36 protein-coding genes are annotated in these 44,013 nt (G+C 26.7%); 5 read left to right on the top strand and 31 right to left on the bottom strand.

Annotated elements, in window-relative coordinates:
* Positions 1 to 44: 44 nt before the first annotated feature.
* The 15 genes from tuf to T364_RS0106565 form a co-directional block, all read right to left on the bottom strand.
* Positions 45 to 1,229 carry an elongation factor Tu gene (tuf, locus tag T364_RS0106630; RefSeq protein ID WP_027127718.1) on the bottom strand — a complete coding sequence of 395 codons (1,185 nt, stop codon included), beginning with the start codon at positions 1,227 to 1,229 and terminating at the stop codon, positions 45 to 47.
* A gap of 98 nt (positions 1,230 to 1,327) precedes the next feature.
* Positions 1,328 to 3,403 (bottom strand): elongation factor G, encoded by a 2,076-nt coding sequence (gene fusA / locus T364_RS0106625; protein ID WP_027128882.1) that lies wholly within the window; start codon positions 3,401 to 3,403, stop codon positions 1,328 to 1,330.
* A gap of 42 nt (positions 3,404 to 3,445) precedes the next feature.
* Positions 3,446 to 3,916, bottom strand: a complete 471-nt coding sequence (gene rpsG, locus T364_RS0106620; RefSeq protein ID WP_027128881.1) for a 30S ribosomal protein S7 — start codon at positions 3,914 to 3,916, stop codon at positions 3,446 to 3,448.
* A 26-nt stretch (positions 3,917 to 3,942) separates the two neighbouring features.
* A complete protein-coding gene (gene rpsL / locus T364_RS0106615; RefSeq protein WP_027128880.1) occupies positions 3,943 to 4,311 on the bottom strand; it encodes a 30S ribosomal protein S12 in 369 nt (122 codons plus the stop codon).
* Positions 4,312 to 4,441: 130 nt separating this feature from the next.
* A complete protein-coding gene (locus T364_RS0106610; RefSeq protein ID WP_027128879.1) occupies positions 4,442 to 6,355 on the bottom strand; it encodes an ABC-F family ATP-binding cassette domain-containing protein in 1,914 nt (637 codons plus the stop codon).
* A 194-nt stretch (positions 6,356 to 6,549) separates the two neighbouring features.
* Positions 6,550 to 6,963, bottom strand: a complete 414-nt coding sequence (locus T364_RS10645; RefSeq protein WP_051532679.1) for a type II toxin-antitoxin system PemK/MazF family toxin — start codon at positions 6,961 to 6,963, stop codon at positions 6,550 to 6,552.
* Between the two features lie 17 nt (positions 6,964 to 6,980).
* Complete coding sequence (locus T364_RS11350) at positions 6,981 to 7,103, bottom strand: hypothetical protein (protein WP_281172943.1); 123 nt, start codon at positions 7,101 to 7,103, stop codon at positions 6,981 to 6,983.
* Between the two features lie 156 nt (positions 7,104 to 7,259).
* A complete protein-coding gene (gene gluD, locus T364_RS0106600) occupies positions 7,260 to 8,516 on the bottom strand; it encodes an NAD-specific glutamate dehydrogenase (protein ID WP_027128878.1) in 1,257 nt (418 codons plus the stop codon).
* Between the two features lie 79 nt (positions 8,517 to 8,595).
* On the bottom strand, positions 8,596 to 9,594 hold the full coding sequence (locus T364_RS0106595) for a 2-hydroxyacid dehydrogenase (protein WP_027128877.1): 999 nt from the start codon (positions 9,592 to 9,594) through the stop codon (positions 8,596 to 8,598).
* A gap of 658 nt (positions 9,595 to 10,252) precedes the next feature.
* Positions 10,253 to 11,173, bottom strand: a complete 921-nt coding sequence (locus T364_RS0106590; RefSeq protein WP_027128876.1) for a hypothetical protein — start codon at positions 11,171 to 11,173, stop codon at positions 10,253 to 10,255.
* A 208-nt stretch (positions 11,174 to 11,381) separates the two neighbouring features.
* Positions 11,382 to 12,338, bottom strand: coding sequence for a DNA polymerase III delta subunit-related protein (locus tag T364_RS0106585; protein ID WP_027128875.1), 957 nt, complete (start codon positions 12,336 to 12,338; stop codon positions 11,382 to 11,384).
* Positions 12,339 to 12,347: 9 nt separating this feature from the next.
* Entirely contained in the window at positions 12,348 to 12,719 is a 372-nt protein-coding gene (locus tag T364_RS0106580) for a ribonuclease III domain-containing protein (RefSeq protein WP_027128874.1), read from the bottom strand.
* Positions 12,707 to 14,131 carry a cysteine--tRNA ligase gene (gene cysS, locus T364_RS0106575; RefSeq protein ID WP_027128873.1) on the bottom strand — a complete coding sequence of 475 codons (1,425 nt, stop codon included), beginning with the start codon at positions 14,129 to 14,131 and terminating at the stop codon, positions 12,707 to 12,709. The genes T364_RS0106580 and cysS overlap by 13 nt, the downstream gene beginning before the upstream one ends.
* A gap of 13 nt (positions 14,132 to 14,144) precedes the next feature.
* Positions 14,145 to 14,840: a 2-C-methyl-D-erythritol 4-phosphate cytidylyltransferase gene (ispD, locus tag T364_RS0106570; protein WP_027128872.1), complete on the bottom strand. Its 696-nt coding sequence runs from the start codon at positions 14,838 to 14,840 to the stop codon at positions 14,145 to 14,147.
* The gene (locus T364_RS0106565) at positions 14,816 to 17,155 is read right to left on the bottom strand and encodes an endonuclease MutS2 (protein ID WP_027128871.1); all 2,340 of its coding nucleotides are present in this window, start codon (positions 17,153 to 17,155) and stop codon (positions 14,816 to 14,818) included. The genes ispD and T364_RS0106565 overlap by 25 nt, the downstream gene beginning before the upstream one ends.
* A 178-nt stretch (positions 17,156 to 17,333) precedes the next feature.
* Here T364_RS0106565 and rpmB point away from each other — a divergent pair, with 178 nt between their 5' ends.
* Both rpmB and catA read left to right on the top strand, forming a co-directional pair.
* On the top strand, positions 17,334 to 17,591 hold the full coding sequence (rpmB, locus tag T364_RS0106560; RefSeq protein WP_027128870.1) for a 50S ribosomal protein L28: 258 nt from the start codon (positions 17,334 to 17,336) through the stop codon (positions 17,589 to 17,591).
* 81 nt (positions 17,592 to 17,672) lie between these two features.
* Positions 17,673 to 18,317 carry a type A chloramphenicol O-acetyltransferase gene (catA, locus tag T364_RS0106555; RefSeq protein WP_027128869.1) on the top strand — a complete coding sequence of 215 codons (645 nt, stop codon included), beginning with the start codon at positions 17,673 to 17,675 and terminating at the stop codon, positions 18,315 to 18,317.
* Positions 18,318 to 18,382: 65 nt separating this feature from the next.
* Here catA and T364_RS10640 read toward each other — a convergent pair whose 3' ends face one another.
* From T364_RS10640 to T364_RS0106540, 3 genes are read right to left on the bottom strand one after another with little or no spacing between them, the layout of a single operon-like run.
* Positions 18,383 to 21,460, bottom strand: a complete 3,078-nt coding sequence (locus tag T364_RS10640) for an efflux RND transporter permease subunit (protein WP_051532677.1) — start codon at positions 21,458 to 21,460, stop codon at positions 18,383 to 18,385.
* The gene (locus T364_RS0106545) at positions 21,457 to 22,518 is read right to left on the bottom strand and encodes an efflux RND transporter periplasmic adaptor subunit (protein WP_027128868.1); all 1,062 of its coding nucleotides are present in this window, start codon (positions 22,516 to 22,518) and stop codon (positions 21,457 to 21,459) included. The genes T364_RS10640 and T364_RS0106545 overlap by 4 nt, the downstream gene beginning before the upstream one ends.
* A 14-nt stretch (positions 22,519 to 22,532) precedes the next feature.
* Positions 22,533 to 23,777 carry a TolC family protein gene (locus T364_RS0106540; protein WP_027128867.1) on the bottom strand — a complete coding sequence of 415 codons (1,245 nt, stop codon included), beginning with the start codon at positions 23,775 to 23,777 and terminating at the stop codon, positions 22,533 to 22,535.
* 287 nt (positions 23,778 to 24,064) lie between these two features.
* Between T364_RS0106540 and T364_RS0106535 the strand changes: the two genes are divergently transcribed.
* Positions 24,065 to 24,307 carry a TIGR03905 family TSCPD domain-containing protein gene (locus tag T364_RS0106535; protein ID WP_027128866.1) on the top strand — a complete coding sequence of 81 codons (243 nt, stop codon included), beginning with the start codon at positions 24,065 to 24,067 and terminating at the stop codon, positions 24,305 to 24,307.
* 52 nt (positions 24,308 to 24,359) lie between these two features.
* On the opposite strand, the gene T364_RS10635 is transcribed toward T364_RS0106535, so the two are convergent.
* The 5 genes from T364_RS10635 to T364_RS10970 form a co-directional block, all read right to left on the bottom strand.
* Positions 24,360 to 25,601, bottom strand: a complete 1,242-nt coding sequence (locus tag T364_RS10635) for a dicarboxylate/amino acid:cation symporter (RefSeq protein ID WP_035945493.1) — start codon at positions 25,599 to 25,601, stop codon at positions 24,360 to 24,362.
* Between the two features lie 213 nt (positions 25,602 to 25,814).
* Positions 25,815 to 26,162, bottom strand: coding sequence for a bactofilin family protein (locus T364_RS0106525; RefSeq protein ID WP_027128865.1), 348 nt, complete (start codon positions 26,160 to 26,162; stop codon positions 25,815 to 25,817).
* A gap of 16 nt (positions 26,163 to 26,178) precedes the next feature.
* Positions 26,179 to 27,957 carry a sigma-54 interaction domain-containing protein gene (locus tag T364_RS0106520; RefSeq protein ID WP_027128864.1) on the bottom strand — a complete coding sequence of 593 codons (1,779 nt, stop codon included), beginning with the start codon at positions 27,955 to 27,957 and terminating at the stop codon, positions 26,179 to 26,181.
* A gap of 7 nt (positions 27,958 to 27,964) precedes the next feature.
* Complete coding sequence (gene rpoN / locus T364_RS0106515; protein WP_027128863.1) at positions 27,965 to 29,197, bottom strand: RNA polymerase factor sigma-54; 1,233 nt, start codon at positions 29,195 to 29,197, stop codon at positions 27,965 to 27,967.
* Positions 29,198 to 29,216: 19 nt separating this feature from the next.
* Complete coding sequence (locus T364_RS10970) at positions 29,217 to 30,467, bottom strand: LysM peptidoglycan-binding domain-containing protein (RefSeq protein WP_027128862.1); 1,251 nt, start codon at positions 30,465 to 30,467, stop codon at positions 29,217 to 29,219.
* Positions 30,468 to 30,580: 113 nt separating this feature from the next.
* Between T364_RS10970 and T364_RS0106505 the strand changes: the two genes are divergently transcribed.
* On the top strand, positions 30,581 to 32,920 hold the full coding sequence (locus tag T364_RS0106505) for a patatin-like phospholipase family protein (RefSeq protein ID WP_035945491.1): 2,340 nt from the start codon (positions 30,581 to 30,583) through the stop codon (positions 32,918 to 32,920).
* A 69-nt stretch (positions 32,921 to 32,989) separates the two neighbouring features.
* On the opposite strand, the gene T364_RS0106500 is transcribed toward T364_RS0106505, so the two are convergent.
* The 8 genes from T364_RS0106500 to T364_RS0106465 form a co-directional block, all read right to left on the bottom strand.
* The gene (locus tag T364_RS0106500) at positions 32,990 to 34,123 is read right to left on the bottom strand and encodes an ROK family protein (protein ID WP_027128860.1); all 1,134 of its coding nucleotides are present in this window, start codon (positions 34,121 to 34,123) and stop codon (positions 32,990 to 32,992) included.
* Between the two features lie 108 nt (positions 34,124 to 34,231).
* A complete protein-coding gene (locus tag T364_RS0106495) occupies positions 34,232 to 34,942 on the bottom strand; it encodes a sulfite exporter TauE/SafE family protein (protein WP_027128859.1) in 711 nt (236 codons plus the stop codon).
* Positions 34,943 to 35,014: 72 nt separating this feature from the next.
* Positions 35,015 to 37,003, bottom strand: a complete 1,989-nt coding sequence (locus T364_RS0106490) for an alpha-glucosidase (RefSeq protein ID WP_027128858.1) — start codon at positions 37,001 to 37,003, stop codon at positions 35,015 to 35,017.
* Positions 37,004 to 37,028: 25 nt separating this feature from the next.
* Positions 37,029 to 38,774, bottom strand: a complete 1,746-nt coding sequence (locus T364_RS10625) for a solute:sodium symporter family transporter (RefSeq protein ID WP_035945488.1) — start codon at positions 38,772 to 38,774, stop codon at positions 37,029 to 37,031.
* 34 nt (positions 38,775 to 38,808) lie between these two features.
* The gene (locus T364_RS0106480; protein ID WP_027128857.1) at positions 38,809 to 39,477 is read right to left on the bottom strand and encodes a DUF4867 family protein; all 669 of its coding nucleotides are present in this window, start codon (positions 39,475 to 39,477) and stop codon (positions 38,809 to 38,811) included.
* A gap of 29 nt (positions 39,478 to 39,506) precedes the next feature.
* Positions 39,507 to 40,847 (bottom strand): fucose isomerase, encoded by a 1,341-nt coding sequence (locus tag T364_RS0106475; RefSeq protein WP_027128856.1) that lies wholly within the window; start codon positions 40,845 to 40,847, stop codon positions 39,507 to 39,509.
* Positions 40,848 to 40,861: 14 nt separating this feature from the next.
* Positions 40,862 to 41,719, bottom strand: coding sequence for an NAD(P)-dependent oxidoreductase (locus T364_RS0106470; protein WP_027128855.1), 858 nt, complete (start codon positions 41,717 to 41,719; stop codon positions 40,862 to 40,864).
* A gap of 41 nt (positions 41,720 to 41,760) precedes the next feature.
* Positions 41,761 to 42,438, bottom strand: coding sequence for a transaldolase family protein (locus tag T364_RS0106465; RefSeq protein ID WP_027128854.1), 678 nt, complete (start codon positions 42,436 to 42,438; stop codon positions 41,761 to 41,763).
* A gap of 1,137 nt (positions 42,439 to 43,575) precedes the next feature.
* Between T364_RS0106465 and T364_RS11375 the strand changes: the two genes are divergently transcribed.
* Positions 43,576 to 43,737: a transposase gene (locus tag T364_RS11375; protein WP_147386032.1), complete on the top strand. Its 162-nt coding sequence runs from the start codon at positions 43,576 to 43,578 to the stop codon at positions 43,735 to 43,737.
* The last annotated feature ends 276 nt before the right edge of the window (positions 43,738 to 44,013 follow it).

Raw genomic sequence — 44,013 nt, 5'->3', positions numbered from 1 at the left:
ACTAAATTTCTTTAGTCCTTTTTTATCTCTAATAATTTTTATTATTATTTGATGATTTCTGAAACAACTCCTGATGCTACTGTTCTTCCACCTTCTCTGATTGCGAATCTTAATCCTGGTTCCATTGCGATTGGGTGAATTAAGTTTACTGTTACTGTGATGTTGTCTCCTGGCATTACCATTTCTACTCCTTCTGGTAAGTTTACTGCTCCTGTTATATCTGTTGTTCTGAAGTAGAATTGTGGTCTATATCCTGTAAAGAATGGAGTATGTCTTCCTCCTTCTTCTTTTGTTAATACGTAGATTTCTCCTTTAAATTCTGTATGTGGAGTTATTGTTCCTGGTTTTGCTAATACTTGTCCTCTTTCTACTTCTTCTTTCTTAGTTCCTCTTAATAATGCTCCAATGTTATCTCCTGCTTCTCCTTGATCAAGAAGTTTTCTGAACATTTCTACTCCAGTTACTGTTGTTTTTGCTGTTGGTTTGATTCCGATTATTTCTACTTCTTCTCCAACTTTAATGATTCCTCTTTCTACTCTTCCTGTTACAACAGTTCCTCTTCCTGTTATTGTGAATACGTCTTCGATTGGCATTAAGAATGGTTTGTCTATTGTTCTTTCTGGCGCTGGAATGTAGCTATCTACTGCATCCATTAATGCCATTATTTGATCTACCCATTTTTGTTCTCCGTTTAATGCTCCTAATGATGATCCAACTATTACTGGTACTTCATCTCCTGGGAATCCATATTCAGTTAATAATTCTCTTACTTCCATTTCTACTAATTCTAATAATTCTTCGTCATCAACCATATCTGCTTTATTTAAGTATACTACGATGTATGGTACTCCAACTTGTCTTGATAATAGTATGTGTTCTCTTGTTTGAGGCATTGGTCCATCAGCTGCTGATACAACTAGGATTGCTCCGTCCATTTGAGCTGCTCCTGTAATCATGTTTTTTACATAGTCAGCATGTCCTGGACAGTCAACGTGTGCATAGTGTCTTTTTTCTGTTGTATACTCTATGTGAGCTGTATTGATAGTTATTCCTCTTTCTCTTTCTTCTGGAGCAACGTCGATTTTATCAAAGTCTACTCTTTCAGCTAGTCCTCTGTCTGATAATACTTTTGATATTGCTGCTGTTGTTGTTGTTTTTCCATGGTCAACGTGTCCTATTGTACCAATGTTTACATGGGGTTTGCTTCTGTCAAATTTTTCTTTTGCCATTTTTTCCTCCTAAGATTATTTACATTTTTTGTTTTTTATTTATTTTAGTTTCAACTCTAAGGGATTTTATCCCTTAGAGCTAAATAAAGCTTAGATTATTATCTTCCTCTTGCTGCTTTAATTTCATCTTGAATATTTCTAGGAACTTGTACATAGCTTTCAAATTCCATTGAGTAGTTTGCTCTTCCTTGAGATTTAGATCTTAAGTCAGTTGCATATCCAAACATTTCTGATAAAGGTACTTTAGCATCAATGATTTTAGCACCATTTCTGTCTGTCATACCTCCAACCATTCCTCTTCTAGAGTTGATATCTCCGATGATATCTCCCATATATTCTTCTGGAGTAGTTACTTCTACTTTGAACATAGGTTCTAGAATAACTGGTTTACATTTTTCAGCACCTTGTTTCATTGCCATTGAACCAGCAATTTTGAATGCCATTTCTGATGAGTCAACTTCATGGAATGATCCATCATAAAGAGTTACTTTAACTCCAACTAAAGGATATCCAGCTACAACTCCATTTTCAAGAGCTTCTCTACATCCTTTTTCTACAGCAGGAATATACTCTCTAGGAATAGCTCCTCCTGTAATTTCGTTAACAAATTCGAAATCTTTTCCTTCTAAAGGTTCGATTCTTAATTTAACGTGTCCGTATTGTCCTTTACCTCCAGATTGTTTAGCATATTTAACTTCTTGCTCAGTTCCAGAAGTAATAGTTTCTCTATAAGCAACTTGTGGTTTACCAACAGTTGATTCTACTTTAAATTCTCTTCTCATTCTGTCAACAATGATATCAAGGTGTAATTCTCCCATTCCTGATATAATTGTTTGTCCAGTTTCTTCATCAGTTTTAACTTTGAATGTAGGGTCTTCTTCAGCTAGTTTTGCTAAAGCAATTCCCATTTTTTCTTGGTCTGCTTTTGTTTTTGGTTCAACAGCTACTGATATAACTGGTTCAGGGAATTCCATTTTTTCAAGAATTATTGGATTTGTTTCTGAACATAAAGTATCTCCTGTTGTTGTATCTTTTAATCCAACAACTGCTGCGATATCTCCACAGTAAACAACATCAATTTCTTCTCTTTTATTAGCATGCATTTGAAGTAATCTTCCCATTCTTTCTTTCTTACCTTTTGTTGAGTTAAGAACATAAGAACCTTTTTCAACTATTCCAGTATATACTCTAAAGAATGTTAATCTTCCTACAAATGGGTCAGTCATAACTTTGAATGCTAAAGCTGCAAATGGAGCCTCATCTGATATAGGTAATTCTATTGCATTTTCTTCATTTTTATATTCATGTCCTTTAATAACTCCTTTTTGAGTTGGAGCTGGCATGTATAATGTAACTGCATCTAGTAAAGGTTGGATTCCTTTATTTTTAAATGCTGTTCCACATAATACAGGAATTATCATGTTTCCAATTGTTCCTGCTCTTAATGCAGATTTTATTTCTTCATTAGAAACTTCTTCTCCACCAAGATATTTTTCCATTAATTCGTCATCACATTCAACGATAGATTCAATCATAGCTTCTCTCATTTCTTCTGCTTTATCAGCATATTCAGCTCTGATTTCTCTTTCTTCTATATTTTTACCTTTATCGTCCATATAAACGATTTCTTTCATTTCGATAAGGTCTATAATTCCTTCAAAAGCATCTTCTGCTCCAATAGGTAATTGAATAGGTACAGGATTAGCTCCTAATTTTTCTCTAATATCGTTTACGCACATTTCGAAGTTAGCTCCGATTCTGTCCATTTTATTAAAGAAAGCCATTCTTGGTACTTGATATTTATCTGCTTGTCTCCATACAGTTTCAGATTGAGGTTGAACTCCATCAACTGCAGAGAATACAGCAACAGCACCATCTAGAACTCTTAAAGATCTTTCAACTTCAACAGTAAAGTCCACGTGTCCTGGTGTGTCTATTATATTTATTCTATGATTTTTCCAGAAACATGTTGTAGCAGCTGAAGTAATTGTGATACCTCTTTCTTGCTCTTGCTCCATCCAGTCCATTGTAGCAGCTCCATCATGAACTTCTCCAAGGTTGTGGTTAACTCCTGTATAGAAAAGAATTCTTTCAGTTGTTGTAGTTTTACCAGCGTCAATGTGAGCCATGATACCAATGTTTCTAGTCATTTCTAATGAAACTTGTCTAGCCATCTAGTTTATTCCTCCTAAATTAAATTACGCTAAAATACAAAATTAATATTTATAGTGTGCAAATGCTCTGTTAGCTTCTGCCATTCTATAAGTATCTTCTTTTTTCTTAATAGTTGCACCTTCGTTATTTGCTGCTGCAATTAATTCAGCTGCTAATTTTTCTATCATTCCATATTCTTTTCTATCTCTAGTATATGTTTTTAGCCATCTTAATGCTAAAGTTTGTTGTCTTTCTAATCTAACTTCTGTTGGAACTTGGTAAGTAGCTCCTCCAATTCTTCTAGATCTTACTTCGATTTGAGGTTTTATATTTTCCATAGCTTGTTTGAAAACATCATACCCCTCTTTACCAGTTTTTTCTTTTATTAAGTCCATAGCTGAATAGAATATAGATTCTGCTAAAGATTTTTTACCATCTACCATTAATGCATTTATTGTTTTAGTAACTACCTTATCATTATATCTTGAATCAGGTAATACATCTCTTTTAACTGCTGCTCTTCTTCTTGACATTTAAACTGTGTCACCTCCTTAAATTATTACGCTTTTTTCATACCATATTTAGATCTTGATTGTTTTCTGTTGTTAACACCAGCTGTATCTAGTGCTCCTCTAATTATTTTGTATCTAACCCCTGGTAAGTCTTTTGTTCTTCCTCCTCTTATAAGAGCGATTGAGTGTTCTTGTAAGTTGTGTCCTTCTCCTGGGATGTAGCAAGTAACTTCAAGTCCGTTTGTTAATTTTACTCTGGCAACCTTTCTTAAAGCTGAGTTAGGTTTTTTAGGTGTAGTTGTATAAACTCTTACACATACTCCTCTTCTTTGTGGGTTTCCTTGTAATGCTGGAGATTTACTAGTTTCTTCTAATGTTTGTCTCCCTTTTTTAACTAATTGATTTAGAGTAGGCATTTTACCCTCCTTCCGATTTAAATTTTTTATATTTTTAATTTTTATTATATAACTTAAATATTATAACCTTTTTTTGAGAAAAAGTCAATTTAATTATATAGCCATAGTATTGTATCACATTTTTTAAAAATTACAAAGCTTTTTTTAAATTTTTTAGTTCTTTTTCTATCTCTTCCCATTTTTCCATTTCAGAAAGTATTTCTAAGTCTATATTTTCTAATTTTTCTTGTATTTCCAATAATTCTTCTAAAACATTTTTCTTTCCAGCTATTTCATATTCTTTTTCTAAATTTGATTTTTTTTCTTCTAATTTTTCAATATTTTTTTCTGTTTCTACATATTTTCTTTCTAGTGATGATATTCTATTTTTTATCTTTTTTTGTTCTTCATAATTATTTACTACATTTTCATTAGACTTCTCTACAAGCTTTTTAGATTTTTTAGCACAATATTCTGAATAATTACCATTGAATTTTTCAGCACCATTTTCTGTTATCTCATAAATAGTATTTACTATTCCTTCTAAGAAATATCTGTCATGTGATACAATTAATATTGTTCCTTGATAATCTTCTAAAGCTTCTTCTAAAACTTCTCTTGAATATATATCTAAATGGTTTGTAGGTTCATCAAGTACTAAAAAGTTAGCTTTTTTAAGAATAAGTTTCATCAAAGTTACTCTTGCTTTTTCTCCCCCACTAAGAGAACCTATTATTTTAAAAACATCTTCCTCTGGAAATAAAAATCCTCCAGCCAATCTTCTTACATCCTCTTCACTCATTGGATAATTAAACATAAACTCATTTAAAATACTCACTTTTTCATCTAATCCTTGATGATTTTGGTCATAGTAACCTATTGTAACCTTATCTCCTATTGTTATTTTTCCACTATCAGCCTTTTCCATACCATTTATAATTTTTAAAAGAGTAGATTTTCCTACCCCATTTTTTCCAATAAGACCAACTCTTTCTCCTCTAAATATTTCCAAATTTAAATTTTGAAATATTTTTTTCCCATCATAAGATTTAGATAATTTTTCTATTTTTAAAACTCTGTCAACACTTGGTCTTTCTATATCAAATTTTAATTTCATCTTTCTAACATTAACAACAGGATTTTCCATTTTTTCCATTCTATTTAAAAAACTTTCTCTTCCACAAGCTTGTTTAGATTTGATTCCTGCTTTATATCTTCTAATATATTCTTCCATTTGTTTAATTTTTTCTTGTTCTTTTTCAAAAGCTTTAATAGCTCCTGAAAGATAAATTTCTTTTTGAATAGTATATTCTGTAAAGTTTCCTTTATAAGTTTTTAGAGTATGTCCTTCTATTTCAAAAATTCTTCCAACAACATTATCTAAAAAATATCTATCATGTGATACAACCATTACAGCTTTATTATAATCTTTTAAGAATTTTTCTAACCATTCAATAGCTAATAAATCAAGATGATTTGTAGGCTCATCTAATATTAAAAGTTCTGGTTCTTCTAAAAGAATTTTTCCAAGAGCTGTTCTTGATTTTTGTCCTCCAGACAAATCTCCTATTCTTTGTTGCCATAAATCTTCTGATATACTTAATCCATTTAAAACTTGTTTTACTTTATATTCTATAGCATAACCTTCTTCTTGTTCATAACGAGTAGTTACTACTGCTAGTTCTTCCATTATACTATCAAAGTTTTCAGGTTCTATATTTATTCTTAAACTAAGTTCTTGAATTTTTTTATGGTCTTCCATTACTTTTCCAAATACCAACATCAATTCATCAAAAATTGTATTATTTGGATTAAGATTTATATTTTGTGAAAGATAACCTATTTTAAGATTTCCTTTTTTACTGATTATTCCCCTTTGATTTGTAGTTGGGTCAACATCATTTTCCTCTTCTTCTAATAACATTTTTATAAGAGTTGTTTTTCCAGCTCCATTTATTCCAATAACGCCTATTTTATCTTTTTCATCAATAGAAAAAGTTATATTTTTAAAAAGAGTTTCTCCTGAAAAACCTTTATATAAATTTTCAACATGTAATAATGCCATTTTTCTCTCCTAGAAAATTAAATTTTATCATTCAGAGTTATTATATCATAAATTATACTTTTTTTGTAAATTTTACAATAAAAAGGGAGAGCAACTTACTCTCCCTTTACCGCTATGGGTTTCTAATCTTTCATCTTGTCGCTAAGGACCTTTATGTATAATAATTATACAATATTTTTTTATTTTTTTCAATATTATTTTTTTAACAAATCAATAACATTATCTATTTGAGTCAATTGTATTCCATTTAGCTTAGGATAACATTTTTTTCCATTACTTTCTATTGGTCTTTTTAATCTAGCTCTACTTATTGATCTTATTTGATTGACCAAAGCATAACTATTTTTTGGTTTCCCTGGCATTTTATTTATAATTCCTAAGTTTATTACTAAAGGTGAATTTTGATTATGTGAACTATTCTGAGAGGTTAAAGGAACTACTATAGCCATCTTTCCCTCTAACTTTAAAACTACACAATAATGATTGTATCTATATTCTGCACCTACTCCATAACCAAAATCAACAAAAAATACTTCTCCTCTTTTAGCTATTTCTCTTTCCAAATCTCTTATTTTACTACAACCATTTTTCAAAAGTTCTTCATTCATTTTTTCTCTATTTTTTATTATTTTGTAATTAATATCACATAAATCAAATAACCATTTTTTAATCTTAATACTTCTTCTCTTGAAATTATTTTCTTTATTTTTAAAATTATTCTTTTTAATTTTCTTGCAAATTTTTTCATAACTATTTTTCCTTATACTATAAATATTATTAGTATTTTATTATAACATAAGTTATACTTTTTTGTAAATTTTACAATAAAAAGCAAGACGAAAAAAGAGTTGGAACAAAGTTCCAACTCTTAAATTTTTATATAACTTTGATGTTACACTAAGGATTAGTACCATCCTCTTAATTTCATTGCTGCAGCAACTTTTTTAACTGAGTGCATGTAAGCAGCTTCTCTCATTGTAACATTGTATTCTTCTTTGATTTTCCATAAAGCTTCGAAAGCGTCAACCATAGCGATATCTTCTTTCTCTTCAACTTCTTTTTCTCCCCAGTAGTATCCATATAGGTTTTGTACCCATTCGAAGTAAGAAACTGTAACTCCACCAGCGTTAGTTAAGATGTCTGGAGTAACAACTATTCCTTTTCTATTTAATACTTCGTCTCCAGCTGGAGTTATTGGTCCGTTTGCTGCTTCACAAACTAATTTAGCTTTAATTAATTCAGCTTGATGAGCGTCAATAGCTTTTTCTAGAGCTGCTGGAACTACAACGTCAACATCTGCTCCCCAGAACTCATCTACAGATATTTCTTTAGCAAATCCAACTAAATTTCCATTTTTAGCTTTGTAATCCCACATAGCTTGGAAATCTAATCCGTTTTCATCATAGATAGCATATGCTCCTTTTTCTTTACACCATTCGCACATAGCTACAACTTTTCCACCTAATTTTTCAATGTTTTTAACAGTGAAAGCTCCAACGTTTCCAAATCCTTGAACAGCTATTTTAGCAGATTTCATATCGATTCCTAATTTTTTAGCAGCTTCTCTAACTGTAACAGCAACTCCATATCCTGTTGCTTCGTTTCTTCCTTTAGAACCACCAAAATCTAATGGTTTTCCTGTTAAAGTTCCTATAGCTGAATGTCCAACTAATTTGTTGTATTCGTCAACCATCCATGCCATAATTTGTCCGTTAGTATTTACGTCTGGAGCAGGAACGTCAACTTTTTCTCCTATTAATTTATATATTCCGTCAATATATCCTCTTGATAATCTTTCTAATTCTCCTTGAGATAATTCAGAAGGGTCAACAATGATTCCTCCTTTACCTCCTCCATAAGGGATTCCAGTTACTGAACATTTGAAAGTCATCCAAATAGATAAAGCTTTAACTTCTTCTAAAGATACGTTTTGGTGGAATCTGATTCCTCCTTTTGTAGGTCCAACAGCGTCGTTATGTTGTGATCTGAATCCTTTGAATATTCTGATAGATCCATCATCCATTTTTACAGGAATATTAACTTCTAATACTCTTTGTGGTTCTTTTAATAACTCGTAAACATTTGGTTCCATTCCTAATTTGTCACAAGCATTTTTAACTTGAGCTTGGGCCATTTCAAAAACGTTTAATTCTTTTTCCATCTTTCTTTACCTCCGTGATTTAATTGAAAAGTATAAAACTTTAATCAAAACTTTTTTTATTTAAACTTATATTAAAAAACTATTTTATTTTATTTTTACAATCTCCAGTTTCTTCAAACTCTAATAAGTTTTGGAAACTTGTTTCTATCATGTTAGTTACAGCTTCATCTGTATAAGAACCCATATGAGGAGAAACTAATACTCTTGGATACATATTTACTAATTTATTTACCATAGGGTCAGCTAAATCTCCACCTTTGAAATCTTTAAAGAATACTGTAGATTCATTTTCTAAAACATCTATTCCTAATCCAGCTAAATGTCCACTTTCTAGAGCTTCTACTAAAGCAGGAACATCTTGAAGTTCTCCTCTTGCTGCGTTAATTAATATAGCTCCTTCTTTCATTTTAGCTAAAAATTCTTTTGTAACAACTTTTCCATTTTCTGGAATGTATGGACAGTGAAGACATACTATATCACTTTTAGCTAATAATTCATCAAGTTCAACTTGAGTAACTATATGCTCTACACCTGTTTTTGGGAATAAGTCTTGACCTAAAACAGTTGCTCCTAATCCTTTAAATAAAGTAGCTGTAGTCATTCCTATTCTTCCTAATCCTACAACTCCAACTGTACAGTTTCTAACTTCTTTTGAGAACATCTCAGCATCAACTGTAAAATCTTTTTTTACTCCTGTTTTATGAGTTGTATAAGCCATATGTCTTAATAACATCATAGCTTGAGTTAAAGCAAGTTCTGATATAGCATTTGGAGAATAGAATGGAACGAATGCCATTTTAAATCCTAATTCTTTTGCATAAGGAACATCAATATGGTTAGTTCCTACAGTTCTAGTTAAAACATATTTAACTCCATATTCTTTGTATAAATCTAGATTTTCTTTATTGGCGAAACAGTTAGCTCTAAGAATTACACAATCAAAACCTTTAGCAAGTTCTGCTGTTTCTTTAGTATTTAAAAAACTTCCAGTACAAGTAACATCAAGATTGTATTTCTCAGCTAATTTTTCGAAAAATGGTTTTTCTACATCTCTAACACCATAACAAAGTACTTTCATTTAAATTCCTCCTAGATTATATTTTCAAAATAAATCATAATAAAAAAACATATAAATTTTTTATATTTATGTTACTTTATTAAAATTTATGTTTCAATTACCAATGCTTATATCTGAATTATACATCTTTTTTCAAAGAAAAGCAAATTTTTTTTTCTAAGGTCATATAGTACCTTTTTTCTAAATAAGAACATTTTTTTCTAAATAAAATTTTATTTTTGTAAAAAAAATAAATAATTTACAAAAAATATGATTATTATTTATAAAATAAATATTTTATTATTTTTTTATTATAAACTTCTATTTATTTAAAAAAATTATAATTAAAATTATTTTTAAAAGTTAGTTTTATTATTTTAAATTTTTTATTGAATTGAATTTTATAAATAGTTTTTATAATTTAGATAAAATTTTGGAAGAAATTATTATTTATGATTTATATATTATTATTTATATTAAGTTCTTTATATTATTTATTATTATAAATTTTTTAAGGAACTAGACTCTAATTTAAAAAAATTAATTCCAAAATTTTTTAAAAATTTATTTCAAAATCTTTTTTGTTTCTTAATAATAAAATTTTATTTAAAATTTTTACAATAAAAAAGGGAGAGATTACTCTCTCCCTAATTATTAATTTTTTAGACTAATTCTATAATTAGAATTTGTATGTCCATCCTAAATAGAATTCTCCATAGTAGTCATCAGCTACAGCTGCTCTTTCATGTTCATCATATTTATTAAATTCATATTGATAGTATCCATCAATTGTTAAGTTTTCAGTAACATCATAAGCTGCATTTAATATAGCTATATGTCTATTATTTTCTACTCCATCTTTATCATTTTTATATTTTACATCTTGAGCAAATTGATATCTATATTCTGCTCCTACTCTGAAGTTATCAGTAGAGAATAATTGTCCTCTTAATCTAACTTGATGAGCCCAATCACTTTCTACACCATCTTCATTTGCATCTCCTGTCCATTCATATCCTTCAACATAGTAAGCTAAAGTAACTGGTCCATAAGTTAATGCTACTGGCTCTCCTTCTACATAGAAGTAATCTTGTCCACTTTCTCCTACTGGTCCATCATTTACAAATGTATAAGCTGGTGTTAACCATCCTGATAACATTCCATAGTTATAAGATACTGGAATATAGAATCTGTCATAAGTAGATTCTCCTCTCCATTTAGCTCCTAATGTAAAGTTTCCAAAATCTCTAGTAGCTGCTAATTCTATTCTGTGGTTATCTGAATGCATTCCATCATCTGTATCTGCTGTCCAAGATTTTCTAGCCATTAAATCAAATGTCCATTTATCTCCTAAAGCTAAAGATACATAGTTTCCAAAATGAACTGCTTCTCCTATATCTTCTGTATGTTTAGTTCCATTACTTGAAGTATTGTCTATTTCAATATATTGTCCAACAGATGTAACTCTTAATACTGGAGCTGCTTTAACTTCCTCAACTACTGCTGGTTCTGTAGCAACTTCTGCTACTGGCATAACTTCTTTTGCGTAAGAAACTGATGCAACTGATAATGCTGCTAATAATAATGCTAATTTTTTCATAATAAATATCCTCCTATATCTGAAGTTTTTTAATTGTCATAATTAATCCCCGTTATGCTAACTTTATACCTCATTTTCTTATATTTGTAAATACTTTTTTTGAATTTTCTTTTTTTGTATATTTTTTTATATAGTTTTATTACATAATTTCACTTTTAGAACTTTTGATGTTTGTTCAAATTATAACTATTATGTTTTTATGAATTTTTTATAACTCTAGTAGAAGTACTCTAAATAATAATTTTAAATTTACATTTCCTTTGATTTTATTTTTTATTTCCATGATTTTTTCTAATTTATCAAAATCTTTTATAAAATGACAAATATAATCACAAATCTCTAAAGATATATTCTTATCATTATTACAAGAAATAGCTATTTCCTCACCTAAACTAAGTCTTTCAGCTACATCTATATAATCTATATTTTTATAAAGATTTATTAAACCTTTATAAATTTTTATCTTATTTTCTAAAATTTCTTTATCTAATTCTAAATTTTTAGTTTCTAAAAATTCTTTCTTTAATTTTAAATAATTAGAAATACTTTCTCCTAACTTCTCATAAGAAAATCCACTTTGAATATCTATATTATATTTAAGATACTTTTCAATTTCTTGTCCTTTTCCTAAAAAGAATTTATATTCATCTAAACTTACACCTAATTCTTCTGGATTCCTATTTTTTATTTTTAAAATAGTAGCTCTTGATTTTATAGTAGGTAATAAATCTAAATTTTTTGAAAGTAAAATAAAAAAGTTTCCTTTTTCTGGCTCTTCGATTATTTTTAATAGAGCATTAGAGGATTCCTTTTTTAATTTTTCAGAATCTTTAATTATAAAAATTCTATTACCACCCTCATAAGTAGTACTTGAAGCAATCCGTCCAATTTCTCTGATATCTTCTATTTTTACTCCATTTTCATCTTCAAATATTTCTAAATCTCCATGAGTTAAACTATTCATTCTTAGACAACTTTCACATTTATCACAAAAATCAAACTCCAACTCTTTACAAGTTAAAGCCTTAGAAAATCCAAGAGCAAATTTCATAAGAAGTTCTCTATCTTCTCCATAAAAAATATAAGTTCCCTCTTCTTTTCTATTTTTTAACTCATTAATTAAAAAAGTTTTTGCTTCTTCGTTAGATATTATATCTTTAAACATTTTAATTACCTAACCTATATTATTTTTTATAATCTCTTTTATTTTTTCAATTTCTCCATCTATATACAAAGCTGCTATATAAGCTTCAAAACCTGTGGCTTCTCTATATTCCATCATAGTACAAGTTTGTGGAAATGATTTTATATTTCCATTTTTTGCTTTACTTATAATCTGAAGATATTTTTCATCTACTTCTGGTAAAATTTTTTTTAAAATTTCACTTTGAGCTTTTGCATTTACATGTTTTACTACATTATTATTTAGATTTCTAAGATTAAAACCTTTTAATACAAAGTGTTCTCTTACATAGGTTTCCCATACAGAGTCACCTAAGTAAGCTAATACTAGACCATTAGTCTCCTTTAAATTTATAGAGACCATGTTGTTTTATCCTTTCCATCTTTTATTTTTATTCCCATTTCTCCAAGTCTATCTCTTATTTCATCAGATAGAGCCCAATTCTTTTCAGCTCTTGCTTTTCTTCTAATTTCTAATAAGAATTCTACTAAATCTGTTGTTAAGTTTCCTATATTTTCTTGAGTTTTTAAAGTTACTCCTAAAACTTCTTCCATTATATTTTCTATATATTTTTCAGCAAGTTCTAAGTTTTTAATTCCTTCTTGAGATACTTTTTCAACATCTACATATTTATTTATCTCTTTTACTAACTCAAATATAGCTCCTATTCCTTGAGCTGTATTAAAATCATCATCCATAGCTTCTATAAATTTCTTTTCAGTTTCTTCTACAAATGATTTTAATCCCTCTAAGTTATCTCCACCATCTATAGCTCCTGATTTTATTTTTTCTCTTAATCTTTCTACAGCATTATCTATTCTTTCTAATCCTGATTTAGCTTGTTCTAATTCATTATTAGAAAAATCTATTGGTTTTCTATAGTGAGCTCCAAGTACAAAGAATCTTATAACTCTTCCTTCAAAATGCTCTAATACTTCTCTTAGTAAGAAGAAGTTTCCTAGAGATTTTGACATTTTTTCTCCATTAACATTGATATATCCATTGTGCATCCAATATCTAGCATATTCTTGATGAGAGCTACATCTTGATTGAGCTATTTCATTTTCATGATGTGGGAATATTAAATCTTGTCCTCCACCATGAATATCAAATACATCTCCTAAAAGTTTACTAGACATAGCAGAACATTCTATATGCCAACCAGGTCTTCCTTTTCCCCAAGGTGAATCCCAACTTGGTTCTCCCTCTTTTGCTTTTTTCCATAAAGCAAAGTCAAGAGGAGATTTTTTAATATCATTAACTTCTATTCTAGCTCCTGCTTTTAAGTTTCCAATATCTTGATGAGAAAGGCAACCATAACCCTCTTTATTTTTTTCTACTTCAAAATATACATCTCCTTCAGCTTCATAAGCATATCCTTCAGAAATAAGTTTTTTGATAATTTCTTGCATTTCATCAATATATTCAGTAGCTCTAGGTCTTATCATTCCTTCTTCTTTAAGATTTACTTTTTTTGTATCTTCAAAGTATGCTTCTATATATTTTCTAGCTATTTCTTTAGAAGTTACTCCCTCTTCATTAGCTCTTTTTATAATTTTATCGTCTACATCTGTAAAGTTTTGAACATATTTTACTTTATATCCTCTATATTCAAAATATCTTCTTACTGTATCAAATACTATAGCAGGACGAGCATTTCCTATATGAATATAATTATATACTGTAGGTCCACATACATACATAGACACTTCATTTTCTTTTACTGGTATAAATTCTTCGACTTTTCTTGTCATTGTATTGTAGATTTTTATCATCTTCTATAACCTCCTAATTTTCTAAAAATTTTATATCATCTATTGTTGTTATTTTTATATTTTCATAATCTCCCTCTAGTAGTTTTACTTTTCCAAAATATCTTTCCACTAAAGAAGAATCATCTGTACCTATAAAATTTTCATTTTTTGCTTTTTCATAGGCCTTAATTAAAATTTCTCCTCTAAAAACTTGAGGAGTTTGAGCTAAAAATAAAGTTGCTCTTTTGGGAGTAGAAGTTATAATACCATTTTCATCTACTACTTTTATAGTATCTTTTACAGGCATTCCTATAACTACTCCATTTATTTCAATATTTTCTTTAAGTTCATTTAGAGATTTTTCTATATATTCCTCTTTAAAAAAAGGTCTGACTCCATCTTGTACTGCAATAATATTTTCTTTTTTACAAACTTGAAGTCCATTATATATAGATTCTTGTCTTTCTTTTCCTCCCTCTACAATATTAGAAACTTTTTTTATTCCAAATTTTTCACATAGATTTTTTACTTCTGGTATTAATTCTTTTTTAGTTACTACAACTATATTTTCTATATAATTTGATTTTTCAGCAGTTTCTAAAATATTTATAAAAAGTGGTTTTCCTTTGTGGTATAAAAACTGTTTTGGATAATCAAGTCCCATTCTTTTTCCTACACCAGCAGCTGCAACAATTAAAGTACATTTTATTTCAATGTTACTACTGTACAACCTACACCACCTTCTCCTTGTCCTCCAAATCTAAAATCTTTTACATATCTACAATTTTTTAGATATTCAACAATTCCTTTTCTTAGAGCTCCTGTACCATTTCCTGTTACAACTTGAATCTCTTTATACCCTGTTAAAACTGCTTTATCCATATAAGATTCTAATTCATAAATTGCTTCTTCTACCATTTTTCCTCTTAAATCAATCTTAGAACCTACACGACTACTTTTTGAAGAAGTCACTTGAGTATATTCTTTTGTTTTCTTCTCAGTTATTTTTCTAATATCATCAATAGATACTTCTAGTTTTAATATTCCTGCTTGAATTAATACAGTTTCCTTTGTTTTATTGATTTTTAATATATCAGCATATTGTTTTAGACTATTTACTAAAACTTTTTCTCCCTCTTTGAAATCTATTTTTCTAGCTACTTTAGGTTTTTGTTCTACATTTTCCTCTTTTTCTTTTCCTAAATTGCTTCTAAGCATATTAAGACTTTTTTGTACACTCTTAGCATCATCTTTTTTAGTTTCTTCTGATTGAAGCTTTTTAACAAGGGCAGCTGCTTTATTTTGCATATCTTTCATCATTTGGTCGGCTTTTTCATAGGCCTCTTTTAAGATATTATTTTTTTCTATTTCTAATTTTCTAAGTTTTTCTTCATATTCTATTTGATCTTTTTTAACTTTTTCTTTTAATTCTTCAACTTGTGCTTTCATTAAATCTAACTCATCAGATTTTTCTTTTATATTAGTAATCATCTTTTCAACTTTTTTATTTTCATCACTAATATAAGATTTTGCTTTTTCTATAATTTCATCAGAAACCCCTAATCTTTTTGCAATAGTCAAGGCATTACTTTCTCCAGGTATTCCTATAAGTAATCTATAAGTTGGAGATAAAGTTTCTGAATTAAATTCCATTGAAGCTGTTTCTATTTCTTCTTCATTATATCCATAGGCTTTTACTTCACTATAGTGAGTTGTTATCATTGATTTTACTTTTCTATCTTTTAAATAATCTATAACAGCCATAGCAAAAGCTGACCCTTCTACTGGGTCTGTACCTGAACCTAACTCATCTAGTAAAACTAAAGAGTTTTTAGTTACAGAAGTAAGGATACTTTGAACATTTTTTAAATGTCCAGAGAAAGATGATAAAGATTGTTCTATACTTTGTTCATCTCCAATATCAGCATAAACACCTGAGAAAAATCCTATACTTGAAGTTTCATTAGCTGGAATAGGAATTCCAGATAATGCCATAAGAGTTAAAAGTCCAGCTACTTTTAGAGCAACTGTTTTTCCTCCTGTATTTGGTCCAGTAATAAGTAAAGTATTATATTTTTTTCCAATTTCAAAAGTTAGTGGAACTACTTTATCTCTTTCAATAAATGGATGTCTTCCTTCTATAATACTTAATTGTTCTCTTTGATTTATCTCTGGAATATTGCATTTAAAATCTAAAGCAAATCTAGTTTTTCCGCTTAACATATCTATTTCTAAAACTGATTCAGCAATTTTTCTTACATCATCTATATTTACTCTAATTTGGTCTGTAATTCTAAGAAGAATTTTTCTTATTTCTTCCCTCTCTCTAGCTTCTAATTCTCTCATTTTGTTATTAAGAGATACAACTCCTAAAGGTTCTATAAAAACAGTTTGTCCACTAGAAGACCTGTCATGTTCTATTCCTTTTATAACTCCTTTAAAATCAGCTTTAACAGGAATAACATTTCTTCCATCACGGTTAGTAACTATTTTTTCTTGAATAGCACGAGATAAAGATTCGTCAGCAAACATCTCATCAAATTTTCTTTTTATATTAGCTGATAATAATTTTTTTTGTCCTCTAATATCTCTTAACTCTAGTGATGCTTCATCTTGAATATTTTTTTCATTGTCTATTGTTTTATTAATTATATCTTCAATAAATTTTAATGTTGGAACTTGTGAAAATCTAGCTTTTAAATTTTTATATTTATCAAGTTCATCTATTTTATTTTTAAATAATCTAAAAATTCTTAAATTTTGATTGATATCATATAACTCTTCTGGCTCAAAAAACATCCCAATAAGTTCACATTTTCTTAAAGTTTCTATTATATCTCTTAAATTAAAGATTTCTATTCCACCATCATATTTAGAAAAATCTATAAAATCTCTTAAAATTTCAAAATCTTTTTTTAGAGAGTTTATATCTGAATAAATTTTAAAATTTTCAACTTTAGTTCTATTTCCCTTTGTAATCATATACTGAGCTAAAACATTTTTCAATTTATCAAACTCTAGTACGCTATAATTATGATTTTCCAAAATTATCACCTTTTCTAAAATTATATAGTTTTTCATAATATTATATCATAATTTTCTTGTAATTTTTCAAAGTTTTTTTAATTTTTAAATTTTTTTCTGTTATATATAAAAAAAATTATTGATTTATTTTTAAGTTAATGATATAATAATATGCAACATTATTTTAGGGGGGTGCACTATGCAAAGATGTGAAATCACTGGTAAAGGGCTTACATTTGGACATCAAATTTCTCACTCTCACAGATTAACTAACAGAGTTTGGAAACCAAATCTTCAACCAGCAACAATAATGATTAATGGAAAACCTCTTAGAGTTAAAGTTTGTACTAAAGTTTTAAAAACTTTAAAATCTGCAAACGAAGTTGAAGTTATGCAAATATTAAAAGCTAACGCTGATACTCTAAGCCCAAGAATTGTTAAAGCATTAAACAAATAATAACAAATTCAATAGGTATATAAAAAAAGACAGCATTTTTATGACTAGTCTTTTTTTATTACTTTATTTTTGGAGGATATTATGAATTTTTATAAAATTGATTTAGAAACTTGGAATAGAAAAGATATATTTAAACTTTATTCAAATGATGTTCCTTGCACTTTTAGTTTAACTACTAATATTGATATTTCAAATTTAATCCCTAAAATTAAAGAAAAAAATATAAAATTTTTTCCTGTAATTTTATATATACTTTCATATATAGTAAATTCTCAAAAGGAATTTAAAATGAATTTAGATAAAGATAATAATCTTGGTTTTTATGAAAAAGTAAATCCAAGCTATACTTTTTTTCATAAAGATAGTGAAAGCTTTTCTAATCTTTGGACTGAGTTTTCAGAAAATTTTCAAGAGTTTTATAATAATTATTTAGAAGATGTAAAAAAATATGGAGATAATAAAAATTTTATGGGTAAACCTCAAATTGAAAATAATATTTTTAATGTTTCAAGTATTCCTTGGACAACTTTTACAGGTTTTAATCTAAATTTAAAAAATGGATATAACTATTATCCACCTATATTTACTTTTGGAAAATATTTTTCAGAAAATAATAAAACTCTTTTACCTCTATCAATCCAAGTTCATCATGGTGTTTGTGATGGATATCATGTGGCAAAATTTATAAATAATCTTCAAGAATTTATAAATAATTTTAAATTTTAAATAAAAATAAAAGAACTGTTGTATTTTCTAAATTAAATTTACAACAGTTCTTTTTAATTTATTAATTATTTAGAAAATTTATTTTTAAAATTTCTCCAATCAACTATTGAACCACCATATCTTCCAGTACTTTTTCTTAAAAATTTTCTTATATCTTCTATTAAACAATAAATTATTGGAATAACTATTAAAGTTAAAAGTGTAGCTGAACTAAGTCCAAAAATAACTACAAAAGCCATTCCATCATACATCTCAGAACTTTCTCCATTACTTAAAGCTAGAGGTATCATTCCCAAAATTGTAGTTAAAGTTGTCATTAAAATTGGTCTAAGTCTAGTTCTTCCAGCCTTTATAACCGCTTCATTTAACTCTATTCCATTTTCTCTTTCAGTTTTTATAAAATCTATTAGCACTATAGCGTTATTTACTACTATTCCAGCTAACATTACAAAACCTACAGCTACCATTGAATCCATTGTTTTTCCTGAAAGTTTTAAACTATAAAATGCTCCTGTTGTAGATAATGGTACTGATAATAATATTATAAATGGTAATATAAATGATTCAAATTCCCATACCAAAATAAAATATATTAAAAATAATCCAATAGCAAATACATAAGATAGTTCTGATAACATATCTTGCATACTAGAAGTTTTTCCACCAAATCCAAAACTTACATTATTTGGATAATTTCCCTCTTTAAAAATATTAACAATTTTATTATTTACTTCCATTAATTTATTTTCATCTGTTAAGTTAGCATAAACTATTACCTTCATTTTTTTATTTTCTTTTTCTATCTTTGCTGGTCCTTCTATTATTTTTAAACTAGCAATATCTGAAATTTTTATATTTTTTCCATTTGGTAAAGTTATTCTTGACTTCATTAAGAGTTTATTAGATTCTCTATATTTTTTCTCCAACTGAACTGTAACATCTATCTCAGCATTATCACTGTAAATTTTAAAAGGAACTCCTCCAAGAATTTGATACTGAATAGTTTTTGCTATTGTTTCTATATCCACATCATAATAAGCTGCTTTTTCTCTGTCTACAATTATTCTTGCCTCTGGTTTTCCTCCTTCTAAAGATGTTTTAAATTCTGCTATCCCATCTATATTTCTTATTTTTTTCTCCAAATCTTTTATCACTTCTTCTAATATAACCATATTGTCTGAATACAATTCAAACTCTAAATCATAAATTCCCCTAGTTCCATAAATAAAATTTGGAACAACAGCTATTTTTACATCAGGAATATTAGAAAATTTTTTTCTTAACTCTTGTAAAATTTCTTTCATAGATTCTTCTCTTGAAGTTTTTAATCCCATATTCATATTTAATGATACACTTTCTGTATTACCTGAAACTGTATAAGTTTGCAAATTCTTTAATCCCTTAGTTCTCTCTTCTAAAATCTTTCCTACTTTATCTGTCATATTAACATCTGCTCCATTAGGAAGTAATGCCACTACAGCAAATCTTCCTATATCAGTAGTAGGATTAAATTTTCCTCCAATAGTTCTTGCTACAAACATAGAACCAATAAATAATAGTATTGTTATTCCAATAACTCTTTTTTTATATTTCAAAGACATTGTTAAAAAATCTACATATTTTTCTTTTACATATTTAAAAACTTTTCCCTCTGTTGATATAGTATTTTTATACGACATTATTTTACTTGATACCATTGGTACAAAAACTAAAGCAACTATTAAAGAAGCCATTAAAGAATAAGTTATAGCATAACTCATATCTTGAAATTGTTGTTTTGCTATTCCCTCTTGAAATACTAAGGGAAAAAATACAGATACTGTAGTTAATGTAGAAGATAAAATTGGCATTCCTACCTCTTCAGCTCCTAATTGAGAAGCAATTCCTCTATCTTCATTTAATTCACTCATATGTCTAAAAATATTATCTACAACAACTACAGAGTTATCTACCAACATTCCAATTCCTAAAGATAATCCCATTAAAGAAACCATATTTAAACTTAAACCTTGAGCATTTAATAAGAAAAAAGTAAATATTATAGAAACTGGAATAGCTGTTGAAATAATAAGTGTAGAACTTATATTCTTTAAAAATATAAATAATATTCCAGCTGCTAAAATTAATCCTAAAATTGCTGTATTTTTTACATTTAAAATTGAGTTTACTACTGTTATAGAAGAATCAAATTCAAAAATTATATTTGAATTTAAAGGAAGAGCTTCCTTTATATCATTTACTACTTTTCTAGTTTCTTTTACAATCTCTATAGTATTTCCAGAATCTGTTTTTCTAATAATTATTCCTATTCCTTCTCTTCCTTCTTTTCTGTAGATACTATCTTTTTCTTTTCTTTCTAATCTTACATTTGCTATCTCTTTTACTCTTAATAAATGACCATCTTTATTTAATAAAATTATATTTCCTATTTCTTCTACTGTTTCTATTTCTCCTTGAACCTTAACAATATATTCTTTATATCCTTCTCTAACTTTTCCACTAGGTACACTTATATTTGAAGATTTTATTTTATTAATTACTTCACTTATATTCAAATTATAATTTTCTAATCTTTCAGGGTCTATTTCAACTAAAACTTGTTGAGCTGCTCCTCCATAAACTACAACTTCTGAAACTCCCTCTATTTTTTCTAACATAGGACTTAAAATATTTTCAGCATAAGTCCTCATCTCCATTATATCCCCACCAAATAATACTAAGTTAGCAACAGGTGAAGAAGAACCACCTCTTTCCCGTACAATAGGTTCATCTATATCTTCAGGTAATTTATTTCTTATTTGATTTATTTCATTTTGAACTAAAGTTATTTTAGTATCTATATTTACTCCATAATCAAATTCTATTTCAATAGAAGCTTCTTCTGCTTCGGAAGTAGAACTAAAGCTTTTAACTCCTTCTATATTTGGTAAAATATCCTCTATTTTTCTTGTAACCATTTTTTCTACATCAGCAGGGGTTGCTCCGTCCCATTTTACCCTAACTCTTACTATTGGATATTCTGTATTTGGTTTTAATTCTATAGGCATTTTTCTCATTCCTAAAACACCAAATACTACCATTGATATAATAATCATAAATGCTGTAGCTGGTTTTTTTATTGAAAATTCTGAAATAGACCTCATTCTTCTCTCTCCTTAACTTTATCATTATTATTCAATAAATATTGTCCTTCTATTATCAATCTATCTCCTATTTTATAATCTTTAAAAATTATTTCTTGATAATTTCCTATAGAATCTTTTGAATCAACTTTATATATTAAAGCTTTTCCATCTCTAGTTATAGCTATATAAGTATATAAATCTTTTACCATAATAGCTTCTTTAGGAATAAATAACCCTTTTGTTTTTCCTTGATTTATTTTTACTTTTCCATACATTCCTTTTAAAATATCTTTTTTCTCATTATTAAAAATTATTTTTACTTGATATTTTTTTGTTTCTTTATTAGCTGCCAAATTAATACTTTCTATTTTTCCTATAACTTCTCTATCTATTTCCTCTATATATATTTTTGCTTCATTTCCCACTTTAATATTATTGACACTCTTTCCAGATACAGCTACTTTTATCTCCATATTTTCATTATCTATAATAGATAATACTTCACTATTAGCAATAATTTTTTCTTCTAATTTTAAATCTAAATCTGTCACTATTCCATTAATAGGCGCCTTAACTATCAATCTTTCTTTTTTATCTTTAGCATCTAAATAATTTCCCTCTGCTGTTTTATAAATACCATAACTTTGAGATAAATTATTTTTAGCTGTTAAATAAGTATCTTCTGAAATATAATCTTTTTTATATAATTTTTCATATTTTTCAAAAGATATTTTTTGAGTTTCATAATCTGATTTAGCTTTATATAAATTCCCCTCTGCTTGTAAATAATTTGTTTCTGTTTCTATATCTTCTAATTTTAAGATAACTTCATCTTTTTTTATAATATCTCCATTTTTAAAGTTAATCTCTTTTACATATCCACCTGTTGGAGTTATTATTTTTACATCATTACTTGGTGTTATTTCTCCATTATATATTTCTATATTATCTAATGTCATTTCTTTTAGCTCTATACTTTTTATCTCTTTAATTATTTCTTTTTTTGAAGTAGCCTTATTATCTTTACAAGAAATCAATAATAATATCATAAATATAAATAACACAATCTTTTTCATCTTATTTTCTCCCTTTATTTTCTCAATACCATATATTTTTCATAAGCTAAAAAATAATTTAATTTTGAATTATAATATTCTACTTTGGTTCTCATCATATCTTCTTCTGCTTTAAGATAATCAATAGTATCAATCAATCTATTTTCATATTTTTCCTTTTCAATATTATAAGTTTCTAAAGATGTTTCAAAAGCCTTTCTATTACTTTCCATTGATTTTTCCAAAGTGAATATATTATTATAAGCATTTATCATATTTTTTCTCAAGTTATCTAGTTCTTCATCTCTAGTTAACTTTAATTTTTCTACATCTAATTTAGAACTTCTATAAATATCTATATCACTTCCAAAATTAAATATATCCCATTCAAAAGAGATTCCAGCTCTCCATTCCCAATCATCTTGATGTCCTGAAAAACTTCCTGAAAATTTATCTTTATTTATATTGTTATATGAATATTCAGCACTTACTTTTGGAAAAAAACTACTTAACTTTTTACTTGTTTCTGATTCTTTTATATCTATATTTTTATTTAAAATCTTAGCTTGAACTCCATTTTTTAAAGTATTTTTTACATCTTCTTCCAATACTATATCTTTCATTTGTATTGTTTTCAAATCTAATTCTTTCACTTGAATTTTCTCTCTTGGGTCTATTCTTAAAAGAGTTTTTAAAGCTAAATTTCCTGTTATTAAATTATTTTTTGCTTCAAGTATTTTTCCTTTTGTTTGATATAATGAACTTTCAAGTTTTAGTACTTCTGTTTTATCTACAAGTCCTAAATTTCTAAATTCTACTTGTCTTTCCAATTCTTTTTCTTTATCCTCATAAGATTTTTCATAGACTAGTAAAATTTCTTTATTATAAAGACATTGTATATAACTTTCTAAAACCTTAATTCTTAAATAATTTTCTTCATTGTATAAATTTATTTTTTCTAATTCTTCATTATGTTTTGCTAATTTTACATCATTATATTTTTCTCCCCCAGAAAAAATAGTTTGTTTAGCTTTTAAAGAATTATTAAATTTTTCATCTTCATATTGATTTTCTATTTTTTCATAGGAACTATTTATCTGAATAGTTGGAAGTAATTCTTTTACTTTAGAATTTTTTTCAAGTTTTTTTTGATTTACAGTTAATTCTTGAATTTGTAAATTTCTGTTATTTTTTTTAGCTATTTCTAAAGCCTCTTCAAAAGAGATTTCTCTTGCAAATGTAAGGTTTATAATTAAAAGAAATAAAAAAATTTTTTTCATTTTTCCTCCATCACTTTTTTATTTTATATTATAAACTATATTATCTATAAAATGTATATTTTTTTATCTTAAAAATAATCTGTGACATGAAAATGACAAAAAAATAAAAAAGAGTGAAAACTCACTCTTTTTTATTTTTGGGGAAATTTATTATTTTTGCATTTTTATTAACTTCACCTTTATGACGAGAACTCTAAAAAAAAAGTTTATTTTTTTATATAAAAATTTTTACTGATTTTTTATGAAAAATATTATATAATATTATAAATTTGTTTAGGAGGCTCACTATGAAAAAATTTATCACTTCTGGAGTATGTGCTAGAGAAATCGCTTTAGAAATTGATGACAATGGAATTATTAAAAATATTGAATTTTTAGGTGGATGTGATGGTAATACTCATGGAATAGAAAATTTAATAATTGGAATGTCAAAAGAAGATGTTATAAAAAAATTAAAAGGAATTACTTGTGGAAAAAAATCTACATCTTGTCCTGACCAACTTGCAAAAATTTTAGAAGAAAATTTTTAATTAAAAAAGGGAGAAATATCTCCCTTTTTTAGTGTAGTTTATATAAAGAGCCTTACTTTATATTTTCTTTTTCTGATTTAGCTATTACTAAAGTACAAACAGCATCTCCTGTTACATTTACTGTTGTCCTAAACATGTCTACAAATCTATCTATTCCCATAACAAGTCCAATTCCTTCTAAAGGAAGTCCTACTTGTACTAAAACCATTCCTAACATTATTACTCCAACTCCAGGAACTCCTGCTGTTCCTATTGAAGCTAAAGTAGCTGTAAGAATTATTGTAATATAATTTCCCATTGTCAAATCTATTCCATAAATTTGAGCTATAAATATTGTAGCCACTCCTTGCATAACAGCTGTTCCATCCATATTTATTGTATTTCCTAAAGGAATTGTAAAAGATGAAATTGCTTTAGAAACACCAAAATTTTCTTGCATAGTTTTTAAAGATGATGGTAAACAAGCACTACTTGAAGCTGTAGAAAAAGCTACCAACATTGTTGGAGCAAAATTCTTAAAGAATTTTATAGGATTATATTTTCCAAATAATACCAATATACTTTGATAAGTTACCAAACAATGAATAAATAATATTACTACTACTCCCATAAAATACTTAAATAATGGAACTAAAGCTATATAACCTAATGTTGTAAAAGTTTTAGCTATTAAACCAAATACTCCTAAAGGAGCAAATAACATAATAATTTCTACTAATTTTAAACTTATATTATTTCCAGCTTCAAAAAGTTTTTTAGCTTCATTTGCTTTTTCTCCTAATAAAGACATTGCTATTCCTAAAATTATAGAGAAAACTATTATTTGTAACATATCTCCTTTAGCTAGTGCTTCTATAGGATTTATAGGTATCATATCTAATAAAATATCTACAAATGGTTTTGTTTTATCTACTGATACTACTGTTGTAGCTATATCACTAATATTTACTCCTTTTCCAGGATTTATTATATTTCCTCCAACTAAGGCTAAAACTACAGCTACAGCTGTTGTTGATAGATAAAAGATTAAAGTTTTTGCTCCAATCCTTCCCAGCTTAGTTACATCTTCTATTCCTGCTGCTCCCATAACTAAAGAACATAAAACTAATGGAACAACTACCATTCTAATGGCTCTTACAAATCCATTACCTAAAAAAGTAAATACAAAATTTAAAAGATATTTTTCTACATAAGGATTATTTTTTAGAGGATGTAATACTAAACCTACTATAACTCCTATTATCAAAGCTATAAAAATTTTTGTGGTTAACGACATTTTTCTTTCTCTCTCCATTTTGCTCCTCCAATCAACTAGTTATTTTATTTTTTTAATGAAAAGAGTATATCAAGAATTAAAAAAAAATCAATATTTTTTTATTTTTTTTAAATATTATTGTATTTTTTTCAATTTTATAATCATAATCAACAATTTTTAAACACAAAATCAATTATATATATTTTATATTATTTTATTATATATAAAATAAATAAAGCACTCGAAAGTGCTTTATTTTTTTAACTTATTAGTTCCTTCAAATATAACTCCCTCTTCTATAGATAATTTAGAGCTAATAATATCTCCATAAATTTTTCCATTTTTTATAAATTCTACATCTGTAGCTTCAGCTTTTCCTCTTAATACTCCAGATATTATTATTCTCTCTGCCTTCAAACTCCCTATAACTTCACCTTTTTCTCCAATAGTTATAAGGGCTGTAGATTTTATACTTCCTTCTACTTTTCCATCTATATAAATATTACAAGATATATCTATATCTCCTTTTATCTTAGTATATTCTGATATCATAGTTATTCCTACTCCAGAATATTCTATAGTTTTTTTTGGTTGAAACATTTTGTTCTCCTTCTACTTATTTATCTATATTAAATTTTTTTAATTTTCTATATAAAGTTGTTAATCCTATATTCATTTTCTCAGAAATCATCTTTTTACTTTCTGTAGAATTTCCATATTTTTTTAGACTTCTTATTATATATTCTTTTTCTAATTTTTCAAATTCTTCAAATAAAATTTCTTCTTCTCTTTCAAAAAATCTTTTTTCTTCCTTTATAATATTTTCTTTAATATCTTTTTTTAAAATATTTTCTGGCAACATATTTTTTACTATTTTTTCATTATTTCCACAAGTATTCATCATCAATTCTATAATATTTTCTAATTCTCTAATATTTCCTGGCCAATCATATTCTAATAATAAGTCTAATACCTCTCTATCCATCTCTTTTATAGTTTTATTAGCTATTAAACTATATTTTTTTATAAGTTCTTCTACTATTGGTTCTATATCTTCTTTTCTTTCTCTTAAAGGATGAGTTTGAATAGGTATTACATTTAATCTATAATACAAATCTTCTCTAAATTTCTTTTCTTTAATTTTTTGTTTTAAATCAGCATTAGTAGCAGCTATTATTTTAATATCTAAATCAATACTTTTATTAGACCCTATTCTTTCTATTTTTTTCTCTTGTAAAACTCTCAATAATTTTGCTTGTAAATATAAAGGCATATCACCTATCTCATCTAAGAAAATTACTCCTGTGTTAGCTAATTCAAACTTTCCCATATGTCCATTATTATTAGCTCCTGTAAAAGCTCCTTTTACATATCCAAAAAGTTCACTTTCTAAAAGTGAATCTGGAATAGCTGAACAATTTATAACAACAAATGGTTTATCTTTTCTATTTCCACAAGAATGTATTGAACGAGCTATTAACTCTTTTCCAGTTCCACTTTCCCCTGTTATCAATACTGTAGAATTTGAATTTGAAATAGCTTGAATATATTCTTTTAAAGATAAAATCGCTTGTGATTTTCCATGAATATCATCTAAAGTTATTCTATTATATTGATTACTTACTTCAACAATATTTTTATTAATTTTTTGTATATCATCAAAAATAAAAGCATCTTCCTTTTTTTTGCTTATTGAATTCAAAGGAAATTTTTTTCCACTTACTGTATATTCTTTCTCATTTATTATTAATTTAAAAATTTCCTCATTCATTATATAATCATTTTGACTAATTATTTTTATTTTTTTTCCAACAGGACTAAAAACTAATTTTAATTTTTTCATTCCTATTTGATTTATGATTAAAATTTCATTATCACTATTAGTAACTATGACACCTTTTGTCATATTATTTAATATTTGATTAAGAGTTTCCTCTTTTTCTTTTTGAAGTAAACTCTCTTTATATTCATTAAACTTCATTCCTATAAATTCAGCTATTTGTTTTGTAAAATTTAAATAAGAATTTACATCAGAAAGTATCTTATTTTTTTGCTCTTCTGTAAAGCAAACTAACCCTAAAACTCCCTCTATTTCTCCATTACAATAAATAGGTGTAGAAATTTCTAAAGTTTCTTTACACCTCTGTTTATCTATACATTCTATACAAAGACAATGTTGTCTTGGATTTTCTATTACATTTGTACTTCCTGTTTCCAAAGTATTTTTATAAACACTACCTAATACTTCTTCCCCATCTTCATCAATATAAAGTCCTGTACTAGAAACTCTTTTCATATTTTTATCTACCACACCTACACCAACATCTATAACTGTAGTAATAACTTCTATATATTTTTTTACATGTTCTTTTATTTCAATAAGAGAGATTTCCATATTCCTCCTAGATATTTTTTAATTTTCTTTTAGATGCTGAGGCTATTCCTAATTCTTCTCTATATTTTGCCACAGTTCTTCTAGCTATTTTTAAATTATGCAAATTTATATAGTCAGCCATATATTGGTCTGTATATGGTTTTTCTCTATCTTCTTCTAAAACTAAATTTTCTATAATTTCACAGATTAACTCTTTCTCATCATTTAATACAAACAAATCTTTTATCCTTAACATCCCTTTATTTGAAGATATATATTTATTTTTTATAGCTCTTGAAATTGTTGATTCATGTATTTCTAATTTTTCTGATACTTCTTTTAAAGTGAAATTCTTTAATTTTCCATTTTCTTGTGAAAAATACTCATATTGTTTTTCTAATATAACCTCTAATATATTTTTTAAAGTTTCATATCTTTTTTCTATAAACTTTATTAAATTATTAGCTGAGGTATAATACGTTTTATCTATATTTTCTCCTTCTTTAATTTTCACTTTTGGAAGATTTCCATATAACATTATAACTTTATACTCTCCATCAACTAATTTTATTTCTGCTTCTGGAGAAATATAATTTATTGATTCTCCCATATAAAAACCACGAGAAGGAATAGGATTTAATTTTCGAATTATTTCAAAATATTTCTTAAGCTGTTCTTGATTAATTTTTAATTTTTCACAAATTTTTTCAATTTTTCTATCTGCTAACTCTCTTAAAAAATATTTTATTAAATTCTCTAAAACTATATCATTTATTTGCTTTTTATGTAATTGAATTATAAGACACTCTTCTAAATTTTGAGCTCCTATTCCTACTGGTTCTAAAGATTTTATTATTTCTATTGCCTTTTCTATCTCTTTTAAAGGAAATTTAGTCAGATCTTTTATTTCTTGCTTTTTTAATAAAAGATAACCTCTTTTATCAAGATTATTTATTATATAAGAACAAAGAAATCTCATATTTTTATTAATTTTCAAATATCCTATTTGCTCTTCTAAATAATCTACTAAACTCTCTTCTTTATGGGCTAAATCTAATGGAGAAAATTCTTCCTCATCATTTGAAAAATTTTTTTTACTAATATTTGTATACTCCACTTCTATGTAGGGATTGATTTCCCTTTCTTTTAAAATATATTTTTCTAAATCATAAGAAGACATCTCCAAAATATTTAGAGAGACTTTCATTTCTTGTGTTAAAATTAATTTTAAATCCTGTTTTAAATTTAACGAAAATTCCATCTCTCCTCCTAATTATTTCTTATTTTAAAGTTTCTATTAATTTCTCTACTTCACTATCTTTTGGAATATCTATTTTTCCAACTTCTAATGCATTATCTGGAATATTTTCCATATCATTCATTTCTACTGCAATAGAATCAAAGTTATCATACATCTCTTTCGCTTTATTTGTTTCTGTTTCAACTTTCTTTTCTACAATATCCACTTTTTTCTCTAGTATTTTATAAGTTTCTCCCACTTTTATGTTATTTCCTTCAATACTAGGATTTAATCTTTTTATTTCATCAACAGTTGTATTGTATTCTCTAGCTAAAGAATATAAAGTATTTCCTGGTTGTACTTTATAATATATATCTTCACCTTTTATAACTTCTTCTTTTATTGTACTTTCTTTTACAATCTTTTTCTCATTTTCAGGAATATAAATATCATTTAATTTTATTTTTTCATGATTTATTCTATCTAATGATTTTTTACCAGTTTTTAAAGCTATCTTTGTTATTCCTATACTTCCAAAAGAATTTTCCTCTTTAATTATATAAGTGTTATTCATTTTTTGATTCATACTTTTTCCTTGTCCACTTACTATCATTAAATCTATATCAGAGATATTCTTAGCTAATTCTGCTGCATTCCATTCTGTATTTTCTCCAAAAGAAGAAAGAGCAATTATAAAATCTATATTATTTTCTTTTATTAATCTAACTAAATTAGGAATAACTAATATAGGTTCTTGAATTATTAATTCTCCTTTTGTCTTCTTATCCATTTCATTATATAGTTCTGGAGAAACTATCCCTATAATAGCAAATCTTTTATCTCCCATTCTTCCTAATAAATATGGTTTTACAAAATCTCTTCCATCTCTATATTTAACATTTGAAGCTACTATTTTAAAATTAGAAATCTTTTCTAATTCTTTTATTCTCTCTGCTCCATAATAAAAATCCCCTTTTCCTAAAGTAGTAACTTTTAATCCTACTCCATTTAATACTTTTGAAATTCCTGCTCCTTTAGTACTTTCTGAAAATTTACTTCCTGAAAAATTTCCTCCAGCATCTAAATATAAAACTTTTTCTTTTCCAAACTCTCTTTCTTTATCTTTTATTATTGTTGCTAATCTAGGATAACCTATTCCCTCTTGAATTTTTCCATTTATATTATTTGTACTAACTATTGCTAAATTATAAATTATAGGAGAGTCCTCTTTCTCTTCTATTGCTGTACACCCTACTAATAAAATCATTAATAAATAAATTATTTTTTTCAAAATAACTCCCTCCTTTTGTTTGTTTACTAACATTATTATACTATAATTTATACTTTTTTTCATATTTTTTTTATTATTGTGATATAATAATAAAAAATATTTATGGAGGGGTTATGAAAAAATTTTTACTTATTTTTCTTTTTATAATTTTATCTATTTTTTCCTTTTCTCAAGAAGAAAAATATTATGGAAAAATAAATACTAAAAAAGATAAAATAAATTCTATTGATAATCATATAGAAATGTTAGAAGATTATATCAAGGAATTAGAAGATTTAAAAACTTATGTAAATAAAAATAAGTTTGATATAAATAAAAAAAATGGTTCTCCAAAAATTGCTTTGGTTTTAAGTGGTGGTGGAGCTAAAGGAGCTGGGCATGTTGGAGTTTTAAAAGTTTTAGAAAAATATAATGTTCCTATTGATATGATAATAGGAACTAGTGCAGGAAGTATTGTAGGAGCCATGTATTCTATAGGTTATTCTCCAAAAGAAATAGAAGATTTTTTACTTACTCAAGAATTTGAAAAATTATTTTCAAACTCTCCTGACCGTTCTTTAAAAAATATTACTCAAAAAATTAATGAAATTAAAGGAACTCTTAGTGTTTCTATTGATAATAATAATGACATTCATTTCCCATTAGGGGTAATAAATGGAGAACATATTTATCTTAACTTTAAAAAAACTTTTGAAAGAGTTGAAAAAATAAATAATTTTGATGAATTTCCAATAAAATTTAGAGCTGTTTCTACAGATATTAATACTGGAAAAGCTATAGCCTTAAAAGAAGGAGATTTAGCAAAAGCTGTCCTTATGAGTATGGCTATTCCATCTATTATCACTCCTATAAAACATCAAGATAGTTTCTTTGTTGATGGTGGAGTGGCCAATAATTTCCCAGTTGTAGAAGCTATGAAAGCTGGAGCTGATATTATAATAGCTGTAGATATAACTGCTGACCCTAAAAATATAACAACTAGTTCCAATGTAGTAGAAGTTATTGATAAAATTTCTGGATACAATAGCATGAAAAGTACAAAAATCCAAAAAAATTATGCTGATATTTTAATAGTTCCTAATGTAAAAAAATTTGGAACTCTTGATTTCGAAAATATTGCGCCTATCATTAAAGAAGGAGAAATAGCTGCTGAACATTTTTCCTCAAATTTAAAAAAGCTTTCTAATAAAGAAAAATTTCTAGCCATAAAAGAAAAATCTAGTGCTTTAAAAAATTTCAATAGTCCTATTAATTCTATAAATTTAATTGGAAACTCTACTTTTACCTATAAAAAAGCTATAGATTTAAAACCACAAACTGATAACTATACAATAGATGATTTAAATACTTGGACCAATAAAATCTATGCTCTTTCATATGTTGATAGGATTTTTTATAAAGTACAAAATGATAATATTACTTTTTCTTTAGAAGAAAGTCCTTTATTTAAGATTTATGGAAATTTCCTTTATGTTTCTAATGATTATGGTATGGCCTTAAACTTAAATACAGATTTACCATATAGCAATAGTTTTGGTAACAACTATTATATAAAAAGTGAAATATCTTCTTTTCCTAAATTAAGTATAGGAAATAAAAATACTTTTGAAATTTTTGATATTGATTTTTCAAGAAATTATAGTTTATCTTATCAATATTCTCCTGTTTTTCTTTATGGTTGGAATTCTGGAAAACTTATTTCTAAGTACACTACAAAATCTTTAGGTTTTCAATATGATATTTCTTCTTCTATTTTTAATAATCTTCTTTTTGGTATATCAAGTGGTTGGAAATATTCTAAAAACTATTTTACATCTGGTCTTCCTTATGATTTAGAAGATAAAGATATTGAAAATTATATTTGGGGTAGTTCTTATATTATTTATGATAATTTAGATTCTATTTCATTCCCTACTAAAGGAAGTTTTTCTTATTTAGCAGGATTTGTTAATAGAGGAATTTCTAATTCTGGTTTTGATTTTCATGGATATAAATTTAATGTATTTAAAACTTTCCCTATTAATAAAAAACTTTCTTTTGGTGCTTTCGCTTCTGGAGGACAATTATTTAATGATGATTTTAATTATAGATATGAAGGTTTATTTAAAATAGGTGGTACAAAAAAATTTAGTTTAAATTATAAAGAATTTGATTTTTATGGTATTCCTTACTATGGATTAGTTACAGATAAACTTATATCTGGAGGTATTTCATTACAATATAATGTAGGCCCTAATGTTTATATTATAGGTAGATATAACACTATTACTTTTAATTCAGATTCAAATAATTTCTTCTATCAAAAAGATAGTGAATTTGCTAGTAATTTTTATAATGGTTATGGTATTGGATTAGGATGGGATACTCTATTAGGACCTCTTGAATTTTCATTAACAAATGATTCTATTAATAATGGAATTCTTTTCAATATTTATTTTGGTTATACATTTTAATAATTTTTATATTTTGATAAAAAATAAAGAGATAGGGTATTACTAAATTTTAATAATACCCTATCTCTTTTAATAATTATTAAAAAAATCTTCTAATATTAATATTGCTCCTGCTATTTTTCTTTTATATGAATAATCTTTCATACAACTTATATTTTCTATTTTTATATTACTTGGTTTATTTTTTAATTTATTTTTAAAAGCTTTAAAAAATCTTTCTTCTGAAAAAAATCTTCCACTTAAAATTAATTCATCTACAGGAACTATCCAACTTGCTAAAATAATATAATCTGATAAAATATCTAAAACATTATCTATTATTTCCATTCCAGATTTCTTAGATACTCTATTTACAAAATCAAAATCTGTTTCCTCTTCATTTTTTATATATCCTAAATCAATAAACCTTTTAACCACATATTCAAAATGAACCTCGGATTCAACACAACCACATTTTTTACAAATAGTACAATAATTATTACTATTTTTTTTAAATAATGGAGCATGTCCAAATTCTATTGGCTTATTTTCTGTTCCTTGTAAAATCTTTCCATTTATTACAACAGAAGTTCCTACTCCTGGTCCATATTTTAAGACCCAAAAATTTCTATGATTTTCTTTAAAATACATTTCACTTAAAACAAGACCTTTCATATTATTTTCTAAAAGACATTTTATTCCCAATCTTCTTTCTACTATTTCTAAAATATTAGGAATTGGACTACTTATTGCAATTTTATTTTCTATTTCTCCTTGAACTAAAATTCCCATTCCTAAAATTTTTTCTTTTATTTCTTTTATTTCATTTTCAATAAAATCTAAGATTAGATTAAATTCTTCAATATCAAAACTTTTTTCTCTAGACCATTCTTTTTCAAAAATAATATTTGCTTTTAAATCTGTTATTATAAAAATAATTTTTCTTTTTTGTATTTCAAGCCCTAAACAAAATCTTGATTTTTCATTTATATCTATTAGAATTTTTTTTCTTCCAACTTTATTTTCAGTTACTTCCCCTAATTCTATTAATAACCCTTCTTTTATTAAATCACTAGTTAAAATTGTTAAAGTAGCTGTTGTCAATTTTAAATCTTCTGCTATTTTTTTTCTAGAACTTGCTCCATATGTATTTAAATATGATAAAACTGCTCCTATATTTGAAGACCTCACAGTCTCCATATTTAATCCTATTCCTTTGCCCATTCTTTCACCCTATTTCTAATTTTATATCTTCTAAATTGAATAAGTATTCTTCACAAGTATTCTTTTTATTAAGTATATAATATTTTTCTAAATTTCTCAATATAAAAATCAGAATAATAAAGTAATTCCAGAAATTATCAATAATATGTAAGTTATTAATAAAAATAATTCTTGACTCATTTTTTTATGTAAAATATTTCCTATTATTACTCCTACTATTACAGGAGGAATTCCCCACATTAATTTAGTTATTGTTTCTGGAGTAAATAATCCTTCTACATAGTGACTATATCCTAAATAACTATTTAATACAAGCCATACACAAGAAACTGTTGCTCTAAATTCTGTTTTTTCTCTAAATTTTTTAGCTGCATATATTATTAATAAAGGTCCACCTGAAACAAACATTCCATGCATAATTCCTGCAATAAATACAATCATTACTAAAATAAATTCTGGTAAATCTTTTTCTTTTTTTACTAAAAGTCCTTTTAGAGCTATTCCTATTATAAATATCGCATATATTTTTAAAAGCATTGGTACTGGTATAATAGAATATATATAATTTCCTAATATAAGTCCAAAAAACATTATTATCATAACTTTAAAAAATTCTTTCATATTTAAACTTTTATATGAAATAATTACTATCCAAACAGCTACTAATAGTCCTAAAATATTTAATGTTGGTTTTGCTACATCTATTCCTTGTAATAATATACTAGGAGGCATTGCTAATACTGTCCCTGCAAATCCTGTAATTCCTTGGACTATATTAGTCAAAAATAACACTAATAAAAATAATCCATCCTTTAACATTTTTCCTCCTTATAATTAAAGAAAGATACTTGAATAATCAAGCATCTCTCTTTAGTTAAATATTTAGATTTTTTAGATTGATTTTAATCCTTCAAATAATGCTTTATACTCAGAATCTTTTCTATAAAATACAGCTGGATATCCAATCGGTACCTCTATTTGATGATGTCCACCTCTGTACTCTTTTCCTGTCCATACATGTACCCATGTATCTTCTGGTAAATAAACATCTTTTATTTCTTCTCCTTTATTATAAACAGGAGCCACTAATAAATCTTTTCCATATAAATATTGATATCTAATATCATATGCTTCTTTATCATTTTCATAATGCATAAATATAGGTCTTTGTACTGGTATTCCTTTTTCAGAAGCTTCAGCTACAAGAGCTTTTGTATAAGGTACTATATGTTTATATATTTTTGTCATTCTAGCAAGGTGTTTTAATGTTTCCATATCTGTATCAAATTGATGATTATCAGCAGGTCTATTTCCTTCATGAGTTCTCATAAATGGAGTAAATGCCCCCATTTCAGCCCATCTCATAAATAACTCTTTACTTCTTTTTAATCCATGAAGAGTTGTATAACCTCCAATATCACTATGAGTAAGAGCATTTCCTGTCATTCCAACTGATAAAGCTCCTACGACAACTGAAGCTAATCCATCTTCTATACACCAATCGACACATTGGTCTCCTGCCCACATTAAAGTACAATATTTTTGGTTTCCAGTATATCCAGCTCTCATGAAGTAAACTATTTTTTCTAAATTTCCAGTTTCTTTTACTGCTTCATAATTTACTTTAGCCCATAAAGCTGGCCAAGCATTATGCATTAATTCTCCATTTCCATTTTTTAAAACAGCATCACTTGGTAAATATTCTCCAAAATCAGCCATCCATCCATCTAAACCGAACTCAATAAGTTCTTTTTTCATTTTTTCTTTATACCATTCAAAAGCTTCTGGATTTGTTAAATCAACTATACCACAATCAAATTCCCCAAAATCTACTTTATAATCATTTCCATTTTGGTCTTTTGCTAGGTATCCTTTAGCTTCAGCTTCTTTATAATAAGTATCATTTTCTATAAAAAATGGGTTAGCATATCCTAAAAATCTAATTCCTCTTTCTTTTAACTCCCATATTTTTTTATCTAATCCAGGATAAGTTTCTGGTGACCATTTCCAGTCCCACCAAAGTCTTTTTCCAAAAGAAGTTATATTTATACCTTCCCAGTCTTGACACCAAAGTCCAGCTACTTCTACTCCAGCTTTAATAGCATTTTCCATTTTTTCTATTACTAAATCTGTTCCACCTTGAATTCCAAGTAATACTCCATTATATACCCATTCAGGTAACTTAGGTTGTCTTCCAAAGTATCCAGTTAATTTTTCTATGATTTCTAAATAAGATTCGCCCGTTTCAATCATAATAAATTCTGGTTTATGCCATACTTGTAATTCATGGAATTTTTCATTTCTAAAATCAAAGTCAGCATATGCTGTTGTTTCCATATGTAAATAATATTTTTTTGTAGATACAAATGTAGGTTGAGGATAATATGTTGTATAATAATCTCCACCAGCTCTATCTTTTACATCAGCTTGCCATGTTGTATAAGTTTTTTTGTTTCTTCCTACCCCTGGTTCAGAAGTCCATAGAGGGAAATTTTTTCCTCTTAAGTTAAAGTATGTCATTTGTTCTCCACAACCATATACTTTTTCTTCTTTATCAGCACAAATTCTAAACCAATATCTATTTAATTCATCAGATGCTTCTAAGAAATTAATATATGTTCTTCCTTCTTTTTCTTCAAAAGAAACATTTAAAAATTCTTCTCCTCTGAAAAATTTAACTTTATTTTCTTCTAAAATTTCAAACTCTGTTAATGCTACTCTTTCTATTACATAATCTTTTATGTCATAGTTTCCTCTATACATATCAAAAGTAGCTTCACCTTTTCCTACAAAGATAAAAGGATTTTTTGTTGAGTGAGATATTATTTTTCTTCCATTAACTAATAATTCTAAATTTTTCCCATCTACTCTTAATTCCATTTTTCCTCCTAGTTTTTCTAGTTCTTTACTTTTTTTCCTCACTAAAATCTTCTATTTCAGCTAGGAAACGAGAATGTTTAATTTTCATGTCCATAACTTTGTAGAAAATTCCCATACCTACTACTAATGCTAACATAGCTAATTTAAAGTTAGGTCCTACTAAATTTTCTCCTTTTATAGATGACACAACTCCTATTGGTGATAAGAAGATATAAATAAATACTAATAATCCCATTAATAAAGTTGATACAAGAGGTAGTTTTGCCCAAGGTTTCATATCAACAAATGGCTTAGTTCTTGGTTCCTCATAATCTTTTTCAATTGGTTTTATCGCAGATATAATATGCATTAAAATTACTTCCACTACAAATAATAATCCCATTACATGGACATAATTTAATTTTACTTTTAAAATAAATATTAATATTGTATAAGCTATTAAATGGAATATTACAACTGTCTTAGCTGCTAAAGCTGTAACTTTTTTAGAGAATAATCCTACTAAAACTATTGCTATTGTTGGTATATTAAAGAAACCTGTGAATCTTCTCATTACTTCAAATAATCCACCTTTTGCATACATTGTGAATGGAGCTACACTCATACTAAATATAGCTAAGAAAGTTCCAACTTGTTTTGCTACTTTTATTAATTTTTCATCTGATGCATTTGGATTAATTACTGGTTTATAAACATCAAAACAGAATAATGTAGCAGCACTATTCAATAAAGAGTTATATGTACTTAATACAGCTCCAAATATTACTGCACTATAAAATCCTACTAAAGATTTAGGTAATACTGTTGCAACTAATTTTGGATATGCAGCATCTCCTAAATTTGCACTTTCTCCAAATATATGGAAAGCTATAACTCCAGGGAAAGAAACTATTATAGGAATTAATATTTTCATAAATCCAGAAAGTAAAACCCCTTTTTGTCCTTCTTTTAAATTAGCTGCTCCTAAAGTTCTTTGAATTAATACTTGGTTAGTACACCAATAGAACATATTAGCAAAAACCATACCTGTAAAGATTGTTCCAAATGGTATTGGGTCTGTTGGACCTCCTATTGCATTTATCTTATCTAAATGAGTTGTTGTAATTTGATTTAAAGCATTTCCTATATTTCCCTTTCCTAAATATAATAATCCAAAGAAAGGAACTGCTAATCCTCCAACTACTAATCCTATCCCATTAATAGTATCTGATACTGCAACAGCTTTAAGTCCTCCAAATACAGCATAAATACTTCCTATTATTCCTATTGTCCATACTAAAATCCAAATAGATTGAACATATGTTACTCCCAAAATAGCTTCTAAGTCAAAAACTTGGTTAAAAGCAACAGCTCCAGCATATAAAGCAGCTGGTGTAGAAATTAATACATATCCTGCTAATAAAAGCATTGATATTAACTTTCTTGTTGTAGAATCATATCTTTCTTCCAAAAATTGAGGCATTGTTGTAAAACCTCTTTTTAAATAATAAGGTAAGAAAAATACTGCCAACATTATTGTTGCTACTGCAGCAGTTGATTCCCATGCCATTCCTGTTATATTTTTCATATAAGCTTGACCACTAAGACCAACTATTTGTTCTGCAGATATATTTGTTAAAAGCATTGACCCTGCAATAACTATTCCAGATAATCCTCTTCCAGCTAAAAAGTACCCATCAGCTGTATCCAATTTTTCTTCTTTTGTTTTCCACCACGAAATTACAGCAACTAAAGCTGTAAAAAATATAAATGAAACAACCGTCAATAACATTTTTACCCCCTATATATGTAATCTTTAAAATTTTTTAGTACTTAACTTTTAAATTCGCCCCTACAATACCTTCATAAGCCCCTCTACTTATAAAATCTTGTTTATCGTTATGTACTAATAGCCATTTATTTCTCTTAAATAAATATTTATCCTCTTCAAATATAATTATTTTCTTACTTAAATCTATATCTGTGTTTGTATCTCTAGGTAATATAACAATACATTTAAATCCATCATCACTTACTTTACACGGAGAAAAATGCATTGTTGTTTGATATACTTCTATAACTGTTCCTTTTGGTATAAAGAACCCTTTTACTTTTGAGCTTTCTATTTTTCCGTTTTCTATGTCTTTTACATGAGCTAATAATAATACTAAATCTGTTATAGCAATATTAACTTCGCTTCCTTTATGATATTCTAAACCATTTAATAAAGAATTATTTCCATTACAATATCCAAATTGTATGTCCATATCTCCATATAAATTAGTTTTAACTTCTTCAAAAACTGATAATTTTTCCATTTCAGAATCTGAAGCTATATATATATTTCCTACTTCAGGAATAGGAGTATGCTTTTCAGCATACTCTACTAATTCCTCAAAGTTATATCCTGTAATAACTTGTCCAAATTCTTTAAATTCTTTATCATTACAAGAGTAGATAGGAAATTCATTTAATTCTTTTAATTTATTTAACATAATGATATCTCCTTCTATTTTTTTCTTTTTTAGTATTTACAAACTTCCATATTTAATAAGTTTGCTAATATTTCTAATTCTTTAGCTATATCTCCATAAACAACTGCGAAATGAGGTTCCCAACCATCTTTTACACTATTTTCTATTACTTCTAAAGAATTATTTTCTGTTTTTACAACTACTGATGTTCCTAAGAATTGTTTAGGTTCATCTAAAGCTTCTCCTTTAGCTATAAAGAATCTGTATTCTCCATTAGGTTTTCTTCCTATTCTGAATACTGTTACATGTTCAGCTGCTTTACATCCAAATTCCATTGTTGGACCGATTTTTCTATTAGGATGTACACCTACTTCAGCTCCTTTATCTTCTCTTGCTAAAGAACATGCTGCTGTTCCGCAATGCCAATAAGTAACTGTATTTTTATTTTCATCTAATGATACTGGGTCTCCAAAGAAAGCATGACTTCCTGTAAGCTTCATTCCTATATACATTGATAAAGCTCCCATTAAATCTGCTTCACATGAAGCTGCTACTAGATTTTCATTAAGCATTGCTAAAGCTCCACAAACAGGTGTTCCATACTCTACAAAGTAATCTGGCCAACATCTTGAAGCGATAGCTTTAATATTATTTTGTTCAACAAAATCTTTATAAGCTTTATAAACTCTTACAAATTTATCTACATTTTCACTTGGAGTATTACATAATCCAACCATTTTTTTGTTAGCTTCTTCTAATAAATCTGTATATTCTTCTTCTTTATAAGCTTTTGCTTTATTTATTAATTCTCTAGCTTCTATAGAAATTAAATTTATTCCAAAATTCTTTAATAATTCTGCATCTAATCCTCTACCAAAACCAAATCCTTGAGGAGTATGCCCTATACTTGCCATATTTAAGCTTCTTAAATCTTTCTTTATTTCAGCAGCTTTTATACATGCTGTCATTTTTATTTTTGTTGACTCTTCAGTTGGAGCACCAAAAATATATTCAAATTTTTCTCTTCCAGTATGATGGAATAGATTTCCAGCAGAATATGCTCCTGTTAATGAATTTAATCTTAATCTTCCACCATCAATTACTGGTTCTCTTAATGTCCATAAAACTATTGGGCAATCATATTCTCTTACTACTTCACTTGCATAAGCAGAGTTAGCAAAAGTTGTATTTTGTAAAATAACTAAATCTGGATTTTCTCCTTTTATAAAAGCTTTTAAATCATCTATTGATAATAAAGGAGCTTCTGGATATATTCCACAATCTGTTATTGATTTTATCATTTCTACTGATTTATTAAATTGATCATTTGCACTTTCTAAATGAAATGTTGGAACTCCAATAGGTACAAATATTACTTTAAAATTTTTCATTCTTACACCTCAATTTATTTTTTGCTTACAACTTTATAAGTTGCTGAGAAATCTTCTTTTCCATATCCTAATTCCATAGCTTGTGCATATACATTTTTAGCTACTTCTACACCAGGTAATGTTAATCCTAACTTTTTAACTAAAGTTGATGTTAAATTAACATCTTTATTCATATTTTCTACAGAAAAAGCTGTTTTAAAGTTTCCTTCAGCTATTACTTTTCCTTTTGTATCTAAATAAAAGTTTTGAGCTCCTCCATAAGATACTGCTGTCATAAATTCTTCTACAGATATTCCTGATTTTTGAGCTAATGTTATCATTTCGTTAACACCATTTTGAATTTGAGAAACTAACGTATTATGACATAGTTTCATTACTAATCCTGCTCCATTTTCTCCTAAATAAATAATGTTATTTCCCATGCAAGCTAATATATTTTTTACTTTCTCATATGTTTCTTTACATCCACCAACATAAATTCCTAATGTTCCAGTTTCAGCAGCAGGAACTGATTTAACTACTGGTGCATCTATCATTGAAGCTTTCTTTTCTGCTATTTTTTTAGATAATTCTCTTGAAACCTCAGGATCAATAGTACTCATATCTATAAAAATTTGTCCTTCTTTTGCTACTGGAAGTAATTCTTCATATACTGATATTACATGTTCACTTTTTGGAACCATTGAAACTACAACATCACATTTTTCTCCTACTTCTTTTATTGAAGAAGCTTCTTCAGCACCTAAACTAACCATTTCAGCTACTTTTTCTTTATTTAAATCAAATACCATTAAAGGTCTTCCTGATTTTTTTAATATATTAGTACTCATTGGTTTTCCCATAAGTCCTATTCCTATAAAACCTATTTTCATTTTTTATCTCCTTTTAAATACTATAATAACTTTAATGCTTCTTATTTAGTTGTATCGTCCCAAGCTTTTGTAAATACTCCTAGTCCATATGTTGTAAATGGATGTTCAAAACTTGCTTTGTATACATCTAATCCACATGTTACTATGTGTGCTCCCATTTTAGCTGCTTCTGCTATTTGTTTTCCATTTCTTACTGCTGCTACAATTATTTCAGTATTGAAATTGTGTTTTCTATAAATTTCACAAATATCAGAAATATAATTTAGAGCATCATCTCCTGAATTTTCTTTCCATCCTACAAATGGAGAAACAAATTTAGCATCTAATTTTCCTACTGGTATTGCTTGAGAAGGTGAGAATACTAATGTAACATTAGTTCTTACTCCTTCTTTTTCTAATTTTCTTGCAGCTATTAACCCATTTTCTGTACAAGGAATTTTTATAACAAAGTTAGAAGAATATGCAGCTATTTTCTTTCCTTCTTCTACCATTTCTTCCCATTTAGTTAAGTGTGGATTTATTTCAACAGATATAGGGAATTTTTCATAACCTTCTATTCCTTTTTCTTTTACCCAAGCTGCTAAATCAGCTATTACTGTTAAAAATGGTTTTCCACTTAACATAATATGTCTTGGATTTGTTGTGACTCCATCAATTCCATAGTTCTCATAAGCATACTCGATTTCATTTAATTTTGCACTGTCTAAAAAATATTTCATATTAAAACCTCCAAAAATTTATTTAGTTAATCTAATTAATCAATTATTTCTTTAGTAGAATTATACTTCTATTTTTTTAATTTGTCAATATTTTTTTGATTTTTTTTTATTTTTATTTTCCATTTTAAGAACACGAAAGTTATAAATTATACTTTATATCAATTTATAACCATCTAATAAAAACTCTAATAATTTATTTATTAGGTTTTATTCCTACAATTATAATTCAAATTGTAAAATATATTAAATATGGTTTAAGTAAATAACTCTAAATATATAAAAAAGCACGATTTTTATCGTGCTTTTTTAGTATATAATAATTCATGAATAATAATCTTGCTTTCTATAAACATAAACTTAAATATATTTTTTCTATTTCTTTGAATACTGAGATGATATTTATTCTTTCTTTTATGAAAAAAATATTTTTAACAATATCAATTTTTTTTACATTGCGCTATTTCTAAGTTCAGTTTCTCTTAATTCCTTTGTACTTCTTATCTTCATAAATTTATTCAACCTTTTTCTTATAAATCTAAATTTTGTTCTTCTTATAAGTAAAGTTTCTACTGAAAATTGTGCTTCTTCCCTTAATTCTCAACTTCTCAATGTTTCACAGATTCGTATGATTTTTCCTTTATCTACTGGTTTCATTAGAAATTTTTTCTTTAATAATCTAAAATTATTTTAAAATCTTTCTGATACTACTTACTTATTCTATTAAATATTCTTTAAAAAAAAACTGATATATAATTTTAGAGTTATCACTAATATTCATATTTTTTCTAGAGATATATTTTGTAATCCTCATATTTATACTACTATTCTCTTGAAAGGTTCAATATTAAAGGTAATTGGAAATTTCTTAATTTTTATCTTTGGAGACCTCTTAGAAAATCTTGGCAAAAATGTTCTCTTGATATTATTTTTTCTTTCGTTAAATCTAATAATTTTATTACTCTTAAAAATAAAATTTCTATCACTTACAGAAAATATCTTAATAGATTTTATGTTAATTCTAATAATATTTAAAATATCTTAGTCTATATCTTGCAAAAACAATTATCGCTAAATATAGAATTACTTTTTTGATTCTAAAAACATTACATTTTGGTATCAAAAACCAGATAATATTTTATTACTCTTCCTTTAAAAGATTTCTTTGGACGTTTAATTTCTCATATTACTCCTAAACACTTTAAAATGATTAGAAAATATGATATTTATTCTAAAAATAATAAAACCAAAAAAATTAAAATTCTTAGATTTAATTTCTTTAGAAAAAACTTTTTTAAGTAGAAAGGATATATAAAAATTTCAAACAGAATCTACTCTCTTATTATAAGTATTGAACTTCTATGATTTTAATAGGATTTTATACTCCTAAATATGGTTTTCACTATGTTTTTCCTTTATCATTTAGTGCTTAATAACTTTCATAAATATAACCCTAACTTATGTTTTTTATAATTTAAAAATCTCTATATTTTATGTTATACTACATTTTTTTTTATAAATTTTATCTTTCTTTTTATGCTCTTTTTAATAAATTTTTTGATTAAAAAATATAATTTC

This window comes from Fusobacterium perfoetens ATCC 29250 (genome assembly GCF_000622245.1).
Taxonomy (GTDB): domain Bacteria; phylum Fusobacteriota; class Fusobacteriia; order Fusobacteriales; family Fusobacteriaceae; genus Fusobacterium_B; species Fusobacterium_B perfoetens.
This window is presented reverse-complemented; position numbering and strand designations above follow the sequence as displayed.

What these genes read in the sequence shown, in the direction of transcription:
- T364_RS11350 (WP_281172943.1), bottom strand. Translation starts at nt 7,103, where the DNA reads ATGAAAAAATTTGCAAGAAAATTAAAAAGAATAATTTTAAAAATAAAG.
- T364_RS10645 (WP_051532679.1), bottom strand. Translation starts at nt 6,963, where the DNA reads ATGAATGAAGAACTTTTGAAAAATGGTTGTAGTAAAATAAGAGATTTG.
- T364_RS0106595 (WP_027128877.1), bottom strand. Translation starts at nt 9,594, where the DNA reads ATGAAAGTACTTTGTTATGGTGTTAGAGATGTAGAAAAACCATTTTTC.
- T364_RS0106495 (WP_027128859.1), bottom strand. Translation starts at nt 34,942, where the DNA reads ATGTTAAAGGATGGATTATTTTTATTAGTGTTATTTTTGACTAATATA.
- T364_RS0106470 (WP_027128855.1), bottom strand. Translation starts at nt 41,719, where the DNA reads ATGAAAATAGGTTTTATAGGAATAGGACTTATGGGAAAACCAATGAGT.
- cysS (WP_027128873.1), bottom strand. Translation starts at nt 14,131, where the DNA reads ATGATAAAAATCTACAATACAATGACAAGAAAAGTCGAAGAATTTATA.
- gluD (WP_027128878.1), bottom strand. Translation starts at nt 8,516, where the DNA reads ATGGAAAAAGAATTAAACGTTTTTGAAATGGCCCAAGCTCAAGTTAAA.
- T364_RS0106520 (WP_027128864.1), bottom strand. Translation starts at nt 27,957, where the DNA reads ATGGAAATCTCTCTTATTGAAATAAAAGAACATGTAAAAAAATATATA.
- T364_RS0106500 (WP_027128860.1), bottom strand. Translation starts at nt 34,123, where the DNA reads ATGGGCAAAGGAATAGGATTAAATATGGAGACTGTGAGGTCTTCAAAT.
- T364_RS0106545 (WP_027128868.1), bottom strand. Translation starts at nt 22,518, where the DNA reads ATGAAAAAGATTGTGTTATTTATATTTATGATATTATTATTGATTTCT.
- rpsL (WP_027128880.1), bottom strand. Translation starts at nt 4,311, where the DNA reads ATGCCTACTCTAAATCAATTAGTTAAAAAAGGGAGACAAACATTAGAA.
- T364_RS0106540 (WP_027128867.1), bottom strand. Translation starts at nt 23,777, where the DNA reads ATGAAAAAAATTTTTTTATTTCTTTTAATTATAAACCTTACATTTGCA.
- T364_RS10635 (WP_035945493.1), bottom strand. Translation starts at nt 25,601, where the DNA reads ATGGAGAGAGAAAGAAAAATGTCGTTAACCACAAAAATTTTTATAGCT.
- catA (WP_027128869.1), top strand. Translation starts at nt 17,673, where the DNA reads ATGAATTTTTATAAAATTGATTTAGAAACTTGGAATAGAAAAGATATA.
- fusA (WP_027128882.1), bottom strand. Translation starts at nt 3,403, where the DNA reads ATGGCTAGACAAGTTTCATTAGAAATGACTAGAAACATTGGTATCATG.
- T364_RS0106480 (WP_027128857.1), bottom strand. Translation starts at nt 39,477, where the DNA reads ATGTTAAATAAATTAAAAGAATTAAATGAATTTCCTATCTACTCTTGT.
- T364_RS0106465 (WP_027128854.1), bottom strand. Translation starts at nt 42,438, where the DNA reads ATGAAATATTTTTTAGACAGTGCAAAATTAAATGAAATCGAGTATGCT.
- T364_RS10640 (WP_051532677.1), bottom strand. Translation starts at nt 21,460, where the DNA reads ATGAGGTCTATTTCAGAATTTTCAATAAAAAAACCAGCTACAGCATTT.
- T364_RS10625 (WP_035945488.1), bottom strand. Translation starts at nt 38,774, where the DNA reads ATGTTATTGACGGTTGTTTCATTTATATTTTTTACAGCTTTAGTTGCT.
- rpoN (WP_027128863.1), bottom strand. Translation starts at nt 29,197, where the DNA reads ATGGAATTTTCGTTAAATTTAAAACAGGATTTAAAATTAATTTTAACA.
- tuf (WP_027127718.1), bottom strand. Translation starts at nt 1,229, where the DNA reads ATGGCAAAAGAAAAATTTGACAGAAGCAAACCCCATGTAAACATTGGT.
- T364_RS0106525 (WP_027128865.1), bottom strand. Translation starts at nt 26,162, where the DNA reads ATGTTTCAACCAAAAAAAACTATAGAATATTCTGGAGTAGGAATAACT.
- T364_RS0106610 (WP_027128879.1), bottom strand. Translation starts at nt 6,355, where the DNA reads ATGGCATTATTACATGTTGAAAATTTATATAAAGGTTTTTCAGGAGAA.
- rpmB (WP_027128870.1), top strand. Translation starts at nt 17,334, where the DNA reads ATGCAAAGATGTGAAATCACTGGTAAAGGGCTTACATTTGGACATCAA.
- T364_RS0106505 (WP_035945491.1), top strand. Translation starts at nt 30,581, where the DNA reads ATGAAAAAATTTTTACTTATTTTTCTTTTTATAATTTTATCTATTTTT.
- T364_RS0106580 (WP_027128874.1), bottom strand. Translation starts at nt 12,719, where the DNA reads ATGGTCTCTATAAATTTAAAGGAGACTAATGGTCTAGTATTAGCTTAC.
- T364_RS0106585 (WP_027128875.1), bottom strand. Translation starts at nt 12,338, where the DNA reads ATGTTTAAAGATATAATATCTAACGAAGAAGCAAAAACTTTTTTAATT.
- rpsG (WP_027128881.1), bottom strand. Translation starts at nt 3,916, where the DNA reads ATGTCAAGAAGAAGAGCAGCAGTTAAAAGAGATGTATTACCTGATTCA.
- T364_RS0106475 (WP_027128856.1), bottom strand. Translation starts at nt 40,847, where the DNA reads ATGAAAAATTTTAAAGTAATATTTGTACCTATTGGAGTTCCAACATTT.
- T364_RS0106535 (WP_027128866.1), top strand. Translation starts at nt 24,065, where the DNA reads ATGAAAAAATTTATCACTTCTGGAGTATGTGCTAGAGAAATCGCTTTA.
- T364_RS0106590 (WP_027128876.1), bottom strand. Translation starts at nt 11,173, where the DNA reads ATGAAAAAATTAGCATTATTATTAGCAGCATTATCAGTTGCATCAGTT.
- T364_RS0106490 (WP_027128858.1), bottom strand. Translation starts at nt 37,003, where the DNA reads ATGGAATTAAGAGTAGATGGGAAAAATTTAGAATTATTAGTTAATGGA.